Source organism: Mesorhizobium sp. C432A, from assembly GCF_030323145.1.
GTDB lineage: Bacteria > Pseudomonadota > Alphaproteobacteria > Rhizobiales > Rhizobiaceae > Mesorhizobium.
The window spans coordinates 1,194,560-1,251,400 of sequence record NZ_CP100470.1; the positions used below are offsets into that span (position 1 = coordinate 1,194,560).

The 56,841-nt window shown below is 62.9% G+C and carries 50 protein-coding genes and 2 pseudogenes (2 of these 52 only partly in view); 29 read left to right on the forward strand and 23 right to left on the reverse strand.

Translation table 11 applies throughout. The features are described from left to right. Both NLY33_RS05700 and NLY33_RS05705 read right to left on the reverse strand, forming a co-directional pair. Positions 1 to 180, reverse strand: partial view of a Maf-like protein gene (locus NLY33_RS05700; protein ID WP_023706939.1) — the start only. The gene continues 420 nt to the left of window position 1, outside the view; only the first 180 of its 600 coding nucleotides appear in the window; the start codon lies at positions 178 to 180; its stop codon lies off the left edge, out of view. Between the two features lie 58 nt (positions 181 to 238). Beyond that, entirely contained in the window at positions 239 to 1,177 is a 939-nt protein-coding gene (locus NLY33_RS05705; protein WP_460222828.1) for a pyruvate, water dikinase regulatory protein, read from the reverse strand. Positions 1,178 to 1,460: 283 nt separating this feature from the next. On the opposite strand from NLY33_RS05705, the gene hemE reads away from it, so the two are divergent. The 4 genes from hemE to yddG all read left to right on the forward strand — a co-directional run bounded on the left by hemE (position 1,461) and on the right by yddG (position 5,610). Then, positions 1,461 to 2,492, forward strand: a complete 1,032-nt coding sequence (hemE, locus tag NLY33_RS05710) for a uroporphyrinogen decarboxylase (RefSeq protein WP_023706938.1) — start codon at positions 1,461 to 1,463, stop codon at positions 2,490 to 2,492. Beyond that, entirely contained in the window at positions 2,492 to 3,034 is a 543-nt protein-coding gene (gene hemJ, locus NLY33_RS05715) for a protoporphyrinogen oxidase HemJ (protein ID WP_023706937.1), read from the forward strand. Before hemE ends, hemJ begins: the two co-directional genes overlap by 1 nt. Before the next feature lie 162 nt (positions 3,035 to 3,196). Further along, positions 3,197 to 4,462, forward strand: a complete 1,266-nt coding sequence (gene rho, locus NLY33_RS05720) for a transcription termination factor Rho (protein ID WP_023672113.1) — start codon at positions 3,197 to 3,199, stop codon at positions 4,460 to 4,462. 167 nt (positions 4,463 to 4,629) lie between these two features. After that, a complete protein-coding gene (yddG, locus tag NLY33_RS05725; RefSeq protein WP_023706936.1) occupies positions 4,630 to 5,610 on the forward strand; it encodes an aromatic amino acid exporter YddG in 981 nt (326 codons plus the stop codon). 200 nt (positions 5,611 to 5,810) lie between these two features. Here the strand turns inward: yddG and NLY33_RS29615 are convergent. Further along, a pseudogene (locus NLY33_RS29615) lies at positions 5,811 to 5,989 on the reverse strand (DUF255 domain-containing protein); the annotation flags it as partial. A 36-nt stretch (positions 5,990 to 6,025) separates the two neighbouring features. On the opposite strand from NLY33_RS29615, the gene mnmE reads away from it, so the two are divergent. The 5 genes from mnmE (at position 6,026) to NLY33_RS05755 (ending at position 12,091) form a co-directional block, all read left to right on the forward strand. After that, positions 6,026 to 7,348 (forward strand): tRNA uridine-5-carboxymethylaminomethyl(34) synthesis GTPase MnmE, encoded by a 1,323-nt coding sequence (gene mnmE / locus NLY33_RS05735; protein ID WP_023708806.1) that lies wholly within the window; start codon positions 6,026 to 6,028, stop codon positions 7,346 to 7,348. Positions 7,349 to 7,771: 423 nt separating this feature from the next. Continuing rightward, a complete protein-coding gene (mnmG, locus tag NLY33_RS05740; RefSeq protein WP_023706934.1) occupies positions 7,772 to 9,646 on the forward strand; it encodes a tRNA uridine-5-carboxymethylaminomethyl(34) synthesis enzyme MnmG in 1,875 nt (624 codons plus the stop codon). Then, entirely contained in the window at positions 9,643 to 10,275 is a 633-nt protein-coding gene (gene rsmG, locus NLY33_RS05745) for a 16S rRNA (guanine(527)-N(7))-methyltransferase RsmG (RefSeq protein ID WP_023708807.1), read from the forward strand. Before mnmG ends, rsmG begins: the two co-directional genes overlap by 4 nt. A 65-nt stretch (positions 10,276 to 10,340) precedes the next feature. Beyond that, positions 10,341 to 11,138, forward strand: coding sequence for a ParA family protein (locus NLY33_RS05750; RefSeq protein ID WP_023708808.1), 798 nt, complete (start codon positions 10,341 to 10,343; stop codon positions 11,136 to 11,138). Between the two features lie 62 nt (positions 11,139 to 11,200). After that, positions 11,201 to 12,091, forward strand: coding sequence for a ParB/RepB/Spo0J family partition protein (locus NLY33_RS05755; RefSeq protein WP_023706932.1), 891 nt, complete (start codon positions 11,201 to 11,203; stop codon positions 12,089 to 12,091). Between the two features lie 272 nt (positions 12,092 to 12,363). Here NLY33_RS05755 and NLY33_RS05760 read toward each other — a convergent pair whose 3' ends face one another. Then, entirely contained in the window at positions 12,364 to 13,560 is a 1,197-nt protein-coding gene (locus NLY33_RS05760) for an IS256 family transposase (protein WP_023700062.1), read from the reverse strand. A gap of 149 nt (positions 13,561 to 13,709) precedes the next feature. Further along, a complete protein-coding gene (holA, locus tag NLY33_RS05765) occupies positions 13,710 to 14,753 on the reverse strand; it encodes a DNA polymerase III subunit delta (protein WP_023706774.1) in 1,044 nt (347 codons plus the stop codon). 508 nt (positions 14,754 to 15,261) lie between these two features. Here holA and NLY33_RS05770 point away from each other — a divergent pair. From NLY33_RS05770 to NLY33_RS05790, 5 genes are all read left to right on the forward strand, one after another. Then, a complete protein-coding gene (locus tag NLY33_RS05770; protein WP_023706775.1) occupies positions 15,262 to 16,494 on the forward strand; it encodes a 3-methyl-2-oxobutanoate dehydrogenase (2-methylpropanoyl-transferring) subunit alpha in 1,233 nt (410 codons plus the stop codon). 2 nt (positions 16,495 to 16,496) lie between these two features. Further along, positions 16,497 to 17,510 (forward strand): alpha-ketoacid dehydrogenase subunit beta, encoded by a 1,014-nt coding sequence (locus tag NLY33_RS05775; protein WP_023672171.1) that lies wholly within the window; start codon positions 16,497 to 16,499, stop codon positions 17,508 to 17,510. Between the two features lie 2 nt (positions 17,511 to 17,512). Then, positions 17,513 to 18,913 carry a dihydrolipoamide acetyltransferase family protein gene (locus NLY33_RS05780; RefSeq protein ID WP_023706776.1) on the forward strand — a complete coding sequence of 467 codons (1,401 nt, stop codon included), beginning with the start codon at positions 17,513 to 17,515 and terminating at the stop codon, positions 18,911 to 18,913. 234 nt (positions 18,914 to 19,147) lie between these two features. After that, a complete protein-coding gene (lpdA, locus tag NLY33_RS05785; RefSeq protein WP_023708793.1) occupies positions 19,148 to 20,536 on the forward strand; it encodes a dihydrolipoyl dehydrogenase in 1,389 nt (462 codons plus the stop codon). Between the two features lie 206 nt (positions 20,537 to 20,742). Next, the gene (locus NLY33_RS05790) at positions 20,743 to 21,609 is read left to right on the forward strand and encodes a glycosyltransferase (protein WP_023707473.1); all 867 of its coding nucleotides are present in this window, start codon (positions 20,743 to 20,745) and stop codon (positions 21,607 to 21,609) included. Positions 21,610 to 21,769: 160 nt separating this feature from the next. Here NLY33_RS05790 and NLY33_RS05795 read toward each other — a convergent pair whose 3' ends face one another. Next, positions 21,770 to 22,873: a saccharopine dehydrogenase family protein gene (locus NLY33_RS05795; RefSeq protein WP_023706778.1), complete on the reverse strand. Its 1,104-nt coding sequence runs from the start codon at positions 22,871 to 22,873 to the stop codon at positions 21,770 to 21,772. 150 nt (positions 22,874 to 23,023) lie between these two features. On the opposite strand from NLY33_RS05795, the gene NLY33_RS05800 reads away from it, so the two are divergent. Beyond that, on the forward strand, positions 23,024 to 23,452 hold the full coding sequence (locus tag NLY33_RS05800; protein WP_023672167.1) for an Lrp/AsnC family transcriptional regulator: 429 nt from the start codon (positions 23,024 to 23,026) through the stop codon (positions 23,450 to 23,452). 178 nt (positions 23,453 to 23,630) lie between these two features. On the opposite strand, the gene NLY33_RS05805 is transcribed toward NLY33_RS05800, so the two are convergent. From NLY33_RS05805 to NLY33_RS05825, 5 genes are all read right to left on the reverse strand, one after another. Continuing rightward, entirely contained in the window at positions 23,631 to 25,664 is a 2,034-nt protein-coding gene (locus NLY33_RS05805) for an aldo/keto reductase (RefSeq protein ID WP_023706779.1), read from the reverse strand. 29 nt (positions 25,665 to 25,693) lie between these two features. Next, on the reverse strand, positions 25,694 to 26,773 hold the full coding sequence (locus NLY33_RS05810) for an ABC transporter ATP-binding protein (RefSeq protein ID WP_023706780.1): 1,080 nt from the start codon (positions 26,771 to 26,773) through the stop codon (positions 25,694 to 25,696). A 12-nt stretch (positions 26,774 to 26,785) separates the two neighbouring features. Further along, the gene (locus tag NLY33_RS05815; protein WP_023672164.1) at positions 26,786 to 27,622 is read right to left on the reverse strand and encodes a carbohydrate ABC transporter permease; all 837 of its coding nucleotides are present in this window, start codon (positions 27,620 to 27,622) and stop codon (positions 26,786 to 26,788) included. Positions 27,623 to 27,635: 13 nt separating this feature from the next. Beyond that, positions 27,636 to 28,496: a carbohydrate ABC transporter permease gene (locus tag NLY33_RS05820; RefSeq protein WP_023672163.1), complete on the reverse strand. Its 861-nt coding sequence runs from the start codon at positions 28,494 to 28,496 to the stop codon at positions 27,636 to 27,638. A gap of 183 nt (positions 28,497 to 28,679) precedes the next feature. After that, positions 28,680 to 29,948: an ABC transporter substrate-binding protein gene (locus tag NLY33_RS05825; protein ID WP_023706781.1), complete on the reverse strand. Its 1,269-nt coding sequence runs from the start codon at positions 29,946 to 29,948 to the stop codon at positions 28,680 to 28,682. Positions 29,949 to 30,054: 106 nt separating this feature from the next. On the opposite strand from NLY33_RS05825, the gene NLY33_RS05830 reads away from it, so the two are divergent. Then, complete coding sequence (locus tag NLY33_RS05830) at positions 30,055 to 30,924, forward strand: helix-turn-helix domain-containing protein (protein ID WP_023706782.1); 870 nt, start codon at positions 30,055 to 30,057, stop codon at positions 30,922 to 30,924. A 189-nt stretch (positions 30,925 to 31,113) separates the two neighbouring features. Here the strand turns inward: NLY33_RS05830 and NLY33_RS05835 are convergent, their stop codons facing one another. From NLY33_RS05835 to NLY33_RS05855, 5 genes are all read right to left on the reverse strand, one after another. Next, positions 31,114 to 32,502: a HAMP domain-containing sensor histidine kinase gene (locus tag NLY33_RS05835; protein ID WP_023708792.1), complete on the reverse strand. Its 1,389-nt coding sequence runs from the start codon at positions 32,500 to 32,502 to the stop codon at positions 31,114 to 31,116. A 56-nt stretch (positions 32,503 to 32,558) separates the two neighbouring features. Beyond that, entirely contained in the window at positions 32,559 to 33,230 is a 672-nt protein-coding gene (locus tag NLY33_RS05840) for a winged helix-turn-helix domain-containing protein (RefSeq protein WP_023672160.1), read from the reverse strand. A 119-nt stretch (positions 33,231 to 33,349) separates the two neighbouring features. Beyond that, positions 33,350 to 33,970 carry a cytochrome b gene (locus tag NLY33_RS05845; protein ID WP_245261217.1) on the reverse strand — a complete coding sequence of 207 codons (621 nt, stop codon included), beginning with the start codon at positions 33,968 to 33,970 and terminating at the stop codon, positions 33,350 to 33,352. Next, positions 33,971 to 34,771 carry a COG4705 family protein gene (locus NLY33_RS05850; protein ID WP_031196754.1) on the reverse strand — a complete coding sequence of 267 codons (801 nt, stop codon included), beginning with the start codon at positions 34,769 to 34,771 and terminating at the stop codon, positions 33,971 to 33,973. Positions 34,772 to 34,836: 65 nt separating this feature from the next. Further along, positions 34,837 to 35,094 carry a hypothetical protein gene (locus NLY33_RS05855; RefSeq protein WP_023706785.1) on the reverse strand — a complete coding sequence of 86 codons (258 nt, stop codon included), beginning with the start codon at positions 35,092 to 35,094 and terminating at the stop codon, positions 34,837 to 34,839. A 229-nt stretch (positions 35,095 to 35,323) separates the two neighbouring features. Between NLY33_RS05855 and NLY33_RS05860 the strand changes: the two genes are divergently transcribed. After that, complete coding sequence (locus NLY33_RS05860) at positions 35,324 to 35,956, forward strand: methyltransferase family protein (RefSeq protein ID WP_023685059.1); 633 nt, start codon at positions 35,324 to 35,326, stop codon at positions 35,954 to 35,956. On the opposite strand, the gene NLY33_RS05865 is transcribed toward NLY33_RS05860, so the two are convergent. Both NLY33_RS05865 and NLY33_RS05870 read right to left on the reverse strand, forming a co-directional pair. Continuing rightward, positions 35,950 to 36,165 carry a hypothetical protein gene (locus tag NLY33_RS05865; protein WP_023672157.1) on the reverse strand — a complete coding sequence of 72 codons (216 nt, stop codon included), beginning with the start codon at positions 36,163 to 36,165 and terminating at the stop codon, positions 35,950 to 35,952. The genes NLY33_RS05860 and NLY33_RS05865 overlap by 7 nt on opposite strands. Beyond that, positions 36,162 to 36,917, reverse strand: a complete 756-nt coding sequence (locus NLY33_RS05870) for a COG4280 domain-containing protein (protein ID WP_023706786.1) — start codon at positions 36,915 to 36,917, stop codon at positions 36,162 to 36,164. The genes NLY33_RS05865 and NLY33_RS05870 overlap by 4 nt, the downstream gene beginning before the upstream one ends. Positions 36,918 to 36,976: 59 nt before the next feature. Between NLY33_RS05870 and NLY33_RS05875 the strand changes: the two are divergent. Further along, positions 36,977 to 37,163, forward strand: a pseudogene (locus NLY33_RS05875) (ABC transporter permease); the annotation flags it as partial. Positions 37,164 to 37,253: 90 nt separating this feature from the next. Then, positions 37,254 to 38,255 carry a LacI family DNA-binding transcriptional regulator gene (locus NLY33_RS05880; protein WP_023706787.1) on the forward strand — a complete coding sequence of 334 codons (1,002 nt, stop codon included), beginning with the start codon at positions 37,254 to 37,256 and terminating at the stop codon, positions 38,253 to 38,255. A 6-nt stretch (positions 38,256 to 38,261) separates the two neighbouring features. Here the strand turns inward: NLY33_RS05880 and ocd are convergent, their stop codons facing one another. Further along, the gene (ocd, locus tag NLY33_RS05885) at positions 38,262 to 39,323 is read right to left on the reverse strand and encodes an ornithine cyclodeaminase (RefSeq protein ID WP_023706788.1); all 1,062 of its coding nucleotides are present in this window, start codon (positions 39,321 to 39,323) and stop codon (positions 38,262 to 38,264) included. Then, positions 39,320 to 40,255, reverse strand: a complete 936-nt coding sequence (gene rocF / locus NLY33_RS05890) for an arginase (RefSeq protein WP_023706789.1) — start codon at positions 40,253 to 40,255, stop codon at positions 39,320 to 39,322. Before rocF ends, ocd begins: the two co-directional genes overlap by 4 nt. Positions 40,256 to 40,401: 146 nt before the next feature. On the opposite strand from rocF, the gene NLY33_RS05895 reads away from it, so the two are divergent. The 4 genes from NLY33_RS05895 to NLY33_RS05910 all read left to right on the forward strand — a co-directional run bounded on the left by NLY33_RS05895 (position 40,402) and on the right by NLY33_RS05910 (position 45,038). Continuing rightward, positions 40,402 to 40,842 carry an Lrp/AsnC family transcriptional regulator gene (locus NLY33_RS05895; protein ID WP_023685065.1) on the forward strand — a complete coding sequence of 147 codons (441 nt, stop codon included), beginning with the start codon at positions 40,402 to 40,404 and terminating at the stop codon, positions 40,840 to 40,842. 590 nt (positions 40,843 to 41,432) lie between these two features. Next, on the forward strand, positions 41,433 to 42,647 hold the full coding sequence (locus tag NLY33_RS05900) for a glycosyltransferase family protein (protein ID WP_023672150.1): 1,215 nt from the start codon (positions 41,433 to 41,435) through the stop codon (positions 42,645 to 42,647). A 1-nt stretch (position 42,648) separates the two neighbouring features. Further along, a complete protein-coding gene (locus NLY33_RS05905; RefSeq protein WP_023706790.1) occupies positions 42,649 to 43,893 on the forward strand; it encodes a glycosyltransferase in 1,245 nt (414 codons plus the stop codon). Further along, positions 43,890 to 45,038 carry a glycosyltransferase family protein gene (locus NLY33_RS05910; protein ID WP_023706791.1) on the forward strand — a complete coding sequence of 383 codons (1,149 nt, stop codon included), beginning with the start codon at positions 43,890 to 43,892 and terminating at the stop codon, positions 45,036 to 45,038. The genes NLY33_RS05905 and NLY33_RS05910 overlap by 4 nt, the downstream gene beginning before the upstream one ends. Here the strand turns inward: NLY33_RS05910 and NLY33_RS05915 are convergent. Further along, complete coding sequence (locus tag NLY33_RS05915) at positions 45,016 to 45,687, reverse strand: class I SAM-dependent methyltransferase (protein ID WP_081727413.1); 672 nt, start codon at positions 45,685 to 45,687, stop codon at positions 45,016 to 45,018. The genes NLY33_RS05910 and NLY33_RS05915 overlap by 23 nt on opposite strands. A 266-nt stretch (positions 45,688 to 45,953) precedes the next feature. Here NLY33_RS05915 and NLY33_RS05920 point away from each other — a divergent pair, with 266 nt between their 5' ends. From NLY33_RS05920 to NLY33_RS05930, 3 genes are all read left to right on the forward strand, one after another. After that, the gene (locus NLY33_RS05920; RefSeq protein WP_023706793.1) at positions 45,954 to 48,668 is read left to right on the forward strand and encodes an ABC transporter transmembrane domain-containing protein; all 2,715 of its coding nucleotides are present in this window, start codon (positions 45,954 to 45,956) and stop codon (positions 48,666 to 48,668) included. A gap of 34 nt (positions 48,669 to 48,702) precedes the next feature. Further along, positions 48,703 to 49,170 (forward strand): cyclic nucleotide-binding domain-containing protein, encoded by a 468-nt coding sequence (locus NLY33_RS05925; RefSeq protein ID WP_023672144.1) that lies wholly within the window; start codon positions 48,703 to 48,705, stop codon positions 49,168 to 49,170. 111 nt (positions 49,171 to 49,281) lie between these two features. Beyond that, on the forward strand, positions 49,282 to 50,133 hold the full coding sequence (locus NLY33_RS05930; RefSeq protein WP_023706794.1) for an MBL fold metallo-hydrolase: 852 nt from the start codon (positions 49,282 to 49,284) through the stop codon (positions 50,131 to 50,133). Between the two features lies 1 nt (position 50,134). Here NLY33_RS05930 and NLY33_RS05935 read toward each other — a convergent pair whose 3' ends face one another. Both NLY33_RS05935 and NLY33_RS05940 read right to left on the reverse strand, forming a co-directional pair. Continuing rightward, positions 50,135 to 50,893, reverse strand: coding sequence for a polysaccharide deacetylase family protein (locus tag NLY33_RS05935; RefSeq protein ID WP_023706795.1), 759 nt, complete (start codon positions 50,891 to 50,893; stop codon positions 50,135 to 50,137). After that, a complete protein-coding gene (locus NLY33_RS05940) occupies positions 50,890 to 51,978 on the reverse strand; it encodes a glycosyltransferase family 4 protein (protein ID WP_023685074.1) in 1,089 nt (362 codons plus the stop codon). Before NLY33_RS05940 ends, NLY33_RS05935 begins: the two co-directional genes overlap by 4 nt. A 74-nt stretch (positions 51,979 to 52,052) precedes the next feature. Between NLY33_RS05940 and NLY33_RS05945 the strand changes: the two genes are divergently transcribed. The 3 genes from NLY33_RS05945 to NLY33_RS05955 all read left to right on the forward strand — a co-directional run. Beyond that, on the forward strand, positions 52,053 to 53,231 hold the full coding sequence (locus NLY33_RS05945) for a DUF3095 domain-containing protein (protein WP_031196755.1): 1,179 nt from the start codon (positions 52,053 to 52,055) through the stop codon (positions 53,229 to 53,231). A 303-nt stretch (positions 53,232 to 53,534) separates the two neighbouring features. Further along, positions 53,535 to 54,875, forward strand: a complete 1,341-nt coding sequence (locus NLY33_RS05950) for an adenylate/guanylate cyclase domain-containing protein (RefSeq protein ID WP_023672139.1) — start codon at positions 53,535 to 53,537, stop codon at positions 54,873 to 54,875. A 152-nt stretch (positions 54,876 to 55,027) separates the two neighbouring features. Beyond that, positions 55,028 to 56,841: the 5' portion of an ABC transporter ATP-binding protein gene (locus NLY33_RS05955; RefSeq protein WP_023706796.1), read on the forward strand. It continues 82 nt past the right edge of the window; 1,814 of the gene's 1,896 nt are visible here — the first part of the coding sequence; its start codon is at positions 55,028 to 55,030; the stop codon falls past the right edge of the window.

The window sequence follows — 56,841 nt, forward strand, 5'->3', positions numbered from 1 at the left end:
CGCCTTGGCTTCGGCGAGTATCAGGGCGACATCTTCCGGCGACACACCGCTGTCCTGCAACGGCGCCTCGAGCGCACGCTCGTCGACATCGGCAGGCACCGCTTCGATGCCGAGCCCGGCATTGATGAGCATTGCTTTGCGGAACGGGCTGCCGGAGGCAAGGATGATTTTTTCGGTCATGGGTTCTGGGCCTGGTCGATAGTGGTCGATTGGGGCAGGAGGTCGCGTTGCCATCCCATCATCTATTCTTCCCCCGCAGGGCAACAATGGCTGCCGCGGTCTCTTCGATCGAACGGCGGCTGACGTCTATCATCGGCCAATTGTGGCGGGTGCAGATCTGGCGGGCATAGGCGAGCTCTTCGGCGATCGAGGCACGGTCGACATAATCGGTCGCTTCGTAGGTGCTGCTGTTGCCGAGCACGCGGTTCTGCCGGACATGCGAGATGCGTTCGGCGGTGGCGATCAGCCCGACGATCAGCGGCTTGGTGGCAGCGACCAGGCTTTCGGGCACCGGCACGCCGAGCACGATCGGGATGTTGGCGGTCTTGATGCCGCGGTTGGCGAGATAGATGCTGGTCGGCGTCTTCGATGTCCTGGAAATGCCGATCAGCACCACATCCGCGTCGTCCATATTGAGCGGCAGCTGGCCGTCATCATGCTCCATGGTGAAATTGAGTGCGTCGATACGGTGGAAATAATCGGCGTCGAGCACATGCTGGGCGCCGACGCGGCGGCCGGCCGGCGTGCCGAGATAGGACTGGAAGACGGTGAGGACCGGCTCCAGCACCGAAACACAGGGTAGCCCCATGGTGGCGCAGCGCTCGTCAATGCCGCGCGCCAGCTTCTGGTCGACGACGGTGTAGAGGATGATGCCCGGTTCCTCCTCTATGTCCTCGAAGACTTTCGCCACCTGCTTTTCGGTGCGGATGAGCGGATAGATATGCTCGATGGCGCGCGCATCCTTGTATTGCGCCGAGGCGGCTCGGCCGGCCGCCAGCAGCGTCTCGCCGGTGGCGTCGGAAATCAGGTGCAGGTGAAAGAAGCTCTGGGGTTTGTTCACAGGGGGCGCCTCAGGCTGTGGGCTTGTGTGGATAAACCGGGGCCGCAAAGGCGACCGGCTGGAGGCGACTGTATCAGAAGGCCAGTTGTCCACAATTCGATGCGCTGTCAGCTTCACTGTGCGGTTGGGGACAAATCTGGGGACGGGCGTTTTTGCCAGCGCTTCATCCACAGAGGCGGTTTTTCAGCGGCTACGTCAAACCATTGACTCCAGTGATGGAATCCTGGTCATCCACACTCTTTGCCAATCCCGCGGAAGAAACACGCGACAAAATGCTGGCTGGCCTTTTCCAGGGCAAAGCGGGACAGGTGACAACCACCGATACCAACAGACTCTTAGAATCAGAAGATTCTAGAAATAGACTATTTAATTATAGAGAAGGCAGGGAAGAGAGCGCTCAATGCCCGAGAACCGCATCGTGCTGGACGTGCTGAGAGGCGAGGCAGTGTTTCCGCCGCCGCTCTGGATGATGCGCCAGGCCGGGCGCTATTTGCCGGAGTACCGCGAGACCAGAAAGCGCGCCGGGTCCTTTCTCGACCTTTGCTACAATCCTGATCTGGCCGTCGAAGTGACGCTGCAGCCGATCGAGCGCTTCGGCTTCGATGCCTCGATCCTGTTCTCGGACATTCTGGTCGTGCCGCATGCGCTGGGACGCGATGTCCGCTTCGAGGAGGGCCGCGGGCCGCTGCTGACGCCAATCACTGCAGCTGAGATTTCGGCTCTCAACAGTGAAACGTTTCACGTGAATCTCGAACCGGTCTACGAGACGGTTCGCCGGCTGCGGGCAAGATTGCCTGACGAGACCACGCTGATCGGCTTCTGCGGCGCGCCGTGGACGGTGGCGACCTACATGATAGCTGGCCACGGCACACCCGACCAAGCGCCGGCGCGGCTGTTTGCCTATCGCGAACCGACGGCCTTCAAGCATCTCCTGAAAGTGCTCGCCGATCACTCCGCGGCCTATTTGATCCGCCAGATCGAAGCCGGTGCCGACGTGGTGCAGATTTTCGATTCCTGGTCCGGCGTGCTTGATGATGCGTCTTTCGAGCAGTTCTGCGTGGAGCCGGTGGCGGAGATTGTCGGCCAGGTTCGTGCGGTTCATCCCGATGTACCGATCATCGGCTTTCCCAAGGGCGCCGGCGCCCGCTACGAGACCTATCGTGAGAAGACCGGTGTGACGGGGCTGGGGATCGACTGGACCGTGCCCCTGGCGGCTGCGAACGAACTGCAGCATTCAGGGGCGGTCCAGGGCAATCTCGATCCCTTGCGCCTGGTGGCCGGCGGCAAAGCCCTGTCGGACGGCGTCGATGCGATCCTCAAGGCGCTGGGAGACGGACCGCTGATCTTCAATCTCGGCCATGGCATCACGCCGGAGACGCCGGTGGCACATGTCGAGGCGATGGTGAAGCAGGTGCGGAGCGCGACACGCTGATGGCTCAATCGGATAATACGGGCGGCAACAGCACTCGTGGGGCGATGATGCGCATGACCATCGGCATCGGAGTGCTGGTTGTTCTCACCGCACTTTTGTTTTTCTTTGCGCCTGAGGGTTTCTATCCCTGGGCGAAGGCAATCCATCTCCTGGCCGTCATCTCCTGGATGGCCGGCATGCTCTATCTGCCGCGATTGCTGGTCTACCACGCCGACGCAGAGAAGGGGTCCGTCCAATCGGAGACCTTCAAGGTGATGGAGCGGCGTCTGCTGCGCGGCATCATCAATCCGGCGATGATCGTCACCTGGGTGTTCGGGCTTTGGCTCGCCTGGAAAGTGTTTGGCTTTCACGGCGGCTGGCTGCACGCCAAGATAGGCTTGGTGCTGTTGCTGTCGGGCGTGCATGGCTATCTGGCCGGTGCTGTCAGGAAATTCGCCGAGGACCGCAATGAAAAACCGGCGCGGCACTGGCGAATCGTCAACGAGATCCCCACATTGCTGATGATCGCCATCGTCATCCTGGTTGTCGTCAAGCCGTTCTAGGCCCATTTCGGTCGACAAAACGCAGCTTGCTCTTTCCCCCGACCGACGATAAAAGACGGGTCTTCCTTCCCGTCATGCGCCGCCCTTGATTGCTTTCGGCCGCGCCCGGCATTTATCGCATCCAGCCGATATATTTCCCCAAAGCAGATTCAGAGTCCGTCTATGCAAGAAATGAAACTCGCAGAGTTCAAGAACAAGAAGCCGCCAGAGCTGATCGCCTATGCCGAATCGCTCGAAGTGGAAAACGCCAGCGTCATGCGCAAGCAGGAACTGATGTTTGCCATCCTGAAGAAACTGGCCGCCCAGGACGTCGAGATCATCGGCGATGGTGTGGTCGAGTTGCTGCAGGACGGTTTCGGCTTCCTGCGCTCAGCCAACGCCAATTATCTGCCGGGTCCCGACGATATCTACATCTCGCCCTCGCAGATCCGCCGCTTCTCCTTGAAGACCGGCGATACCGTCGAAGGCCCGATCCGCAGCCCAAAAGAGGGCGAGCGCTATTTCGCCCTTCTCAAGGTCAACACGATCAATTTCGACGATCCCGAAAAGATCCGTCACAAAATCCATTTCGACAATCTGACGCCGCTCTATCCGACCAAGCGGCTGAAGATGGAGATCGACAATCCGACCGGCAAGGACATCTCGTCGCGGGTGATCGACCTGGTGGCGCCGATCGGTAAGGGACAGCGCGCGCTCATCAACGCGCAGCCGCGTACCGGTAAAACGGTGCTGATGCAGAATATCGCCCACTCGATCACGGCCAATCATCCGGAATGCTATCTGATCGTACTTCTGATCGACGAACGGCCAGAAGAAGTGACCGACATGCAGCGTTCGGTGAAGGGCGAGGTCGTGTCCTCGACCTTTGACGAACCGGCGGTGCGCCACGTCCAGGTCGCCGAAATGGTCATCGAAAAGGCCAAGCGCCTGGTCGAGCATGGCCGCGACGTCGTTATTCTGCTCGATTCGATCACCCGCCTCGGCCGTGCCTACAACACCGTCGTGCCGTCCTCCGGCAAGGTGCTGACCGGCGGTGTCGACGCCAACGCGCTGCAGCGGCCGAAGCGCTTCTTCGGCGCGGCCCGCAACATCGAGGAAGGCGGCTCGCTGACCATCATCGCCACCGCGCTGATCGACACCGGCAGCCGCATGGACGAAGTCATCTTCGAAGAGTTCAAGGGCACCGGCAACTGCGAAATCCAGCTCGACCGCAAGGTCGCCGACAAGCGCATCTACCCGGCCATGGACATTTTGAAGTCCGGCACCCGCAAGGAAGACCTGCTGGTCTCCAAGCAGGATCTGCAGAAGATCTTCGTCCTGCGCCGCATCCTGGCGCCGATGGGAACCACGGATGCGATCGAGTTCCTGATCGACAAGCTGAAGCAGACCAAGACCAACGCCGATTTCTTCGATTCGATGAACACGTAAGCTTCTCGTCGGCCATCGTTTCGTATTGAAGCCCCGTTCCGGGAACTGGGACGGGGTTTTTCATGGCGGGGGCAAACAGGTCGCATTTCCGACAGGGCGTGGCCTTGGGCGGCAATTTCCATAGCTGTCGTCATGCGAGTAATCGCGTCTCGAAGATCGGAAGCCGCATGGAGAAAACAATCCCGACCCTGATCGGCTTCTCGGCCATCCTGACATGGTCCTTCCTGGCGCTGCTTTCGACGGCGGCGGGACCGATTCCGCCCTTTCAGCTGGCGGCGATGACGTTTCTGCTTGGCGGGTTGGTCGGCGCGTCGAGCTGGCTTGTCCGTCCGGCGGCGATCAAGTCGCTGCGCCAGCCGTGGCAGGTCTGGGCGCTCGGCACAGCGGGGCTGTGCATCTACCACTGCGCCTATTTCTTCGCCATCCAGTCGGCGCCGCCGGTCGAGGTCAGCCTGATCGCCTATCTCTGGCCGTTGCTGATCGTCGTCTTTGCCGCCTTCCTGCCTGGAGAAAAGCTGAGGGCCCATCACATTGCCGGCGTCATGCTCGGCCTTGCCGGCGCCATTGTGGTGATCACCAAGGGCGGCACGATCGGACTGGCCAATGGTGTGATGAAGGGGCATGTCATCGCGCTGTTCTGCGCTTTCATCTGGGCCGGCTATTCGGTTTTATCGCGCCGCTTTGGCAAGGTGCCGACCGATGTGGTCGTCGGTTACTGCTTCATCACGGCTGCGGTCGCCTTGGTGCTGCACCTCACCCTTGAGACCACCGTCTGGCCACAGACGGCGACGGAGTGGAGCGCCATCTTCATCTTGGGCGTAATACCGCTAGGCGCCGGCTTTTACGCCTGGGACTATGGCTGCAAGCACGGGGACATCATGATCCTCGGCGCCCTCTCCTACGCGGCGCCCCTCTTCTCGGTCATCGTGCTTCTGCTGGCAGGCTTTGGTGTGTTTCACTGGTCGGTGGCTGTTGCTTGCATCCTGATCACGGTCGGAGCGGTGGTCGCGGCCAAGGATTTGCTGTTCGCGCCGCGGCCGCCATCCATTGATGTGACGCGGCTTCCTTCGGCCTTGGACGGAAACGCGGGTTGCCGGGGTCGTAACAGCGGCTCGGTTCCTACGGATCCGGCCCCACGGGCAGGATAGCCGGTACATAGCTCCGGTCTGCCGGTCTGCGGCCGGATGCCAGTGGCAATGTTAAGTCGATTCGCATCCGTTCCGATCGCGGAGACGACCGGCGTGACGCGGGTCGGGATTTCCGATTCGCAACCGGAACGAGGCTTGCCCCATGGGGAGATGGGCTCCAGCTTCACGGTTCCGGGCCAGGAACAGGCATTAACGATGCCGGCCTGCCGTAGGGCTTCCTGGCCCGCCCAGAACTGCTTGGCGTCGGGATTAGGACCCGCCTGCTCGCACATGGATGACAAGGCGGCTATACAGATTTGGTAATGTCCGGCCGCTCCTCGCGATCGACCTTGATATTGACGAACAGCCGGTTCATGACGGCCGCGACACTGTGGGATTGTCGACCGGACACCTAGGCGACCGGTGAGAAGGGCTAATGATTTCAGGCGATTCGATCCTTGCGCTTTCCAGCGGGCGCCTGCCCGCCGGCATCGCTGTCATCCGCATTTCCGGACCGAAGACTCGATTCGTCGTCGAAACGGTTGCCGGTGGTAAGGTCAAGGACCGGGTTGCAACCCTGCGCAAGCTCCGAACGGTGGACGGTTCGCTTATCGACAACGGCCTGGTGCTACTTTTTCCGGGGCCGAACAGTTTTACCGGCGAGGATGTCGCCGAGTTCCACGTCCATGGCGGCCGCGCCGTGGCCGGCAAGATGCTGGAGATCATTGCCGGCTTTGACGGCGTGCGTCATGCGGAACCTGGTGAATTTACGCGCCGGGCTCTTCTCAACGGCAAGCTGGATCTGGTCGAGACGGAGGCGTTGGCCGATCTGGTCAATGCCGAAACCGAAGCGCAGCGGCGCTTTGCCGTGCAGAATGCCGAAGGAGTGCAAAGCGAACTCTATCTTGGCTGGCGCCGTCGGCTGATCCATGCACGGGCGATGATCGAGGCGGAAATCGACTTCGCCGACGAAGACGACGTGCCCGGTTCGGTTTCGGACACGGTTTGGTCCGATGTGCGCGCAATGGTGGGCGAGATCGGCCGGCATGTCGATGGCTTCCATGCCGCCGAGATCATCCGTGACGGGTTTGAGGTTGTCATCCTCGGTGCACCGAACGCCGGAAAATCCAGCCTGTTCAACGCGCTGGCCAGGCGTGAGGCGGCGATTGTTACCGACGAGCCCGGCACGACGCGGGACTTGCTCGAAGTGGTGCTGGATCTCCACGGAGTGCGGGTCAGGGTAACCGACACCGCGGGCCTGCGCGAGGCGCCCGGCAAGATCGAAGCGATCGGTATCGAAAAGGCGCGGGCCAAGGCGCACACGGCTGACCTGGTGCTGTTGCTGGAAGATCTGGCGGACCCGAGTGCGATCGGCAACATGCCTGTCGAGGCCCCGGCTTTGAGAATCGGCACCAAGGTCGATCTCTTGAAAGGTTCGCCGCGATTGGAGGTGTATGATGCGTTGATCTCGACGGTGGACGGCACTGGGTTGGCTGAACTCCTGGCCGAGATCGGCAGGCGCGCCGCGGCTGCTATCGGCGATGCCGGTGACATCCTGCCGTCTCGGTTGCGGCATGTGGAGCTGCTCAATGAGACCAGGCGCTTTCTGATCTCGGCTTTGTCGGGGCAAGAGCGCGGCCAGGAGCTGCGGGCGGAGGAGCTGCGTCTTGCGGTGGACCGGCTCGGCCGGATTGTCGGCGCGGTGGATGTCGAGGACCTGCTGGACGTGATCTTTTCGCAGTTTTGCATTGGAAAGTGACTCACGTGAAACAGGGGCGCGCTGTGTGAGTGACTCACGTGAAACACAGGGGGCCGCCCAAGTGCGTGTTTCACGTGAAATGAGGAGTTTGGCAAAGACGCCAGGTGCCGAAGGCCAGCCCCGCCCCTCATTGTCCTCCCGGGCATTTCTCACCGAGAAAGATACTGTTATCCGGGATTTTGCCAACCACCGGAGCGCGCCAGCGCTTGAGCTCTACCCTTCTCCCCGTTCACCGGGAGAAGATGCCGGCAGGCAGATGAGGGGCAGCGCCAGCCGAGGTAATTGTCGCCACTTCCCTGACTCACGTGAAACACCTCTGCGGCCTTCAGCACTCCGTTCCCCGTGAACGAATCAACCTGCAATCCTTGACAGCGTCCTCTCGTGGGGACATGTGTCGGGAAATCTCTGAATCTGGAAGGGACAATGATCGATCACTATGATGTGGTTGTGGTGGGCGGCGGCCATGCCGGGTGCGAGGCTGCGAGCGCTGCCGCGCGCGCCGGTGCCATGACCGCGCTGATCACGCTGCGCTTCGACACGATCGGTGTCATGTCCTGCAATCCGGCGATCGGCGGCCTCGGGAAGGGCCATCTGGTGCGTGAGATCGACGCCATGGACGGGCTGATGGGCCGCATCGCCGATGCTGCCGGCATCCAATTCCGCCTGCTTAATCGCCGCAAAGGCCCTGCCGTGCGCGGGCCGCGCACGCAGGCCGACCGCAAGCTTTACCGGCTGGCCATGCAGGAAGCGATTCGGCAGCAGAACGGTCTCGACGTCGTCGAAGGCGAAGTCTTGGATTTCGAGATCGAAGAAGGACGGATCGCCGCTGTGCTCCTGGCCGACGGGCGCCGGTTGGCGTGCGGTGCAGTCGTCCTGACCACCGGCACTTTTCTTCGCGGCCTCATCCACATTGGCGACAGGAAGATTGTCGCCGGGCGGATGAACGAGCAGGCGAGCCTTGGCCTGTCGGCGACGATGAGCCGCGCCGGTTTCGCGCTTGGACGGCTGAAGACCGGCACGCCGCCGCGGCTCGATGGCCGCACCATCGACTGGCCGTCGCTGGAAAGCCAGGCGGCCGACGAACATCCAGTGCCGTTCTCGCTGCTCACCGACACAATCAAGAATCCGCAAATCCATTGCGGCATCACGCGTACGACACCGGCGACGCACGAGCTGATCCGCGCCAATCTCGGCCGTTCCGCCATGTATTCCGGCTCGATAGAGGGGGTCGGACCACGCTATTGCCCGTCGATCGAAGACAAGATCGTCAAGTTCGGCGATCGCGAAGGCCACCAGATTTTCCTCGAGCCGGAAGGGCTGGACGACGACACGGTCTACCCCAATGGCATTTCGACCTCCCTGCCCGAGGATGTGCAACTCGACATTCTCAAAACTATACCCGGGCTAGAGCGGGCGACCATGCTGCAGCCCGGCTACGCCATCGAATACGACCATGTCGATCCGCGCGAGTTGGAGCCGACGCTTGAGGCCAAACGTATTGCGGGGCTTTTCCTAGCCGGTCAGATCAACGGCACCACCGGTTATGAAGAAGCCGGCGCGCAAGGCCTGCTCGCCGGGCTCAACGCCGCGCGCAAGGCGGCGGCCGACGACCAAATCGTGCTCAGCCGCACCGAAGCCTATATCGGTGTGATGGTCGACGACCTCACCAGCCGCGGCATTGCCGAGCCCTACCGCATGTTCACTTCGCGGGCGGAGTTTCGCTTATCGCTGCGCGCCGACAATGCCGATGAAAGGCTTACGCCTCTGGCAAATCGGCTTGGTATCGTGTCGCCGGAGCGGACGCAGCGGTTCAATCAAGTCACACAGGATCTTGATAGGGCGCGCGAACTCGCAGTTGCGACGACGATGACGCCCAACGAAGCGGCGCGGCACGGGCTGGAGATCAACAGGGACGGCGTGCGCCGCTCCGCTTATGAATTGCTCGCTCATCCCGGCGTCGATATAGCCTGGCTGGCCCGTGTTGCGCCGGCCTTTGGCGCAATCGACGTCAAAACCGCTGAGCGGCTCGAAACGGAAGCGAAATATTCGGTTTACCTTGATCGCCAGCAGGCGGATGTCGGACAGATCCGCCGCGAGGAAAGCCGGTTGATCCCGCCGTCGGTGGATTTCGCCGATGTTCCCGGCCTGTCCAACGAGCTGAAGCAGAAGATGCTAACGCGTCAGCCGCGTTCGATCGCTGACGCGCAGCGTATGGAAGGCATGACGCCGGCGGCGCTGGCAATCATCGTCGCGCACGTCCGCAACGCTGAATCGGCCGCGCAAAGGGCCGTTGCGTGAGCGCTGCCTCATGGGCGAGCCTGCAAGAGGCCGCGGGACCGGTTTCACGTGAAACATTCGATCGGTTGGTGACGTTCGAACAGTTGTTCCTGAAATGGAACCGCAGCATCAATCTGGCCGCGCCGTCGACGCTGGACGATGTCTGGGGCCGCCATATTCTGGACAGCGCGCAGCTGGCCCGAATCGCCCCGCAGGCCAAACGCTGGGCCGATCTTGGTTCGGGCGGCGGTTTTCCGGGCCTGGTAATGGCCTTCTTGCTGGGCGAGCGCGACGGCGCGTCGATCGATCTGGTCGAGAGCAACCGCAAGAAAGCATCGTTTTTGCAGGCGGTCATTGGCCAGTTCGGTTTGCCGGCACGGGTCGTCGCCCGGCGCATCGACGACAGCTATGCGCTTGTTTCCGCACCGGAAATCATCACGGCGCGGGCGCTTGCCGCGCTGCCGGCGCTGCTCGATCTGTCGGCGCCGTGGCTGACCAAGGGATCGCGGGCGCTGTTCCACAAAGGCCGGGATTACCGCTCCGAGGTGGAAGAAAGCACTCACCGCTGGGCTTTCGATCTGGTAGAACATCCGAGCATGACCGACGCCCATGGCGTCATCCTCGAAGTGACCGATCTGCGGACGGCGTAAGCTCTCCTTCGCAACCTTGGCGACGCAATGAATACCTGGCCCACATGAATACCTGGCACAGACCCATGAAAACCGGACCTCGCATCATCACCGTCGCCAACCAGAAGGGCGGCGTCGGCAAGACCACGACCGCCATCAATCTGGCCACGGCGCTGGCCGCCATCGGCGAAAAGGTGCTGATCGTCGATCTCGATCCGCAAGGCAATGCCTCGACCGGTCTTGGCATCGACCGCAAGGACCGCACCGTCTCGTCCTACGATGTGCTGACCGGCGAACTGGGCCTGGCAGAGGCGGCCATTCCAACGGCGGTGCCCGGCCTGTCGATCGTGCCGTCGACGCTCGATCTGCTCGGCATCGAGATGGAAATCGCCTCGGCGCCGGATCGCGTGCTTAAGCTGCGCAACGCGCTGCGCGCCGCCACCGAGCGCGGTGCGCCGTTCGGCTATGTGCTGATCGACTGCCCGCCCTCGCTCAACCTTTTGACTTTGAATTCAATGGCGGCAGCCGATTCTGTTCTTGTGCCGCTGCAGTGCGAGTTCTTCGCGCTGGAAGGGCTAAGCCAACTCCTGGAAACGGTGGAGCAGGTGCGCCGTTCGATCAATCCGGACCTGATCATCCAGGGCATCGTGCTGACCATGTATGACGGCCGCAACAACCTCGCCAACCAGGTGATGCAGGACGTGCGGGCACATATGGGCGACAAGGTCTACGAGACCATCATTCCTAGGAATGTGCGAGTGTCCGAGGCGCCCTCCTATGGCAAGCCGGCGATCCTCTATGACCTGAAATGCTCCGGCAGCCAAGCCTATCTGCAATTGGCATCCGAAGTGATCCGCCGCGAGCGAAAATTGCGCGCTGCATGATTAGGCAGGGTCGATAAACAAAGCCGATCCGGCACCGAAACGATCAAGAATCTGGAATTGAGATGAGCGAAGACCTTTCGAGAAAGAGACTGGGGCGTGGACTTGCGGCGCTGATCGGGGAGATCGACCGCCCGGTGGCAACGGCCGAAAAGCCAGGCCTGAATGACGACGGCAAGGTGCCGATCGAGTTTCTGAGCCCGAACCCGAAAAACCCGCGCCGGCATTTCGGCGACGCCGATCTGACGGATCTCGCGCAATCGATCCGCGAACATGGCGTCGTGCAGCCGGTAGTGGCGCGGCCTTCGCCGACGCAGGCCGGGCGCTACGAGATCATCGCCGGCGAGCGCCGCTGGCGGGCGGCGCAGCGCGCCGGGCTGACCGAGATCCCGATCATCGTGCGCGACGTCAACGACCGCACAGCGCTGGAACTGGCGATCATAGAAAACGTCCAGCGCACCGATCTCAATCCGGTCGAGGAGGCGCTCGGCTACCAGCAGTTGATCGACGATCACGGCTACACCCAGGCCGATCTCGGCAATGTCATCGGCAAGAGCCGCAGCCACGTCGCCAACACGCTCAGGCTGTTGAAGCTGCCCGACGTGATCCGCGACATGCTGGTCGACGGCGTGCTGTCGGCCGGCCATGCCCGGACGCTGGTGACGGCGCAGGATCCCGCCGGGCTAGCCAAGCAGATCGTCGAAGAAGGGCTTTCGGTGCGCCAGGCTGAGGCGCTGGCGCAGATGCCGGCGGGCGGCACGCCGCCCAAGGCAAAACCAGCACACGGCGCATCGGGCAAGGATGCCGACACGCTGGCGCTGGAAAGGCTGATGACCAACACGATCGGCATGATCGTGACCATCGAGCACAAGGGCAAAGGCGGCGCGATCCGCGTGGACTACCGCAGTCTGGAGCAGCTCGACGAGCTATGCCGGCGGTTGAAGGATGAGCGGTAGAGGGTTGGGGTTGCGCCATATTTAGCCGGCGAATGAAGTTCTGGCTTAGGATGAAGAAAGGGCTTGGCGGTTGCCGGCCCTTCTTTTTATTGGCGATTGCCGAAGGGATCGAACTGCTGATCTCTCCCCTTGAGGGGGAGATGGCCGGCAGGCCAGAAGGGTCGTCTCCCATCAAGCGCCGACCTCGTTTGTCGTTGCGAAAGGCGCCAGCGCTCCACGCGCCGCGAGGTTGTGTGCGTCAAGTTCTGCAAAATGGGCGATCATGAAACTGGTCATGCGGCTTGGCGTAGAGCGAGCTTCTTGTGCTCGCGCAGATCATCCATGTTGATATAGCGGTTGGCCTCCATCCAGTTTTCGTTGGTTTCGACGGCCAGCGCCCTGACCAGGCGCAGGCAGCTTTCGGCGTTCGGGAAGATGCGCACGACATAGGTGCGCCGGCGGATTTCCTCGTTGAGCCGTTCAAGCATGTTGGTGGACTTGAGGTGCTTGTGATGCTGACGCGGCAGCCGGAAGAAAGTCAGCGTCTGTTCTATGGCTTCTTCCGCCCAGGTGGTCAGCCGCGGGTAGCGGGCGGACCATTTGGACAGCCACGCGGCGAGATCGGCCTTGGCCTCGGCGAGATCGCGCCGGTCGTAGAGCCAGCGCAGTTCCTGCAGACAATCGTCGCCGTGCTTCCTGGGCAGGTGATCGAGCGCGTTCCTGAGGAAGTGGACGTAGCAGCGCTGCCATGCTGCTTCCGGGATCACCTCGCCGATCGCCGCGACCAGGCCGGCATGGTCGTCGGACACGGCCAGTTCGACGCCCTTGAGACCGCGTCGTTTCAAGCCGACGAGGAAGTCCTTCCAGGCCGAGCGGCTCTCGCGATTGGCCATCTCCACGGCCAGGATCTGCCGGCGCCCGTCCCAGTCGATGCCGACCGCGATCAGCACCGCCTGGCTCATCACGATGCCGGCTTCGCGCACTTTCTCGTAGCGGGCATCGAGAATGAGGTAGGGGAATGGCTCCTGAAGCGGTCGTTCGGCAAACGCCTTCAGGCTCTCGTCCAAGCGCTTGTTGATGGCCGAGATCGACGAAGCCGAGAACGCATGACCGCACAGCTCTTCCGTGATCGCCTTGACCTTGCGGGTCGACACGCCCTGGACATACATCTCGGCCAGCGTCGCCACCAAGGCCCGCTCGGAACGCTGGTAGCGCTCGAACAGCTCGGTGGAGAAGTGACCCGCCCGGTCCTGTGGAACCCGCAGCTCAAGCTTGCCCACCCGGGTGACCAGGGTGCGGCCGTAGTAACCCGAGCGATACCCAAGGCGCTCAGGCGTGCGTTCGCCCTTCGAAGCACCCAGCGCCTCCTCCATCTCGGCCTCGAGAACCTCCTGCATTACCGCACGGATCACTTCGTGCAGCCCCTCCGGGTTCGAAAGCAGAATGTCTTTGACGGCAGCGCTGGTCGATTTACCTTCTGTCTTGGTCATGGTGGCGTTCCTTCCAGGAATCGGTGACGTTGAACATCACCAGCCTGCCATGACCGCCCTCTCTCAGCGAATTTGCAGAACTCTCAGCACACTACCCGCCGCGACCCCCCTCTGTCGCCTTTGGCGACATCTCCCCCTCAAGGGGGAGATCACCGCTGCGCCAGCCTCGCGCTCTCCACCGCAATGCCGAGCAGCGCCTGCCGCGCCAGCGCTTCCGACAAATCCGGCCTGCGCCTGGTCTGCAGCACGGCCGATTGCAGCCGGTTCAGCGCGCGGCTGAGCGCCTCGACGTTCCAGCGCTCCAGCGCCTTCTCCACCAGCTTGCGCCGCGAGAAAAACACCGGCGGACGGGCGCCGGCCACTGCCGAGGCGGCGTTGCGGCCGGCGGTGTCCATCTGGCCGCGCATGACCTGAAGCTGCTGCAGCTGCCGCATCGCCGAGGACAGTACCAGGAAAGGATGGCCGCCGGACAGGCAGTGGCGGGTGAAGGCGGTGTCGAAGTCACCGATCCTGCCCTCCAGCACAGCATCGACCGCGTCGTCGAAGGAGGCGCCGGAGACGTCGCCGGACATCGCCCTTACGTCGTCGAGGCTGATGTCCTTCTGGCCGTGGGCATAAAGCACCAGTTTTTCGATCTCACCGCGTGAGGCCAACCGGTCGCCGCCGAGATTGCGGCGCAGCGCCTGGCGTGCGTCGAGCGCCATCGACATGCCGGCCTTGCGCAACTCGTCGTCGATGACGCTGTCGATGTCGCGGGCTTCATCGGCGTAGCAAGGCAGCGCCATGGCGGTGTCGGCGGCCTCGACGATCGCGCGCAGTCCGACGCCCTTTTTCAGGTCGCCGGCCTCGATGAGAATGATGGCGTCGCGCGCGGGCTCCGCGGTCAGCGCCTTGACGTCGTCGGCCAGGGCCTTCTGGCCGCTGGCATTTCGCACCCACAGAAGCCGCCGGTCGGAGAACATCGGCACGGTGCGGGCTTCGTCGAGCAGCCGGCCCTGGTCGCGATCGACCTCCGCGCCATCGAGCCGGACGACTGAGAACGGATCGTCGAGCGACAGGCCGGTTTTCGCGGCAAAGGCTTTGGCCCGCTCGGCGACCAAGCCGCGGTCGGGACCGTAAAGCAGGACGATCGATATGCGCGCGTCAGGCTTCGCCAGCCACGAATCGACCTCGTATCCTTTTTTCTGCGCCATGGAGGGTGGTTAGCATGATGCGGTCGCTGAGTGAACGTTCTCCAAAGCGTTCGAGACCTTGGCGCCCTTCCTCTCCCTCCGGAGGGGGGAGAGGTGGCTCGGCGAAGCCGAGACGGAGTGGGGGAGCCACGTGGCAATCGCCGCGAACGGACAAAGGAAGGGCACTATTTCAAGCATTGCCTAGCGCCCAAGGGTCGACCCCCACTCCGTCGAGCTTCGCTCGACACCTCTCCCCCGATCACGGGGAGAGGAAAGCGCGAGTTCGCCGACCTTGGTGCTTTATCTCTCCCGGATGCCGTGAAGTGACTATCTACCGGAAATCCTGCAAAACTTTGCGCCTAATTGCGCGCTGCTCCCCAACATCGACAAGAAATTTCGCAGACATATCTGCATCTTGGGGTCGCCTGCCGGCCGTGACGCCGGATGGGTTGCGGCGCCCCATGAATTGGCGCTGTGCCGGGCGCGCGGATGTGCAAATATCGACGCAGCAAATGGGAGGACCATGGTCATGACCGATGCTGGGATGTTGCGGTTTCATGTGCCGGAGCCGGAAGTGCGGCCGGGCGGAACGCCCGACTTCTCCAACGTGCCGATCCCCAAGGCCGGCTCGGTGCCGCGACCGGACATCGATGTCGATCCGCGCACCATCCGCGACATGGCGTTTTCGATCATCCGCGTGCTCAACCGCACCGGTGAGGCGGTCGGGCCGTGGGCCGGGCTGCTCACCGACGAGGAGCTGCTCGAGGGGTTGCGCCACATGATGACGCTGCGCAGCTTCGATGCGCGCATGCAGATGGCGCAGCGCCAGGGCAAGACTTCGTTCTACATGCAGCATCTGGGCGAAGAGGCGGTGAGCTGCGCTTTCCGCAAGGCGCTGATGCCGGGCGACATGAATTTCCCGACCTATCGGCAAGCCGGCCTGCTCATAGCCGACGGCTATCCGATGGTCACGATGATGAACCAGATCTATTCCAACGAGGCCGATCCGCTCAAAGGGCGGCAGCTGCCGATCATGTATTCGTCGAAGGAGCACGGCTTCTTCTCGATCTCCGGCAATCTGGCGACGCAATACATCCAGGCGGTCGGCTGGGCGATGGCTTCCGCTATCAGCAACGATTCGAAAATCGCGGCGGCGTGGATCGGCGACGGCTCGACGGCCGAATCCGATTTCCATTCCGCACTGGTGTTCGCCTCAACCTACAAGGCGCCGGTCATCCTCAACGTCGTCAACAACCAGTGGGCGATCTCGACGTTTCAAGGCATTGCGCGTGGCGGCTCCGGCACCTTTGCCGCGCGCGGCCTCGGCTTCGGCATTCCGGCGCTGCGCGTCGACGGCAATGATTATCTCGCCGTGCATGCCGTGGCCAAATGGGCGGCGGAGCGGGCGCGGCAGAATCTCGGGCCGACGCTGATCGAATATGTCACCTACCGTGCCGGCGCGCATTCGAGCTCGGACGATCCGTCGGCCTATCGGCCGAAGACGGAATCCGACGCCTGGCCGCTCGGCGATCCGGTGATGCGGCTGAAGAACCATCTGATCCAACGCGGCGTCTGGTCGGACGAGCGTCACGCCCAGGCCGAAGCGGAAATCCTCGAGACGGTGATCGCGGCGCAGAAGGAAGCTGAAGGCCACGGCACGCTGCATGCCGGCGGCAAGCCGTCGACGCGCGAGATGTTCGAGGGCGTGTTTGCCGAGATGCCGCCGCATCTCAGGCGCCAGCGCCAGCAGGCGGGAGTCTGACCATGCCGAGACGGACCATGATCGAGGCGATCCGCGACGCCATGGACGTGTCGATGGCGCGCGACGAACGCGTCATCGTCTATGGCGAGGATGTCGGCTTCTTCGGGGGTGTCTTCCGCTGCACGGCAGGCCTGCAAGCGAAGTACGGCAAGACCCGCTGCTTCGATGCGCCGATCAACGAATCCGGCATTGTCGGCTCCGCCATCGGCATGGCCGCCTATGGGCTGAAGCCATGCGTGGAAATTCAGTTTGCCGACTACATGTACCCGGCTTACGACCAGCTGACGCAGGAAGCAGCACGCCTGCGCTACCGCTCGAACGGCGATTTCACCTGTCCGATCGTGGTCCGCATGCCGACCGGCGGCGGCATTTTTGGCGGCCAGACGCACAGCCAGAGCCCGGAAGCGCTGTTCACCCATGTGTCGGGGCTGAAGACGGTGGTGCCGTCCAATCCTCATGATGCCAAGGGGCTGCTGATCGCGGCGATCGAGGATCCCGATCCGGTGATTTTTCTGGAGCCGAAGCGGCTCTATAACGGACCGTTCGATGGCCATCACGACCGACCGGTGACGCCATGGTCGAAGCATGAACTGGGCGAGGTCGCCGACGGCCATTACACGGTGCCGCTCGGCAAGGCGGCGATCCGCCGGGCGGGCTCGGCCGTCACCGTGCTCGCCTACGGCACCATGGTCTATGTCGCGCAGGCGGCGGTGGAAGAAACCGGCATCGATGCCGAGATCATCGATTTGCGGACCCTGCTGCCGCTCGATCTCGACGCGATAGTCGCTTCGGTGAAGAAGACCGGACGCTGCGTCGTCGTGCACGAGGCGACACTGACCTCCGGCTTCGGCGCCGAGCTGTCGGCGCTGGTGCAGGAAAATTGTTTCTACCATCTGGAAGCGCCGGTGGCGCGCGTCACCGGTTGGGACACGCCCTACCCGCATGCGCAGGAATGGGATTATTTCCCGGGGCCGGCCCGTGTCGGCCGCGCGCTTCTCGAAACCATGGGAGCCTAGGGATGGGCGAACACATCATCAAGCTGCCGGATGTCGGTGAAGGCGTCGCCGAGGCCGAACTTGTGGAGTGGCACGTCAAGGTCGGCGACCTCGTGCGCGAGGACTCGGTGCTTGCCGCCGTGATGACCGACAAGGCGACGGTGGAAATACCTTCGCCGGTCGATGGCGAGATTCTGTGGCTGGGCGCCGAGATCGGCGACACGGTGGCGATCGGCTCGCCGATCGTGCGGCTGAAGGTGGCGGGTGAAGGCAATGTGAAGGATGCGCTGCCGGGCGAGGCCAGCGCCAAGAGCACCCCCACCCCTGCCGGGGCGAGCCACGGGTCTCGCCAGTCCTCCGGACCCCCACAAGAGGGAGGCGTTTCGGCCACGAAATCCGACGCCAAGTCGCCACCACCTGCACCAGCAGCCAAAAGCGCACGGGCAGCTGAGACTGAATCCCCCACCCCCTTGTGGGGAGGGGCTAAGGGTGGGGGTGCTGCGCCGACATCTAAAGGTGCGGCACCCTCCGGCGCGCCGCGCCCGGAGGGTGAAAAGCCCCTGGCGTCGCCCGCCATCCGGCTCAGGGCGAAGGAGGCGGGGATCGATCTGCGCCAGGTGTCGGGTACCGGCCCTGCCGGCCGCATCAGCCACGAAGATATCGAGGCATTCCTGGCACGCGGACCGCAGGTAGCGAAGGCGTCGGGTCTGGCGCGCAATGACAGCGTCGAGGATATCAAGGTCATCGGACTGCGGCGCAAGATCGCCGAAAAAATGTCGCTGGCGAAGTCACGCATCCCGCACATCACCTATGTCGAGGAGATCGACGTCACAGCACTTGAGGAGTTGCGCGCGGCGCTCAACAAGGAAAAGCGCAAGGGTGTGGAGAGGCCGAAGCTGACGCTGCTGCCGTTCCTGATGCGGGCGATGGTCAAGGCGATTGCCGACCAGCCCAACATCAACGCGCTGTTCGACGACGAGGCCGGCATCATCCATCAGCATGGCGGCGTCCATATCGGCATTGCCGCGCAGACGCCGTCGGGCCTGGTGGTGCCGGTGGTCAAGCACGCCGAGGCGCGCGACCTCTGGGATTGCGCGGCCGAGCTCAACCGCCTGGCCGAAGCGGCGAAGTCCGGCACGGCCAGCCGCGACGAGCTGTCGGGATCGACCATCACCATCACCTCGCTCGGCGCCATGGGCGGCGTGGCGACGACGCCAGTCATCAATCATCCTGAGGTGGCGATCGTCGGCGTCAACAAGATGATGGTGCGGCCGGTCTGGGACGGCACCCAGTTCATCCCGCGCAAGATGATGAACCTGTCGTCGAGCTTCGACCACCGGGTGGTCGACGGCTGGGACGCGGCGGTGTTTGTGCAGCGCATCAAGGCGCTGATTGAGACGCCGGCGCTGATATTTGTGGATTGAGGGGCGGAACAAGCGAGATGACGGCGGGACAGCGCGCCCCTCTGCCTTACCCGGCATCTCCCCCACAAGGGGGGAGATGGGACGTCACGCAGGGTTTCGCCAATCTCCATCGTTGCAGGAATGAGCGAAGCGAAGAAGCTGCTGATCTCCCCCTCGTGGGGGAGATGTCCGGCAGGACAGAGGGGGGCGCGAAGGATCGCGACGGAACATTCCCTCGCATCAAAGGGTCACGCCATGAAAGAAATCTCCTGCAAGCTGCTGGTCATCGGCGCCGGGCCCGGCGGCTACGTCTGCGCTATCCGTGCCGGCCAGCTCGGCATCGATACGGTGATCGTCGAAGCTGGCAGGCCGGGCGGCACCTGTCTCAATGTCGGCTGCATCCCGTCCAAGGCGATGATCCATGCGGCGGAAGAGTTCGAGAAGGTCGCGCATATGGCCGGCGGCAGCAGTCCGCTCGGCATCTCGGTAGCAGCGCCCGTGCTCGATCTCGGCAAGACGGTTGCGTGGAAGGACGGCATTGTTAGCCGGCTGACCGGGGGCGTTGCCGGGCTACTGAAGAAGGCCAAGGTCAAGACCGTCTATGGCTGGGCGACGTTCCGCGACGGCAAGACCGTCGCGGTCGAGACCGAGACCGGCACCCAGATCATCCGCGCCGAAACGGTTGTGATCGCCACCGGCTCGGCGACGGTGGAACTGCCGTTCCTGCCGTTCGGCGGCCCGGTGATTTCATCCACAGAAGCGCTGGCTCTCGGCGAGGTGCCGAAAAAGCTCGCCGTGGTCGGCGGCGGCTATATCGGGCTGGAACTAGGCATGGCGTTCGCCAAAATGGGCGCCGCGGTGACCGTGGTCGAGGCCTTGCCGCGCGTGCTGGCCCAGTATGATGCGGAACTGACCCGGCCGGTGGTGAAACGGCTCACCCAGCTCGGCATCGAGGTCATGCTCGGTGCGAACGCCAAGGGGGTCAAGGGCGGCGCGCTGCTGGTCGAGACCGCGGACGGCAAGAGCGCCAGAATTGCCGCCGACAAGATCCTGGTCACGGCCGGCCGCAAGCCGGTGACGGAGGGCTGGGGCCTCGATCAGATCGATCTCGACATGGCCGGCAAGTTCATCAAGATCGACGACCAGTGCCGCACCTCGATGCGCGGCATCTATGCCATTGGCGACGTCACCGGCGAGCCGATGCTGGCGCACCGGGCGATGGCGCAAGGCGAAATGGTGGCCGAGATCGTCGCCGGCCACAAGCGCAGCTGGGACAAGCGCTCGATCCCGGCCGTCTGCTTCACCGATCCGGAGCTGGTGACGGCAGGGCTAACGCCGGAGGAGGCGAAGGCTTCAGGCGAAATCAAGATCGGCCAGTATCCGTTTGCCGCCAACGGTCGCGCGATGACCAAGCTCGGCGAGGACGGGTTCGTCCGGGTGGTCGCCCGCGCGGACAACCATCTGGTGCTGGGCATCCAGGCGGTCGGGCAAGGCGTGTCGGAGCTGGCGGCGGCATTCGGCCTGGCGCTGGAAATGGGCGCGCGGCTGGAGGATATCGCCGGCACCATCCATGCGCATCCGACGCAAGGCGAAGGCTTCCAGGAAGCGGCGCTGAAGGCGCTGGGCCACGCGCTGCATATTTGAAGTGCGCTTACCCTCCCCTTGTGGGGAAGGGTCGATCCGCGTAGCGGAGCGGGGTGGGGGTCCTCGCCGACCGTCAGCGCTCACCCCCACCCCGTCTCGCCATCTCCGCTTCGCTCCGACCGCGAGCCGACCCTCCCCACAAGGGGGAGGGTGGCCGCTCAGCCGTTGGTTGTCGCAGATCAGCGGAATGTACTAAGTGTCGGTCCATGGACACCGGCCTGAAGAAATACATCGCCATACGCTACAACATCGCCGCTGGCTTCAAGCCAAGCCAGTGGGACGGAAAGGGCCGCGCCAATCTCGACCCGGTCTGGCTGGTCGAGCGCCTGGCGTTGTTCGACACCTATTGCGCGTCGTCGCTCGAAGGCCAGTCGCTGAAGGATTTTACCGTCCTTCTGGCGTTCGATGCCGATACGCACGAGAACTATATTCGCACCGTGTGCAGCTGCGTGGCCGGTGTCGACGTCAGGCCGATCCTTGTCGAGGCGGGCGAGGATTACAATGATCGCTTCAATGCCTTCGTCCAGGCCGATACCGATGCCGACTATGTTTCGCTCACGCGGCTCGACAGCGACGACGCGCTGGCGCCGACCTTCATGGAGCGCGTCGAGCACTACGCGCGCCGGGAGATCGAAAAGCGTGTGGTGGACCTGCAGCCGCTCTACATTGCCTTTCCGGACGGCCAGAATTTCGACACGGCAAGCGGACGCTACACGCACCACGACTATGTCACGTCGGCGTTCGGCACGCTGGTCGAAAGGAGATCGCCGGCGATGAGCGGCGTCTACAGCGAGCACCACGCAAAAATGGCGACGCGCTTCAACACCGTCGTGGCGGCATCGAAGGGCGCGCAATGGTGCATCGTCATCCATGACAACAACGCCGCCAACGTGTTGAGGGGGAAGCCGGTCTCGGGGCCCTCCTTCACGGTGGGCCGACCGGGTGTCGAACCCAAGGTGCCAGCGCGAAGGCAAAGCGCGCCACGACAGGCGACGCAGCCCCGCATGGCGCCGCGGACCGCAGGCAACTTCATCCGGTTTCTGCTCGGACGACCGATGGCTCTGCGGAAGTAGCGGGCGCTTCACCCTCCCCCTTGTGGGGAGGGTCGATCGCGGAGCGGAGCGGGGTGGGGGTCCTCGCCAACCGTCGGCGCTCACCCCCACCCCGTCTCGCCATCTCCGCTTCGCTCCGATTGCGCGCCGACCCTCCCCACAAGGGGGAGGGTGAAGTAGCTCAGCTTGCCAGCCGGCTTACCATCTCGTGCTGCGCATAAGCGCGCCCAAAACGATTGGCGAGAAACGCATCCAGCGCGATGTTTTCCTGCTTGACGAAGCCGGTCGCCGGCAAGGTGCCGTCGGCCAGCATGTCGAGCACGGCGCAGATGCCGGAGGCGGTGGTGATCTGGATTGCGCTGCGCACCTGGTTGCCGATGCGCTGCGAATAGATCTTGTTGGCGTAGGTTTCCTGCAGCAGGCGGCCATTGCGGCGGCCCGAGACGGTGACGAAGACGATGACCACATCCTGCAGCGTTGCCGGCAGGGCGCTCTCGAAGATATCCTTCAGCACGTCGCGGCGGTGGCGCAGGCCGAGATCGTTGAGCAGCGCCTTCATGATCGCCGCGTGGCCGGGATAGCGGATGGTGCGGTAGTTCAGCGTGCGCACCTTGCCCTTCAGCGTCTCGGCCAGCGTGCCGAGACCGCCGGAGGTGTTGAAGGCCTCATAGGTGACGCCGTCGAGCGAGAACTCTTCGCGCTCCTCCAGCGGCGGCACCTCGATCAGCTCGCCCTCGACGATCGCCTCGCAGGGTTCGCAATATTCGTTGATGACGCCGTCGGTGCTCCAGGTCAGATTGTAGTTCAGCGCATTGGACGGGTATTGCGGCAGCGCGCCGACGCGCATGCGAACGCTTTCCAGCGTGTCGAAGCGGCTGGCGAGATCATTGGCGACAATCGAGATGAAGCCCGGCGCCAGGCCGCATTGCGGAATGAAGGCGCTGTTGCCCGACTTGGCCAGCTCCTTGACGCGGCGGGTCGAGACGACATCCTCGGTCAAATCGAGATAGTGCACGCCGGTTGCGGCGGCCGCTTCGGCGATGCGCGTGGTCAAATGGAAGGGGGCGGCGCTCAGCACGGCGAAGGCGCCGGCAAGGGCGGCCTCGAGTGCGCCCGGCGCCGCGATATCGAGCTCCAGCCCCTCGACGCCGGCGGGAAGTTCGGCCGCGGCAAGCTGCACCGCCGCGCGGTCGATAACGGTGACGTGGTAGTCGCCGCTGTCGGCGAGCATGCCTGCAATGGTGGAGCCGATCTTGCCGGCGCCGACGACGATGATTTTCTTCATGACCTTGCCCCTCGTGAAAACTCTTTGGCCCAGACCGCCGCGCGGTGGACGCGATGCCTTCAAGAATCGCAGCTTGCCTGTCGAAAGGAAGCGTGGGATCGTTCGAAATGAACCCTGCAATTGAACGATACGCCGACGAGGTTCGTCGAAATGCTCAGTGACGCCGAACAAAAACTGCTTTCCCTGCTGCGCGCCAATGCCCGCGCGTCGACCACTGAGCTGGCGCGCCAGCTCGGCGTTTCGCGCACGACAGTGCAGAGCCGGATCGAGCGGCTGGAACAGCGCGGCATCATCACCGGCTATGGCGTGCGGATGGCGCCGGACTACGAGCAGGGGCTGGTGCGGGCGCATGTGCTGCTCACCGTCACGCCCAAGCTCGCCGACAAGGTGGTGCGGGCGCTGCAGGCGCTGCCGCCGGTGAGGACGCTGCATTCGGTGAGCGGCAATTTCGACATGATCGTCATCGTCGACGCGCCGTCGATCAGGGATCTGGATGCGTTGCTGGACGAGATCGGGGCGATGGACGGGGTCGAGCGGACGTCGTCGTCGATTATTTTGTCGACACGGATCGATCGGTAGGTGGAACGCATGAGCCGCTAATCTCCCCCGTGCGGGGGAGATTAGCGGCAGGCCAGAGGGGGTCGGTTCGACTGGGCTCGGCCTACCTGCCGCTGCAGAAGGAGGTTAGCGCTCCACGCGAGGCGACCCCCTCTGTCGCCTTCGGCGACATCTCCCCCTCAAGGGGGGAGATTAGCTGCTAAGCCCGCCGCCTTTCCGGCCCGCTATCCAGCCACGCCACATCCTCCGCCGACAGCTTGATATCCAGCGCCTTCAAACTGTCCTCCAACTCGTCCAGCGTGCGCGGGCCGATCAACGGCACCGACGGAAAAGGCTGCGCCAGCACATAGGCGAGCGCGATGTGGATCGGACTTTTGCCCAGGCGCTGCGCCAGCTCGATGGCACGGTCGCGGCGGCCGAAATTTTTCTCGGAATACCAGACCCGCACCAGCTCCTCATTGTCCTGCTTGTCGCGGCCGGCGCGGTCGGTGAAGAAGCCGCGGCCCTGGCTCGACCAGGCGAAGTTGGGCATCTGCCTTTTCGTCAGCCAGGATTTCCAGTCGTCGGTGGACGAGGTGATGCAGCCGGCCCAGATCGGTTCCAGCATCTCGGCCAGCGAGAAATTGTTGGAGAGCACGCCGGGCTTCTGCTTGCCGGTGCGCTCGGCATAGGCAATCGCCTCGTCCATGCGCGCCATCGTCCAGTTCGAGCCGCCGAACGGGCCACGGATGCGGCCGGCCTTGACCTCGGCGTCCATCGCATCGACGAATTCGCCGACCGGCACATCCGGGTTGTCGCGGTGCATGAAATAGAGGTCGACATGGTCGGTCTGCAGCCGGTCCAACGACTGGGCGAGCTGCTTGCCGATGACATCGGGATAGCAGAGCGGCGAGTGGGCGCCCTTGGCGATGATCACCGACTGCTCGCGCACGCCGCGATTCCTGAGCCATTGGCCAAGCAGCGTTTCGGTGTAGCCGGCGCCGTAGACATAGCCGGTATCGAACAGATTGCCGCCGGTCTCGAAGAAGGCGTCGAGCAGGATTGCGCCCGACGAGAAGGTGCGGAAATCCTCAAAGCCGAGCGCCACCACGGAGGCCGGCTTCGACAGGCCCGGAATCTTGCGCTTGCCGATGGCCGTGCCGCCGGTGCGCAGCGGCCGGCCCGAAATGGTGTTGGTTCGCTTAGCCGGCTTTTCGATCTCATATTCGAGCCCGACGGCGGCGCGCCATCTGTCGAGGACGCGCAGCGTGCCGAGGCTGTCGGCCCAGCTCATGCCCGGCCAGGCGAACTCCTGTTTGCCGGCCAGGATCGCCTCGCCGGCGGCGTCGACCTCGAAGGAATAGAGATGGCGGGTTTCGTTGACGCTGATGGTATCGCGCGTGTCGTCGGCGAGGATTACATCGATCCGGCCAGGGCCGCCATCGCGGTTGCCGCCGCCGGCGAACCAGAAATCCGGCACTTCGATGCGGCCCTTGGTGCCGAGGATGCGCAGCACATTGTCCTGTTTGAGCGAGATGCTGCAGGATACCTCGGCGACGATGCCACCGGGAAAATGCAGCAGCGCCGAGGCCCATTCGTCGACGCCGGACTTGCCGAGATGGGCGGTGCCGACAACCTTGTCCGGCTCGGCGAAGGGTTTTCCAGTCGCAGCCCCGGCAATCAGCCGCACCATCGAGACGGGATAGCCGCCGACATCGAGGATGCCGCCGCCGGCGAGATCGTTGGCGTAGAGCCGGTGCTCGGGCATGAAGCCCGGCATGGCGAAGCCGAAGCTCGACTTCATCAGCCTGACATCGCCGATGACGCCCGACTTGATGAGTTCCACCAGCTTCGCCGTCTGCGGGTGCAGCCGGTACATGAACGCTTCGCCGAGGAAGGTGCCGGCCTTGCGCGCAGCATGGATCATGGCGTCGGCCTCGAAGGCGGTCAGCGCCAGCGGCTTTTCGCACAGCACATGCTTGCCGGCTTCCGCCGCCTTGATTGCCCATTCGGCATGGCCGGGATGCGGGATGGCGATATAGACGGCGTCGACCTCGGGGTCAGCGAGCAGCGCGTCGTAACCGTCGAGGATGCGGGCGCCGGGAAACGTCTCGGCCAGGCCTGCCTTGCCGGGATTGCGGGCGCCGAGCGCCACGATCGTGCCGGTGCGCGAGCCTGCCACGCCGCGGGCGAACGCTTTGGCGATGTCGCCGGGCCCGAGTATCCCCCAGCGGATGGGCGCGGTTGCAGTCATGGTCATTCTCCTTGCAAGGCTGGAAGCGCTCAGCGCAGCCGCTGGCCGTTTTCGTCGAACAGATAGGATTTGCGGATGGACACGGTGATCTCCTGGGTGTCGGGGACCTTTGCCGCGTCGCGCTGGATCACCAGGTCTTCGCCATGGGCGGTCCTGGCATAGATGAAGCTGGTGCCGCCGAGATGCTCGACCACGTCGATGCCGACGGTGAGGTCGGCGTCGCCTTCGCCGCCATTGCCGAAATGTTCGGGCCGCACGCCGACAATGACCTTGGCTCCTGTTTGCGGCACGGCGCCGGTCAACGGTTGCATAATGCGGGTCATTTCCTCGCCCACCAGCTCGACGGTGACGCTGCTCATGTTGCGCCCGACGACGCGGCCCTTGATGAAATTCATCTTCGGCGAGCCGACAAAGCCGGCGACGAACTGGTTGTCGGGATTGTCGTAGAGATCGAGCGGCCTGCCGATCTGCTCGACATGGCCACCGCGCAGCACGACGATCCGGTCGGCCAGCGTCATCGCCTCGGTCTGGTCGTGGGTGACATAGATCATCGTTGTGCCGAGTTCCTTGTGCAGGCGCGAGATCTCGACCCGCATCTGGACGCGCAGCTCGGCGTCGAGATTGCTCAACGGCTCGTCGAACAGGAAGACTTGCGGCTCGCGCACGATGGCGCGGCCAATGGCGACGCGCTGGCGCTGGCCGCCGGACAATTGCCTGGGCCGCCGCGCCATCAACTCTGTGATGCGCAGGATTTCGGAGGCCCGCTTCACCCGCCGCTCGGTGTCCTCCTTGGGGTTGCCGGTCATCCTGAGGCCAAAGCTCAGATTCTGCTCCACGCTCATGTGCGGGTAGAGCGCGTAGGACTGGAACACCATGGCGATGCCGCGCTCGGCCGGCTCGACATCATTCATCACCTTGCCGCCAATGGCGATCTCGCCGCCGCTGATATCCTCCAGCCCGGCGATCATCCTGAGCAGCGTCGATTTTCCACAACCCGACGGGCCGACAAAGACGACGAACTCGCCATCGGCGATATCGATGTTGGCGCCATGGATGATCTCATAGACGCCGAAGCGTTTTACGACATTGGTGAGGGTGACTGCCGCCATATCGCTCTAGTCCTACTTGACGGCGCCGGCGGCGATGCCGGCGATGAAATGGCGCTGCAGCAGCACGAAGACGACCAGCATCGGTACGGTCAGCATGACGGCGCCGGCCATGATGCCGCCCCATGAGACCTTGGTCAGGCCGATCAGCGTGCCGAGCGCCACAGGGGCCGTCATCGCGCCGGGCTGGCTGTTGATCAAAAGCGGCCAGAGATAATTGTTCCACGAGGCGAGGAACAGGATGATGGCGAGTGCGGCCAGCATCGGCCGCGCCAGCGGCAAAGCGACGAACAGGAAGATACGCCATTCCTTGACGCCCTCGACACGTGCCGCGTCGAAAAGGTCGGCCGGCATCATCGAGAAAGCCTGGCGCATGAACAGCACGCCCAGCGAATTGAACAAGGGTGGCACGATCAGCGCAATCCAGGTGTTGGCGAGCTGGAAGTCGCGCGCCACCATGATGAATTGCGGGATCAGCACCACCGCATAGGGCAGCGTGATGGTGCCGAGGATGATCGCCACCACCGCGCCCTTGCCGAAGAACTGATAGCGGGCGAGCGCCCAGCCGGCCATCGAGGTCAGCAGCACCGAGAAGAAGGTGTAGGTCACCGCCACCGCCACCGAAATGCCGATAGCGCCGACGAAATTGGTGTCACGCTGCAGATTGTTGAAATTGTCGACGAAATTGCCGTGCGGCAGAAGCTCGATGCCGGGGCTGAAAATGCCGTTGTCGGGCATGGTCGAAAACACCACCATCATCCACAGCGGAAACAGCCAGATCACCGCCAGCGGCGTCAGGACCAGATGTAGCAGGACGCTGCGGCCGAGCCGGCGTTGCGAGAGCGAACTCATTTCGGCGCCCCTCTCATTTCGGCTCTCTTGTCAGCCACAGCTGCACCAGCGTGATGGCGATGGCCAGCCCCGCCATGGTGTAGGCGACGGCCGAGGCATAGCCGAAATTGAGCGAACGAAAACCCTGGCGGTAGAGCAGCAGGCCAAGCGTCTCGGTGCCGCCGCCGGGACCGCCGCGCTCCGTGATCAGGAACGGTTCGGTGAAAAGCTGCATGGTGCCGATGATCGACAGCACGGCGCAAAACACGATGACCGGCTTGAGCAGCGGCAGCGTTATGTAGAAGAACTGCTTGAGCTTGCTGACGCGGTCGAGCGTCGCTGCTTCATAGACGTCCTCGGGGATCGACTGCAGGCCGGCGAGCAGGATGATGGCGTTGTAGCCGGCCCAGCGCCAGGTTACCGCGATCATGATCAGCGCCATGGCCGGTGTGACGTTGGAGAACCAGTCGATCTTGGCCAGGCCGACGCCGGCCAGGAGCTTGTTGATGATGCCGAAATCCAGGTTGAACATCAGCCGGAACACGGCGGAATAGGCGACCTCGCCGACCACCACCGGAGCGAAGAAGGCAAAGCGGTAGAGGCCACGTGCTTTCAGCAGCGGCGAGTTCAGCAGTACCGCCATGATGATCGCCAGCGAGATCATCACCGGCACCTGGATCACGAGGATGAGCAGCGTGTTCTTCAGCGCGTTGAAGAAAGCGGGGTCGCCGATCAGGCGGCCCCAGTTGAACGTCGGCGCAAAGCGCCAGGGCACCGTGCGCGTCGCCTGGAAGGAAATCATGAACGAGGAGATGATCGGCCACACCCAGAAGATGGCGAAGATCAGGAGGTAGGGCGTGAGGAAGCGATAGGCCGTGGCGTTCTGGTAGCGCATGGTTCCTCCTCCTTCCTTTTGTTTCTTCCTTCTCCACTTGTGGGAGAAGGTGTCGCCGAAGGCGACGGATGAGGGGTGTTCCAGGAAACGCCAACGTTTCACTCCGCTGGAACACCCCTCATCCGTCTCGGCGCTAACGCGCCGATCCACCTTCTCCCACAAGGGGAGAAGGGGAAGTGGCGCCTACTTGACCGGCAGTCCAGTCGCCGAAGCGATCTGGCTGGCGGCGTCGTCGAGGGCGGCCTTGGCATCGGGATAGCCGCCGCCGAGATATTTGGTCTGCACGGCGCGCATGATGATTTCGGCGTCGCTCTGGAACGGCGTGCCGCGGCTCGGCACCACCTTGGGCAGCGTGGCGAGAATGTCCTTCCACACTGCCTGGCCGCCCCAATAGGGCAGGCCCTGCGAGACGTAGGGGTCGTCGAGGGCCGAGATCAGTGACGGCACCAGGCCGAAATCCCTGAGCATGGTAATCTGGCCTTCATTGGTCTCGAGCGTGTATTTCAGATAGGCGTAGGCGGCCTCCTTGTTCTTCGAGGATGAGGTGATGGCGAGCGACGAGCCGCCGAGATTGGCCGCGCGGGGGCCGTCGGCGGTCAGGCTCGGCATTAGGTAGACACCCCATTTGCCGTTTTCGCCGGCGGATTCGGTGCGGATGGTGCCCTCATACCAGCCGCCATAGACCTGGGTGGCGACGGTGCCGGCGGTGTTGTTGGTGATCTTGGTGCCCCAGTCGGCCGACGAGATGATGCCGGCGTCCTTCATGTCCTTGATCTTGGCCAGCGTGTCGACGCATTTCGGCTGGTTGACGGTGATCGACTGCCCATCGGCGGCGAAATAGCCGCAGCCCTGTTCGTTGGAAATCATGCGGAAGAATTCGGTGTCGCCGTTGAAATCGGCATTGGTCATGGTGACGCCGGGATTGGCGGCCTGGACCTTCTTGCCGGCGGCGATGAAATCGTCCCAGGTCTTGATCGAGGCCGGATCGACGCCGGCCTTCTCGTAGAAGTCGCGGCGGTAGAAGGCGGCTACCGGGCCGGAATCCCACGGCATGGCATAGGCCTTGTCGCCGACCTCCAGTTCGGTGCGCTTGAAGTCCGGGAATTTCTTCTGGTCGTCGGCGGTGTAGCCCAGCGTGTGCAAATCGACGAAGCAATCGGGGAACTGGCTCCAGTAATTCTCGGCCTCGCCGTTTTCGATCGAGACGATATCGGGCAGGCCGACGCCGCCGGCCGCACAGCCGGCGATCGACTTGTCATAGGTCGGCTGGTTGCCGAGATCCTGAACGGTGACCTTGACGTCGGGATACTGTTTGTTGAAGCCGGCCACCGTAGCCTTCAGCGACGAAGCGGCGATATTCCAGCTCCAGATCGTAATTTCGCCGGACTGCGCCAAAGCCGGGGCTGAGCCCAGGCCAAGCGCCAGCGCGGCACAGATCAGTGTCGTGCGCATTGAAATCCTCCCATTTCATTTGCTCTCTCTTCGCGAGCATGGCTAGACTAGGCGGCGCGGAAGGCTTGTCCCTGACAACGGGAATAAAAGATGGGCGGAAAGTAAGATGCCGGAACGGCCGTTTTACCAGCCTGGCGCCAGCAGCGTCGAAGGCCTGCCGATGGCTTTGCAGATGTTTCACAACCATCCGCTGGTGATGCTGAAGCCGCATTGGCATGCCCAGGTCGAGGTCAATTTCATCGTCCGCGGCAGCGTGCACTACCGCATGAACGAGCACGAGATCGCGCTCACGGCGGGCGACATGTGCCTGTTCTGGGGCGGGCTGCCGCACCAGATGGACGATCTCTCCGACGACGCCATCTATGCCGGCGCGCATCTGCCGCTGGTGCATTTCTTCCGCCTGCACCTGCCGACGGATGTCCGCCACCGGCTGATGACGGGCGCCACGCTGGTGACATCGGCGACCGACCAGGCCGATCATCACAATTTCGAACGCTGGAACCGCTATTTCCGCTCGGGCGATCCGGCGATAACCGAGCACGCCGTGAACGAGCTGCTGCTGCGGTTGGAGCGGGTGCGCTTCGAGCCCTACCGGCTGGTGCCGGAAACCGCCATCGGCCAGGAACCCGGCGGCCCGTTCGACCAGCAATCGCTGCGCAATGTCGGTCGCATGTGCGACTTCATCGCCGAGAATTTCCTCTACGACATAGACTGCGTCGACATCGCGGCGGCGGCCGACATCCATCCCAAATACGCCATGAGCATTTTCAAGAAGTCGACCGGCATGACGCTCAACGAATATATGAACCTGCTGCGGCTGAGCTATGCGCAGGCGCTTTTGATGCATGAAGACGCCAATGTGCTGCGCGTCGCCATGGATTCAGGCTTCGGCTCGCTCAGCGCCTTCAACAAATCCTTCCGCAAGCTGGCGGGGATGTCGCCCTCGGATTTTCGCCGGGGTGCGGTGGGCCGGTAGGTTCAACGGTCGTCTTGATCAACCCGCAGCCGTTCGGGTGGAAACATGTGCAAGGCTAATCGCGACCACCTTTGTCGACTGCGATCATCAACTTGGAGAATTGTCAGCGACTTCGCGTTTCATGAGCGCCTTCCCCCACTCCGTCGCTGCTTCGCTCGACGGAGTGGGGTCGACCTGGCTCTGGCGTTGTCATTTCAAGCCGGGACCGGTGCCCTCCGCCCGAGGAAACCCGACAATTACCGCCAGCCCAGGCCGGCGATCCTCCAGCGCAATCGTTGCACCATGCAGGTCAGCGATTGCCCGCACCAGGCTGAGGCCCAGGCCGCTGCCGGGCGTGGTGCGGCTGGAGTCGAGCCGGTAGAGCCGCTGGAACACTTTTTCGCGCTCCTGCGCCGGGATGCCGGGGCCATTGTCGGCGACCTCAGCCAGAATGCGGTCGCCTTGCCGCCGCACCGATAGAAGGATTGCCGTGCCATCGGGGCAATGCCGCAGCGCGTTCTCAACCAGATTGGCAAACAATTGCGTCAGCAGGTCGCGGTCGCCGTGGACCAGGCATGGCGTGCCGTGGACGATCGTGGCCGACAGCGACTTGCCGTCATCCTCGGCGACACCGGCGTAGATTTCGGCAATGGCATCGATGACGCCGGTGAGGTCGAGATCGACAAAGCGCGCCTTGCGGGCGCCGGCCTCGATCTGGGCAATACGCAACAGCGCATCGAAAGTATCGTTGATCTGCAGGCTTTCCCCACGTGCCTCCGCCAGCTCATCGGCAACGGCCTCACCCCGCGCGGTCCTGTCGGCCGCAGCTTCCAAAATCATCTGCAGCCGGTTGAGCGGCGTCTTCAGATCATGCGCGATGTCGGCGCTGACCTGGCGCATGCCGTCCACCAGCGCCGCCAGCCGCTCCAGCGCGGCGTTGACCTGGCGCGAGACGCCGTCAATGTCGTCGCCATTGCCGAGCAGTGGAATGCGGGCGTCGAGCCGGCCGTTGGAGACATCGTCCATGGTGGTGGCAATGCCGTCGAGGCGACGCTGCACACGCGACGCCAGCAAGGCGCCGCCAGCCACCGCCAGCCCTGAAATGATCAGGGTGGCCCAGCCGAAGTTCATCAAAACGATGCGTTCCAGCTCCTCGGTTTCGGAAAGCGAAAAGGCAATTGTCAGGCTGTTGGGCCCGACCGAACCGGTCCAGGCGCGGTACATAGTGTCCGGCGCAACGCCTGGCAGGGAAGCGGCAAAATCGGAAAAGCCATCCGGAAGGTCGGCGGCGGTGAAATTCCCGGCCAGATGATTGCCGGCGGGATCGGTGAGCGAGAACAGCTGTTCCTTGCTCGGGCTGAGCGCGGCGTGGCTGTCGACTGCCGAAACCAGATCCTCCCGGTCGTTTCCGGCATAGGTCACCGCCACGACCGAATAGGTCTCCTTGACCGACTGGTCGAGCTGCTCGGCAAGATCCGCGCTCATCAGCTGGTAGACGATGGCGCCTGACAGGATGAAGGCGAGCACGAACAGCAAGGCGAAGGTCAGGGCCAGCCGAAACGGCGTGCTGCGCAGCAGGCGAGAGCCTGTCTCAGTCATAGTGCGTTTCAGTCATGGCAAGCTTCAGTCATGGCAAGTTTCTGTCATGCCGCGCCTCAGTCGTGAACACTGTAGCCAGTGTTGCGCACGGTGTGGATCAACGCGGTTTCGAACGGCCTGTCGATCTTGGCGCGCAGCCGGCTGATATGGGTTTCGACGACGCTGGTCTTGGGGTCGAAGTGAAAATCCCAGACCCGTTCCAGAAGCATGGTGCGGGTGATGACGCGGCCCTCGCCGCGCATCAGCACTTCGAGCAGGCTGAATTCGCGCGGCTGCAGATCGATCGCCTGGCCCTGCCTGGTGACGCGGCGCTGGATCAGGTCCATTTCGAGGTCTGCGATGCGCAGCGTCGTCTTCAGCTCCTGCACCGCAGGGCGACGGCCGAGCGCGTTGATGCGGGCGAGCAGTTCGGAAAAGGCGAATGGCTTGACGAGATAGTCGTCGCCGCCGGCCTCGAGCCCTTCAACCCTGTCGTCGACGCCGCCGACCGAGGTCAGAAAGATCGCCGGCGTGCGCACGCCGGCCGCCCGCACCGCCTTGATCATCGACAGGCCGTCGAGGCCGGGCAGCATGCGGTCGACGACGATCACGTCATAGGCGTCGCGTGTCGCGGCAAACAGCGCGTCATGCCCGTCGCGCAGCAGATCGCAGACATGCCCGGCTTCGCTCAGGCCCTTGACGACATAGTCTGCGGTCCTGGGGTCATCCTCAACAAGGAGAAGTCGCATCTCTGTTCCGGTCTGTTGCCGAGGCTTTGCCAGAGCGGCATGCTAGCACCGGCGGCGGTCCGTTCCTAGAATATCCGCCGCGCCTGGTCGCTCGTGGTCGTTGCACATGTCCATAAGTGTCATCCGACCGGATCGCGCGCAGGGACAAGCATCCTGCGCAGCACGGCGTCTTTCAGAATAAAATGATGGAAGAGTGCCGCACCGGCATGAATGCAGATCAGAACGATGAATACCGGCTTTGCCCAAGTATGGACATCGCCCATCCAGCTCCAAACATAAAAGGCCAGAAGCCCGGAAACAGGAGCGGCAACGAGAAGGCCATAGAACAGCGCATGCGTTGTGCGTGAGGCGAAAGCCATCCATTTCGGCATTGTGGATTGCGGCTTGGGCGCACCGATGAAGAGGCGGACGGCCAGTCGCACGAACACCAGCAACAGGATCGCCAGGCCTACCCAGTAATGGGCGGACCCCATGGTCTGCCCGTAGGACGACAGTTGGCGTCTGTCCGCTGCCGCATCGACATAGATTGTCATGTTTTCGCCGAACAGGAGCTGGAACAGGACAAGCGCCGCTATCATCCAATGCAGGCTAATTTGGAGGCCGCTATAACCGGATTTCCTGGAGTTCATTCTTCCGTCCATGAGGTGAGCGCGATAGCTGCCCAGGGCGACCCACGGCAGGGATCCATTGACGTTTTGGCGCGTTCTCGTCGCGTCAAGCGGGCGTGCAGGTGCTTGCATCTACTCCGATTCAAGCAGGATTTTGTCGGCCTCGCCGGTGCCCTTCTTCAGACTCATATAGAGAACGAGGGCGACGATGCAGCCCAGGAAGATCATGCTGGTGAAGGTGGTGCCGAAGCCGAGGCCGCCATATTCGACCGGCTGCGACAGCAGGTCGCCGAACGAGGCGCCAAGCGGCCGCGTCAGGATGTAGGCCAGCCAGAAGGCGAGGATGGCGTCGAGGCCGAAGGCGAAATAGCCGAGGGCGATGAAGACGATGACCGCGCCGAACAAGAAGCCAGTCGTGAGATAGCCAATGTCGAACGTCTCGGCGACAAGGTCGCCGGCCGCGGTGCCGAGCGAAAAGGTGAACAGGATCGCCAGCCAGTAGAAGATCTCGCGCCTGGTGGTGACGATCGTATGGATGGAGAGCGTTCTTTCGCTGGCGTACCAGACCGCGAATGTCGCGGCGAGCAAGACCGTGAAGGCAATCGTGGTGGTTTGCAGACGGACGCCGAAATTGTCGACCAGATTGTCGGTAATCAAGGTGCCGACGACGCTGATCAGCACCACCGCCAGCCAATAGGCCCATGGCACATAACGCTTCTGCGCGAATTGCAGCGCCAGCGCGACGACAAGGATGCCGGTCATGATCAGCGAGGTGACGGTCAGTCCGAAGCCAAGATTGACGGCCAGATAGTCGGCCGCCGTCTCGCCCATGGTGACCGCCAAAAGCTTGATCAGCCAGAATTCGACGGTGACATCAGGGACCCTGTTGGGTGATGCCAGTGCGGCGGGTGCAGTGCTTGCAGACAAGAGCATGATGGGATCCTTGTCGTTTCGGCGGGGACGGGCCTATTCCCCGGTACGTGCGGCGAGGCTTGGTCTTACTTCCCCATGATCTTCATGGCCTGAGCGAAGAAGTCGTCGGCGCGCTTGTCGTCGTCGGCATTGCAGCGCTCGACGCCTTTGGCCTCGAGATCGGATACTTTTGTCTTGTCCGCGGCGCTCAGCGCCGCCAAGGCTTCCGCCGCGCGCAGGTCCTTCAGAGCGTCTTCGCAAGGCGTCGCAGCGGAAGCGGCTGAAAAGACCGGGTTGGCGATGGCAATGGCGCAGAGCAAGAAAGCGAGGGTTAGCTTTTTCATGCTGGTGTTCCTGTCTTGCGCCGATATCCAGGCGGTGTTGAAACGATGTCCGGCAGGTCGGCCGGCATAAGGACTATGGGCAGGCGACCTCGCCGCAATCTGTCCGCCCGCTTACAAATTCGTAAGAATGGCTGAAATTCCTGCCGGTTGCCTCGCCATCGCCGCACGGAAGCGCTAGTGGGTGGCGAGACACCGGCGCTATGAGCCCTGCCGGAGAGCAGGAACTATGATGAGCTACGCTCCCCCCAAGCCGGCAGCGAAGGCGTTCGACCAGCACAAGCGCCTGCTCGTCATACAAGTGGCGGCAGCCCTCGCCGTCATGCTGTTGCTGTTCACCAAGCCCTTTCTCGTCGAAGGCTCGGACGGGCACGAATACATTGAGGCGCTGGGCATCGGCTTCGTGCTGGTCTGCTTCCTTGGCCGTCTGTGGAGCATTCTCTATGTCGGCGGCAGGAAGAACGACGAGCTGGTCACCATCGGCCCGTTCTCGATGAGCCGGAACCCGCTCTACTTCTTTTCCACGGTCGGCGCGGCGGGCGTCGGGTTGATGTACGGCTCGGTGCTGGTGGCGGCGGCGCTGGCTCTGGTGAGCTACCTGGTGTTCCGGGTGACGGCGCGCAAGGAAGCCGAGTTCCTGTTTGGAAAGTTCGGCCCCGCCTACAGCGTCTATGCCGAACGCACGCCGCCTTTCTGGCCGAACCCGCTGCTGTTTCACGATCAAGCCGAACGCCGGTTCTCGACAAAGGCGTTGCGGCGGACATTCACGGACGGGCTCTATTTCCTGGCGCTGTTCCCGGCCATCGAGACGATTGAGCAGTTGCGGATCAGCGGCATGCTGCCGGTGTTTTTCACCCTCTACTGACCGGAGCGCCGTGCCGCGCGGCGCACGCTGTAGAGCAGGATGACGAGGCAGCCGGGCAGAAGCAGGACGCCGCCGGCAAGCGGCGGCAACGCCAGCAGCTTCACTGCCGCGGCAATCGCCACGATCAACAGCAGCGCCAACGTCGCAAGGCTGCCGTCGTCGATGAACATGCCGACGAGCTCCTTTAGAATGAGGCGGACGACGTTCATCGAGCAACTCCTTGTGCAGCCTTGGGGTAGCTGGCGCGCAACCAGCGCACCATGGCGAAGCACGCGACGGCGATGATTGCGAAGATGGCCAGCAGCGCCAGATCGGCGCCCGGCCAGTCGGTGCCCAGGCCTTCGCCGGTCCAGAAAATGCCGAAGCTTGTCAACATCAGGCCGACGGCGAATTTGAGCGCGTTTTCCGGCACCCGCGTCAGCGGCCTGTGCACCGCAAGGCCGATGATCGTTACCAGGATGAAGGCCGCCAACGCGCCAAGGCTGGCATAGAAGGTCTGTGCATGCGCGGCGCCGACGGCAATGACGATGAACACCACCTCGACACCTTCGAGCAGCACCGCCTTGAAGGCCGCGAGCCCGGCCAGATAATCGGCGCGGCGGTCATTGGCCTGCTGCTGCAAAGCGGCGGTTTCCTTTGAAAAGGCGGCGTCCTCGTCATGCAGGGCGATGACGCCGACACTGCGCAAAATGGCCTTTCTCAACCAGCGCATGCCAAACAGGACCAGGAGCACGCCGACGACGAACTGCAGCACCGCAATGGGAATCAGCGCCAGCAGCGGTCCGAAGGCCAGCACCAGAGCCGCCAGCACCGCCAGCGCCAGCGCCGCGCCTGTCAGCGCTGGCCGCCAGCTGCGGGTGACGCCGACCGCCAGCACGATGGTGAAGGCCTCGACCACTTCGACGAAGGAGGCAAGGAACGAGGCGGTCACGGTGGAAAGTATGGGCGTCAGGCCGTTCATGAAGGTTTCCTGTCTGCGGGAATCACTAGCCTGAGAAGGATACAGCGCTCCGGCGGAAGGGAGAACGCGCCGGCATCGTCGCCATGGTCTATCTGTTGCGTCAACATCGGTGGCCCGGTCGCCGGCGTTCGCTACGAGCTGCTCGGCGTCGGCGACAATTTCAAGCCGATCGTGCTAGGCCTTGTCATTGTGCTCGCCGTCATTCTGGATGCCTATCGGGAAAAGCTGTTGAGGGTGATCCGATAAAGCGCGTCGCGCTTTTTGGTTTTTGTTTTATGGATGTCATTTTCCCAGATCCGCCGGACACTCCGGGCGACATGCACTAGGGGACAAGAAATGACGACGATTGCCGATGTCGCGCGCCATGCCGGAGTGTCGGTCGCAACCGTCTCGCATGTGATGAACCGCACGCGCCATGTCGAGCCTGAGACGGCCGAGCGCGTGCATTCGGCCATCGCCGCCTTGCGCTACAGCCCGAACACGCTGGCGCGCAGCCTGAGGCGCGGCGAGACCAAGACCATCGGCCTGCTGCTGCCGGACAATTCCAACCCGTTCTTCGCCGGCGTGGCGCGCCAGATCGAGGATGCCGGCTTCCTTGCCGGCTATACTGTGATCCTGTGCAACTCCGACGGCAGCGCCGAGAAGGAGGAGCGCTACCTCCAGGTGCTGATGGCCAAGCAGATCGACGGGCTGATCTTCGCCGGCTCGTCGGATCATGCGCGGGTGTTCTCCAGCCTTCTGCCCGGCGTGCCGGCGGTGCTGATCGACCGCGAGATCCATTCGGTCAATGTCGATTCCGTGCTGGTCGATCACGATCATGGCGGCTATCTAGCCGGCCGCTATCTGGCCGGGCTCGGCCACGAGAAGATCGGCGTCATCGGCGGCCCGCGCGATTCCAGCTCCAGCCCCGCCCGCCTGCGCGGCTTCGCCAGGGCGCTGCAGGAAGCCGGCCTCGACCTGCCGCCGGCCTCGGTGGTGGATTCCGACTATCACTTTGCCGGCGGCCGCACAGCGATGGAGCGGCTGATGGCGCAGGCGCCGGGGATCACGGCGCTGTTTGCCTGCAACGATCTGATGGCCATGGGCGCGCTGACAGTGCTGCGCGGGCGCGGATTGCGGGTCCCAGGCGACATGTCGATGATCGGCTTCGACGACATACCCTATGCCGTCACCACCTGGCCGCCACTGACGACGATCGCACAGCCGGTCGAGAAGATCGGCACGCGGGCGGTGAGCCTGCTGATCGAGCGAGTTGCCGAGCCGGCGGCGCATTCGCGCCGCGAAGTGCTCACGCCGGTGCTCGTCGAACGGGAGAGCTGCGCGCCGTTGAGCGGCTGAAGTCCCTCAGGCGGCGGCCGGCTGCAGCGCTGCCCTGAGCAGCATGCCGAAGAGGTCGCGCGGCTCGTCGGGATCGGCGAGCAGGTCGAGCTCCTCGTAGAGGCCGGTGGCCTGAAGCTGGTCTCTGACATAGCGCAGCGCGGAAAAATCCTCGGTGGCGAAGCCGACGGAATCGAACAAGGTGATCTGTTCCGCCGTCTTGCGGCCTTCCGCCTTGCCGGTCATCACCTGCCACAACTCGGTCACCGGATGGTCGGCGTGGAGCTGCTGGATTTCGCCCTCGATGCGCGTCTGCGGCGAGAACTCGACGAAGATGTCGGAGCGCAAAAGGATGTCGCGGTGCAGTTCCGTCTTGCCGGGGCAGTCGCCGCCGACCGCGTTGATGTGCACGCCGGAACCGACCATGTTGTCGGTCAGAATGGTGGCGGACAGCTTGTCGGCGGTCACCGTGGTGATGATGTCGACGCCTTCCACAGCATCCTGGCCGGTCGCGCAGATGGTGATGTCAAAGCCTTTGCCGGCGAGGTTGCGGGCGCATTTCTCCGAAGCCGAGCGGTCGATGTCGTAGAGCCGCAGCCGGTCGATGCCGAGCAGCGCTTTGAAGGCGACAGCCTGGAATTCGGACTGGGCGCCATTGCCGATGATGGCCATCGAGCGCGCGCCTTTCGGCGCCAGATATTTGGCCGCGACAGCGGAGGTCGCCGCGGTGCGCAGCGCCGTCAGGATCGTCATTTCGGTGAGCAGCATCGGATAGCCGGAGCCGACATCGGCGAGCACGCCGAAGGCGGTGACGGTCTGGCGCCCCTCGCGCATGTTCTTGGGATGGCCGTTGACATATTTGAAGCCGTATAGCCGGCCGTCGCTGGTCGGCATCAGTTCGATGACGCCGTCATGGCTGTGCGAGGCGATGCGCGGCGTCTTGTCGAACAGCTCCCAGCGGCGAAAATCCTCCTCGATATAGGCGGCGAGTTCGGTGAGGAACCGCTCGACGCCGATGGTCAGCACCAGCTTCATCATGCGGTCGACGCTGACGAAGGGGACGATGGCAAGGCGGGAAGGCTGGGTCATGCAATGCTTCCGGAATGGCTGCGGGTCGGGCGGTCCATGATGCGGCGGCCCATCAGGCTGGCGGCGAGGTCGACCATCAGCGTGGCGGTGCGGCCGCGCTCGTCGAGGAACGGGTTGAGCTCGACCAGATCGAGGCTGGAGACCAGGCCGCTGTCGGACAGCATCTCCATCACCAGATGCGCCTCGCGGAAGGTGGCGCCGCCGGGCACGGTGGTGCCGACGGCCGGCGCGATGGAGGGGTCGAGGAAGTCGACGTCGAGGCTGACATGCAGCAGGCCGTTTTCCTTTTCGACGATGGCCAGGAAGGCGCGCAGCAAAGGTGCAACGCCGTGCTCGTCAATGGTGCGCATGTCGTGCACGGTAACCCCCGCTTCGCTCAGCGCCCGGCGCTCCGCCGGATCGACGCTGCGCAGGCCCATGACGCAGATGTGGGCAGGGTCGACGGCGACAGGCAGGTCCGGGAAATAACCGTTGAAGCCCGGCCGGCCGCTGGCATAGGCGAGCGGCACGCCGTGCAGATTGCCGCTGACGGTGGTATCGAGCGTGTGGAAATCGGGATGTGCGTCGAGCCACAGCACGAAGAGCGGCCGGCCGCGTTCGGCGGCGCGGCGGGCTATGCCCGACACCGTGCCGGCCGATATCGCGTGGTCGCCGCCAAGGAAGATCGGCATGGCGTCTCGCGAAGCCGCATAGGCGGTCTCGGCAATTGCCGCCGTCCAGGCGGAAATCTCCGGCAGGGCCTTCAGCGCGAGATTGCCGTGGACGATTGCGCGCACGGCGGCCGGTTGCACCGCGCCCCAGTCCTCGACCTCGTGGCCGAGTTCCGACAGCACCGAGGCAAGCCCGGCCGTGCGCAGCGCGCTCGGCCCCATCTCGCATCCCATCCTGCCGGCGCCGTCCTGCACCGGCGCGCCAACGATCCTGCAGCGCATGGTTCTTGTTGTCCTTGTAAATTGATTGGGCGGTTGATGCGTGGAATGAACCATCCCGGCCCGGCAGAATGAACAGGCGAAATTGGCATTTCGAGAAGAATGATTTATCAATCCGATAAGTCAGCTTGGTCAAAGTGGATAGAATCATGGACTTGCTCGACGAAAGGCTGGTCACGCTGCTCAGGCATGATGCCCGGCGCAGCATCTCCGATCTCGCGGTCGATCTCGGGGTGTCGCGCGCCACGGTCAGGGCGCGCATGGAGCGGCTGGAAAAAACGGGCGAGATCATCGGCTACACGGTGGTGCTGCGCGCCGACGCGGTCGACCAGCGGATACGCGGCGTGATGATGATCGAGATCGAGGGCCATGCCGCCGACCGCGTGGTCCGGGCGCTCGGCGGCCTCGCCGAGGTTTCGACCATTCACACCACCAATGGCCGCTGGGACCTGGTGGTCGAACTCGGAACGGCGTCGCTCACCGATTTCGACGCGGTGCTTAGGCGGATACGGCTCATCCCGGGGATAACCGGCAGCGAGACAAGTCTGCTGCTGGCAACGCCGAGGACGACAAGGGCAAGGTTGGCGTAGCCGTCCTTCCGGCCGGCGTGTTCACGCAAAGCTTTGTGACGGATCTGGCGAATGGGTCGCCTGGCTGACGAATCTCATTGGGGCCGCAGCTATCCTCCACATGACGGAGGAAGCCGGCATGACGCGAGATTGCACCAGCTTCAACGGTGCAAGGACCGGACGCTTGCCACAGGCCAAGGCTGATGGCAGGATAAAAGGCCGCAACGTGCGGCCTCTGGCGGCCGTTGTGTTTCGATGGATTATGAAGCATTTTCCCAAGGTGCGGGTTCTCCTCACAATGTGCGGCAGCCTCGTTTCGCCTTGGTCGCCCTTGATTTTTCGCAATGTGCGCTTTGCCTGCCTCAGGCCGCAGGGCATTTAATTCCACGGGGTCAAGCCTCATGACAGAGATTTGTGCTCGGGCCGTCTATCGTCGGCGAAGACAAGGCATGGCGCCACAATCAGCGCCCCTGGCATTCGTGACCTGGTGAAGAATGCCGTTGCGTACCTCTCGCCCCCATGTTTCAAAACAGGTCGATAGACCCGCGAGAATGGTTTCGAAGCCTGCGGGGTTGCCCACGGTCCGGCGAGAATTCTAAAAGACGTTCACAATGACACAGCACGCAAAAGACGCACGAATTCTCATGTACAGCCACGACACGTTCGGGCTCGGCCATTTGCAGCGTTGCCGAACGATCGCGCATTCGCTGGTCGGGGATTTCCGCGGACTTCAGGTGCTAATCATTTCGGGCGCCACCATCGCCGGCGCCTTCGACTACCGCGCCCGCGTCGACTTCGTGAAGATCCCCAGCGTCATCAAGCTGCGAAACGGCGAATACACCTCGCTGGAAAAGGACATCGATCTGCACGAGACGCTAAGGATGCGGCAGTCGATTATCCGCCACACGGCCGAGAGCTTCCGGCCGGATATCTTCATCGTCGACAAGGAACCGCTGGGGCTGCGCGGAGAGATTGAGGATACGCTGTCCTACCTCAAGACGCGGGGCACCACGCTCGTGCTTGGCCTGCGCGAGGTGATGGACGCGCCGCATTTGCTCGAAGCGGAGTGGGCACGCAGGGATGTGATGCGCAAGATCGGCCTGTTCTACGACAAGGTCTGGGTCTATGGCCCGCCGGATTTCTACGATCCGCTGACCGGCCTGGAGGTGCCGCCGGCGGTCAGGGCAAAGATGAAGTTCGTCGGTTTCCTGCAACGGAGCCTGCAGCAGAACCAGTTGCCCGGCCACCGGCCCGAGGGCGACTATATCCTGGTTACCACCGGTGGCGGCGGTGACGGCGCCGACCTGATCCACAACGTCATCGAGGCCTATCAGCAGGATCCGCGATTGCAGCACCGGGCGCTGATCGTGCTTGGGCCCTACATGCCGGCGCGCAAGCGCAACAAGCTGGTCCGGAAGGGGGCCAAGATCCCCTATGTCAAGATCATCGAATTCGACAACCGGATGGAAGAGCTGATTGCCGGCGCCAAGGCGGTGGTGGCGATGGGCGGTTACAACACCTATTGCGAGATACTGTCTTTCGACAAGCCGGCGCTGATCGTGCCGCGCGTCACGCCGCGCGAGGAACAGCTGATCCGGGCACGGCGCGCAGCCGAACTCGGCCTCATCGAGATGCTTTTGCCTGAGGAAGCCGAGGATGCCCAGCGGTTTGCCGATGCGCTGCAGGTTTTGCCGGGCCGGCCCCGCCCATCGCAGAGCAATGCGCATCTGACGCTGGAAGGGCTGCCTCATATTTCCGAAATCGTCGCGGAACTGCTCGACCGGCGGGCCGGCCATCACCTTTCGGTCATTGAAGGCATGAACTGAGTTGCAACACCGCAAGATCGTCGTGGTTCTGAAGGGCTACCCGCGGCTGTCGGAAACCTTCATCGCGCAGGAGCTGCTCGGTCTGGAGCGTGCGGGGTTGGACCTGATACTTTTCGCGCTCAGGCGGCCGACCGACGCAAAACGTCATCCCGTGCATGACGAGATCAAGGCCCCCGTCCATTATCTGCCGGAATATCTGCACAGAGAGCCGCTGCGCGTGGTTCGATCGCTGTTTGCCTGTCTGCCGCGGCCTGGCTTCTGGCGCGCGCTCAAATCGCTCGCTGCCGATATCCGCCGCGACTTTACGCGCAATCGCGCGCGCCGCTTCGGGCAAGCGCTGGTGCTGGCGGCCGAATGGCCGCAAGATGCCGGATGGCTGCATGCCCATTTCGCGCACACGCCGGCATCGGTGACGCGCTATGCCAGCCAGCTTCGTGGCTTGCCCTGGAGCTGCTCAGCCCATGCCAAGGACATCTGGACGTCGGCGGACTGGGATCTGGCCGGCAAGCTTTCCTCGGCGCGCTGGACGGTCACGTGCACGAAAACCGGCTTCGACCATCTGAAAAAACTCGCCAACGGCAGTTCGTCCGTGCATCTGAGCTATCATGGGCTCGACCTTGACCGCTTCGGCAGTTTCGGCGAGGCGCGAAAACAGCGTGACGGCTCGGCGCCGGCCGAACCGGTCATGATCTTGAGTGTCGGACGCGCCGTTGAAAAGAAAGGCTATGATACGTTGCTGGAGGCTCTTGCCCTCTTGCCTGGCGATCTGGCGTGGTGTTTCGAGCATATCGGTGGCGGCGAGGAACTGAACCGGCTGAAGGCGCTGGCGCAAAGGCTCGGGCTGGAGGGGCGCGTCTCCTGGAAAGGCGCGCTGGCGCAGGAGGAGGTGCTTGAGCACTACCGCAGCGCCGACATCTTCGCTTTGGCCTGCAGGATCACCGCGGACGGCGACCGGGACGGCCTGCCGAATGTTCTGGTGGAGGCGGCCAGCCAGCGGCTTGCCTGCGTGTCGACCGATATTTCCGGCGTGCCGGAGCTTTTATCGTCGGATGAAACCGGGCTGCTGATTCCCTCGGAAAACCCGACTGCCCTGGCACAGGCGCTGGAGCGCCTGATCCGCGATCCCGTCCTGCGCGCCCGCCTCGGCGACGCCGCGGAGCGGCGCGTGCGAAGCAATTTCGACCATGTGGCAGGCATTGGACAGCTCAAGGAACTGTTCGAGCGGGAGTGGCGGGCCGCCGAATGAAGCGGCTGCGCGCTTTCTTCTATGTTCAGCACCTGCTCGGCATCGGCCATCTCGCGCGCGCCAGCCGCATTGCGGCGGCTCTGGTCGATGACGGGTTCGACGTCACCGTCGTGACCGGCGGAGCGCCGATCGCGGGATTTCCGGGATCGGGTGTAAAATCCGTGACCCTGCCGCCTGTCACCTCCGGTGACGAAGGATTTTCCGGACTTGTCGACCTGCAGGGCAAAGCCATCGACGATGATTTCAAGAGGCGGCGCTCAGAGATGCTGCTGCAGGCTTTCCGGGATTACAGGCCCGACATCGTCATTATCGAGGCGTTTCCCTTTGGACGCCGGCAGATGCGTTTCGAACTCTTGCCACTGATCGAGGCCATCGAAGCGACATCGCCCAGACCGCTGCTGGCGGCGTCCGTCCGCGACATCCTTCAGGAGCGCGTGAAGCCGAGCCGAAACGAAGAAACGGTCGATCTCGTCAACAGGCATTTCGATCTTGTCATGGTCCATGGCGATCCGGCTTTCGCAACCATCGACAAGACATTTCCGCTGGCTGGGGCGATCAGGGCCGAGGTCGCCTACACCGGGCTCGTTGCTGCGCCGCCGGCGCAAGCGGCCTCAGAGCGCTTCGACGTTCTGGTGTCGGTTGGCGGCGGGGCGGCCGGAAAGAGCCTTGTCAGATCCACCGTCGCGGCGGCGCGAAATGCCGACAACGCCTGGACATGGTGTTTGATCACCGGCCCAAACCTGCCGAAGGACGAGTTTGACGCGATTTCACGCGATGCCTCCCCACGCCTGTCCATCTTCCGGTTCCGCGAGGATTTCGCCAGCCTGCTGACCGGCGCCCGCCTGTCGGTCTCGCAGGCGGGTTACAACACGGTCTGCGATGTCATGCGCGCGGGGTGTCGCTCGCTGCTCGTTCCATTTGCAGCCGGCGGGGAAACCGAGCAGACGCGTCGCGCTCTGATGCTCGAAGAGCTCGGTCTTGCAACGGTGCTGACGGAACAGGACCTGACGCCTGAAGGTCTGGCGCATGCGATCGAGCAGGCGCTTGCGGGACCGCCGCCAGCCTCGCATCGTCTCGATCTGGAAGGGGCGCGGCGCTCGGCGCAAATCCTGCGCGAGCGCTTCAAACAGTTCCAATCAGCATGAAGCGTGTATAATTTTTTGTCGGCAATTCGCCGGAGAACCTGATCTGCCGCAGCGCCGCCATTGCTTCGAAGGCTGCAAGTGACGCCACGCAGTTGATGTGCGTCGGCTCGCTGAAATAGTCGTTCGACTGCAGCAGCACGTTCGTACCCCGCGGAAGCAGGGCAAGCCAGGCGCTGAGATCGGCTATGTGTTCGCAGCTCGTATTGACCACCAGGTCGGGTCGGCCGGCGCCATAGTCGAGTGCGTACATATCTGCCGTCAGCGCTTGAAACCGCTCGCCGGCTTGCCGGTTGAGTGTCCGGGCGACCGCGCCGACTTCGGGATCGATGTCGATGCTGTCGATCGCCCCGATGTCGAAGCGGGCGTCATTGAAAAGCATCGCCGGCAATACGCCGTACCATCCACCCAGAACCCATATGCGCTCGAACCGGCCGCCGCAGCTTTCGAACAGCCTGTCGAGCGCCCACATCTTGCAGGCGACCTGCTTGTGGTTGAAGGCATTGGCGATATCGGCCTGCGGATGCTTGGCGATGACGCGCGCCAGCCCGGCCACGAGAGGGTGGTCGACATAGGCGGCAATTCCCCGCGTGAGGTCCAGGGCTTGCTCATGCCCACCCATGCCGGCATTGCGTGGTTGCGTGACATCCATCATATTCGTCTTCTATGTTGGGATTTCGGGCGACACAACGCAATCTTGCCTCTTGCAAGCCTGTTCGACTTGCGGACGCGACTGTGCCGCAACCCGTTTCGCCATTGACCGGAGGAGGCCGATTGCATTTGTCCGGACCATCGGCGCCCATCCGCCTGGCGCGCAGCTGCCGCTTTGAGCTCGTCGTTGGCGGCGAAGACATGGCCGATACACCATTTGCCAGCAGGTGCCTTTACATTCCGCATCCTTCAAACTGACAATCGCATATGGAAACCAGCCTAGCCCGCTATATCTGGACGCACACCAGGAAGCAGCAGCTCTGGATATTGATGATCGTCGTGCTTTCGATGGTCCCGTATTTCATGTCGTTCGACCTGCCGAAGCTGATCGTCAACGGCCCGATCCAGGGCAAGGGGTTCGAGCAACCGGGCGCGACCCTGCCATTCATGCGGTTGCACTATAACCTGCCGTTCATCGGCGAGGTCCAGTTCTTCTCCGGTTTTCAACTGGACCGCACCTCGACCCTGCTTGCGCTCAGCCTTGTGTTCCTCTTGCTGGTCGTCATCAACGGCTTGTTCAAGCTCTACATCAACACTTACAAGGGCCGGCTCGGCGAACGCATGCTGCGGCGTATTCGTTTCGATCTGGTCGATCGTGTGCTGCGGTTTCCGCCGGTTTACTTCAAGCGGGTGAAATCCGCCGAAGTGGCGACCATGGTGAAGGACGAGGTGGAGCCGCTGGGCGGCTTCATTGGCGATGCCTTCCTGCAGCCGGTGCTGCTCGGCGGCCAGGCGCTGACGGCCATGCTGTTCATCATGGTCCAGAACGTCTGGCTCGGAATGATAGCGGTCGTGATCGTGGCGATCCAGATCGTGCTTATCCCGCGAATGCGGCGGCGGCTGCTCGTGCTCGGGCGCCAGCGGCAGTTGACGGCGCGCGCGCTTTCAGGCCGGGTTGGCGAAATCGTCGACGGCATCGGCGCGGTTCACGTCCACGATACGTCGAACTACGAGCGCGCCGACATAGCAGCCCGGCTCGGGCTCATCTTCAAAATCCGCTTCGATCTTTACCAATGGAAATTCATGGTAAAGTTCCTCAACAATTTTCTCGCGCAGCTCACGCCCTTTCTGTTTTACATGATCGGTGGCTATCTGGTCATCCAGGGGAGGTTGGATGTCGGCCAGCTCGTGGCCGTGATCGGCGCTTACAAGGACTTGCCCGGACCGATGAAGGAACTGATCGACTGGGATCAGGACCGGCAGGATGTCCAGGTCAAATATCAGCAGGTCGTCGAACAGTTCACCGTCGAGAATATCATCGCGCCGGAAATCGGAGCACTGACGGTCGACGATCCCGATCCGATGACCAAGCCGCTGTCGGCGGTCAGCCTGTCGATAGCAGACGATGGCGGCGCAATGCTCCTCAATCGCATCTCGCTCGAGGTCAAGCCGGGTGAGACGGTGGCTCTGGTCAGCACCGCAACAGGGGGAGCGGAGGCGCTTGCGGAAGCCTTTGCGCGGCTGACCTGGCCGGACAGCGGAAGGATCGTTTCGGGCTCCGATGACTTGCTTGATCTCCCCGAAGCCGTGACCGGCCGGCGCATGTCCTACGCTTCGTCGGATGTTTTCCTGTTCCAGGCAAGCCTGCGCGACAATTTGCTCTACGGTTTGAAGCATGCGCCGCTGACATCGGTGACATATGACGGCGCAGCGGCGGACCAGCACCGTTGGAATATCGACGAGGCGCGCCGGTCGGGCAATCCGGATCTCGATATCCGCAGCGACTGGATCAACTATGCCTCCGCCGGCGCCACCGGCCCGCACGACCTCTTCGAAGCCGTGCGCCGGGTGCTCGACGCGGTTCTTCTGTCGCGCGACATTCTGGATCTTGGCTTGCGCTCTTCGGCCGACCTCAAGCGCCACACGAAGCTTGCCGAGCGGATCGTCGAATTGCGTGCGGCGCTGCGAACCCGGTTGGAGGAAGAAGGCCTGAGCGCGCTGGTGGTTCCTTTTGAACCGGGCGCCTACAACAAGGAAGCGACGATCGGCCAGAACCTGCTCTTCGGCGCCGCGGCCGGCCCCGAACTGGCTCACAAGGCACTGGCGTCCAATCCCTATTTTGCTTCCGTGCTGAAGCAAGCCGGCCTCGACCGCACGCTCTACGAAATGGGCATGGAGATCGCCGAACAGGCGATCGAGCTGTTTGCCGACCTGCCGCCCGAACACCAGTTCTTCCAGCAGCTCGCCTTCATGAGCGCCGAGGAGATACCCGCCTACGAAACCTTGCTGCAACGGCTCAAGAATCGCCCCTACGATGCGGTTTCGGAGAACGACCGCGCCATGATGGTCACCTTAAGCTTTGCCTATATCGAGCCCCGGCATCGCTTCGGCCTGTTGACCGACGAGCTGATGAGCAAGATCATCGCTGCACGCAACCAGTTCTATGAAAACCTGCCGGCCGAGCTGGAGAAAGCTGTCGAACGGTTTGATCCTGCCAAATACATCGCCGCGGCCACCGTCATGGACAACGTCCTGTTCGGGCGTGTCGGCAACAACCATCCCGACGCGCCGGACCGTATTCGCTCCATCGTCTATGATATTCTTGACGAACTGGGACTTTATGCCGAGCTTCTGGATGTCGGCCTGGACTTCAACGTCGGCGCCGCCGGCAGGCGGCTGACCGGCGGACAGCGACAGAAGCTCGATGTTGCCCGCGCCTTGCTCAAGCGTCCCGATTTCCTCATTCTCAATCGGCCGCTGTCGGCGCTCGACCAGCGCGTGCAGGACAAAGTGTTGCGGAATGTGCTCGACGAAGCCAGACGCGACGGCCATTCGCCGGCAATTGTGTGGGTGGTGACGAATCCGGCAATGGCGGCGATGTTCGATCGGGTTGTGGTCTTTGACTCAGGCCAATTGGTGGAAGACGGAACACACGAGACACTCTTGGCGGGAAACGGTATCTTCAAGGAACTTGTGTCATAGTCTGGCAAACGCGAATTCAGGAAGGTTTGCGACAATGCTGCTCAAGGATGAAGTTGGAATGCTGCAACGCGTTCCCTTGTTCTCTGGCATCGAGCCGACAAAGCTCAAGCTGCTCGCGTTCACGTCCGATCGCGTGAACTACAGTGCCGGCCAGATTCTTTTCCGGCAGGGCGACGAGGCAGACGCCGCCTATGTCATCCTTTCGGGCAGCGCGGATATTCTGGTCGATTCCGACAATGGGCCGATCAAAGTTGCCGAATTGCTGCCAAATTCGATCGTTGGCGAGATTGCCATATTGTGCAACAGCTCCCGTACTGCCACCGTCAAAGCGGCAAGTGAGCTGGAGGCCTTGAGAATCCGCAAGGACCATTTCCTGAGGCTTATGAAGGAGTTTCCCGAAATGACCATCGAGATATTGCGGGTTCTTGCCGATAGGCTAAGCAGTACGACCGCGGACCTGATCGACGCACGAACGGCCGAGAGCGATTCACAGTTGCACTGAAGCGGCGAGCCGCTCTGTTTCTTTGTTTTGATGCAGTTTCCGGAACCGTGTCACACCTTTCCTGGAACGACTCTGGCAGCAGTTGGTTGGCTACGATGGGCGAAAGGGTGCATGGACGACGATTTCTTCCTTGTCAGGTTTTGGGGCGTGCGCGGCAGCATTGCGGTGTCGGGGCCAGAATTTGCTCGCTATGGCGGCAACACGATCTGCATCGAGATGCAATGCGGCAAGCATACGCTTCTGTTCGACGCGGGCTCCGGCTTGCGGCCTGCCGGCAGGACGCTTCGGGCGGCGGGCGTCACCGATTTCGACCTGTTTTTCACCCATTGCCATTACGATCACATCATCGGGCTGCCGGCTTTCAAGCCTATTTATGAACGAGGCATCAAAGTTACGCTTTGGTCCGGGCATCTGGCTGGACGCATGACGACGCGGCAGATGGTCGATGAATTCATTCGGCCGCCATGGTTTCCGGTGACACTCGGTGTCTGCAAGGCGAGCCTCGACTGCCGCGATTTCGCATCCGGAGACCTGCTTCGGCCACGCGAAGGAGTTGTTGTACGAACCGGTAGTCTTACCCATCCGGGCGGCTGCATCGGCTACCGGGTCGAATGGGGGGGCCGCGTCGTGGCGGTCATCACAGACACCGAGCACGAGCCGGGCAAACTCGATCCGGCGGTGCTCGGTCTGATCGAGAATGCCGACCTCGTCATTTACGATTGCACCTACACCGAGGAGGAAATGGAGCGCTACCGCGGCAACGGGCACTCGACATGGCAACAGGGCGTCAAGCTCTGCGAGGCGGCCGGCGCGCGCGGGCTTGCGCTGTTTCACCACGATCCGGCACGCACAGACGATGAGCTGGACGAGATGGAGAAACTGGCCAAGGACAGATTTGCCGGCGCTTTTGCGGCGCGGGATGGCCAGACGCTCACATTTCCAGTCTTGCACAAAAAGCGCTGAGCTATTTTCCGGCGCTGCGTTCTGTCAGTGTGCTGATCGGAAGCCATGCGCAGGCTTCTGCCCGCGCGGTGATCGTGAACAGCCGTTCGAGGAAAAGCCAGGCCGATTCATCATGGACGAGATGGTGGGTGAGCAGGCCGACCGGTTCGCCGCCGTCGAATGCACGCTGCAATTGCGCGACGATGGCCTGAACCAACAGACCATGATCGCGGCAGCCGCGCGTGCCATGCCAATCCATGATGTCGACATTGCTGTTGATGACCGCCAAGGAAGCCGGCCTTGGCGGCCCGAACACCGACAATGCCGCAAATCCTATCGATCCGAGGTCGGGTACCAGGCCGGCGTCGATCCGGTTCCAGGGCGGCACCAGCATCGGAACCGCACGTGCGCCGTGCAGGCCGGTTACACGCGACAGCCCGCCGGCCAGCTCATCCAGCACCACCTCGCGTGGCCGATGCGCGCCGAGCTCCTGCTTTTTTTGACCCTCGGGCGCATGATTTCGGTGCGCCCAGCCATGAATGGCGACCGTGGCATGCGGCGCGGCGTCAAGCCGGACGACAAGCTTCCCGTCGGTCTGGGCCGGAATGACGGCCAGAGTGACCGGAACCGCGAAGTCACCGGTGAGGTCGAGCAACCGATCGAGCGCCGGCGTCGGATCCACGGCGTCGTCGTCGCGCAGCCAGAACTCTGCCTTGCGGCCCCACCGTTGCCGATGCGCCAGCTCGTCCACCAGAGGCTGCCAAATCGGGTCGGACGTCATGACAACGGGATCATCTTGAGAAGTTCCGCCAGACGGGCCTTTGCAGCACCGAGAGAGCGTTCTTCGAGAACGAAACGTCTGGCCTCTGCAGCCATGATGGTTCTTTCGTCATTATTGGCCAGAAGCCTTGCGATGGCCGAAGCGAACGCCCCCACATCGCCCGGCGGGGTGAGAAACCCGGTCTGGCCATGCCGCACGACCTCCGGCACGCCGGCAATGTCCTGAGCCACCACCGGAAGGCCGGCGGCCTGTGCTTCAAGATAGGCAATGCCATAGGCCTCGCCGTAACCCGGCCAGACGTAGATTCCCCCGCGATAAAGGACATCCGGCACGGCGGCAGGCTCGATGGCGCCAAGCCATTCGATACGGTCGGCGGGCAAGCCGGCGAATTGCGCCTTTACCTCGTCACGGGCAGGTCCGTCCCCGACGACCGATAGCGTCCAGGGGAGATGGCCGATCAACCCGAGCGCCTGCGCCAGCATGCGATAGCTCAAGACCTTGTCGCCCGGGCGCATCATGGCGACGGTCACGAGGCGCGTCGGATAATCCAGTACCGGCATTTCGTGGAATGCCGATGTGTCGATGAAGGGTGAAAGCATACCGAGAGCGGCGTGGGGGACAGCATCCGCCAGCCCCTGGCGATCCCTTTGCGTGAAGCAGATGTTCAGCGCCGCCTGTTCGATGGCTCGCGCGACCAATGCTTGGCTATCGGCCCACGAACCGGCGTTGCGCCGTTCGGAATAGGAGGCTTCGGCCGTCACATAGGGGACGGCAAAGGCCAACGCCAGCTCGGGCCCGATCAGGTCGGGCGCCTTGTAGTAGGGATGATAGGAGAACCAGAGATCGGGCTTGCCGTCACGGTCCCAAAGCCTTGTCAGTCGCGCGGCTTCGTCCCGGGCCTCGATCATGAGCGCATCGAAACTTTTCGGTTCCGGCTGGCGTAGATAGAAGCGCAACTCCGATGCCAGTTCGACGCTATGCCCGCCATGCTGCAGCGCCTGGACCAGCATCCGTGCCATCTGGCGGTCGCCGGAGACAACGGGATGATTGGGCGACTTCAGCGGGGCGTAGAAGGCAATTCGCATCGCGCGATCCTATCATCGCAAAGCCTGCCCAAGTCAATTTCGAGGCATGATCGACTTCACCTTCAAGCGCTGGAATGTGCTATCTGATGCTTATGGAAACAGCTGTCGCGTCCGACCCGTTCGTCGCTTCTTTGCCGGTCTTCGCAAAGTTCGAAAGCGTTGCCGATATCGACAACTATCGGCCTCTCCCCGATGGCTGGGCGCTGGCCACCGCCGACATCGTCGGCTCGACCAAGGCGATCGAAGCCGGGCGCTACAAAACCGTCAATATGGCCGGCGCCAGCGTCATTTCGGCGCTGCTCAATGCACTGGGCCGGCAAGATCTTCCCTTCGTCTTCGGCGGCGACGGCGCGCTCGTGGCGTTTCCCGGCTCGGCGCTGGAGATCGCCCGTAACGCGCTGGCTTCTGTCCAGAGATGGGTGGCGGACGAACTGGACCTGACCTTGCGTGCCGCAATCGTGCCGATAAAGGACATAAGAGCGCAAGGCCTCGACGTTCGCGTGGCGAGGTTCCAGGCCTCCGAAGCAGCCTTCTATGCCATGTTCGCCGGCGGCGGCGGCAGTTGGGCGGAAGCCGAAATGAAAGCCGGGCGCTACCGCGTCGACCCCGCCCCGGCCGGCGCGCGGCCGGATCTGACCGGCCTCTCCTGCCGCTGGAACCCGATCGAAGCCCGGCATGGCGAAATTGTCTCGATCATAGCCGTGCCCGGGGCATCGCGCGACTTGCGTGGTTTCCAGTTTCTGGCTTCCGACATCATCGCCCTTGCCGGCAGGCAGGAGCGCGATGGCCACCCGGTGCCGGTGGACGGTCCGGCCTATAGTCTCTTGCCCGCCGGTCTCGATGTCGAGGCACGGGCCACGGCGCCGCCGGGGCGGCGGTGGCTGGCCAAGCTGTGGGTGATCTTCCTGATGACGCTTACGGCCGTCACCGACAAATTGGGCTGGACGATCGGCGGTTTCGACCCGAAGGTCTACAAGCGCGAGGTGGCCAGCAATTCGGATTTCCGCAAGTTCGACGACGGCTTGAAGATGACCATCGACGTCGACGCGGATGTGTTGCAGCGGATCGAGAACCGGCTGAAACAAGCGGAAGAGGCCGGCATCTGCAACTATGGCCTGCACCGCCAGAAGTCGGCCTTGATGACATGCCTCGTCATCTCGCCGCTGCAGCGCGATCATGTTCACTTCATCGATGGCGCCGCCGGCGGCTATGCAATGGCTGCCGCAAGCCTGAAGGCGAAGGCGCCGGTCTGATGACGGCTTGGGGAATCGATTTTCCGCAATGCGCCGCGGCCATGGTTCTTGGGACCCGGCGAGCCCGACGGTGCCTGAGCCGACCAATTATTTGCGCGATGTCAGGATCGGGATTGCACTTCGCCGGCAGCCTCGCCACATAGTGTTGCAGGTGATTTGTGCGGTCGACGTCTGCTTGCTTCCTGCAAGGACAGTCATTCGGGATATTCTTCGCCGGCTTCTGCCCCCGAAGCCGGCTTCATTGACTTCGAGAATTTTGCGGATCAAAGGAGATGGCTCGTCTTCGACGGGTTTCGAGATAGCATGAGCACAGCGCAAGCAGAAATTTCCAACATTCTCATGGATAAGGTTGCCGATTGGCTGACCCAATCGGCGCTGGCGGGCGACGACCTGGAAACATTGGTCAAGGGTTTTTGTGAACGGCTGGCTGCTGCCGGCCTGCCGCTGAAGCGGGTGCATTTGAGCTTTTCGATGTTGCATCCGCTTTATGACGCGCTCGGTTTCACCTGGATTCGCGGCCAAGGCCTGGAAGTGGAAGGCTTCCGGAGTGAGAACGGCGTCCATTCCGACAGATTCCTAACCAGCCCATACTACCATCTGCTCAGCAACAAGCTCGACCATCTGCGGCGCCGGCTCGACCCGTCGGTGCGGTCGGAGTTTCCTGTTTTCGATGAGCTCAGGCTTATGGGCGTCACCGATTACATGGCTTTCGTCCATCCCTTCAATGGCGATACAAGTCAGGGCATGTTGGGGTCCTGGTCCACCGACAGTGCTTCAGGCTTCAGCGACAGCATGATTTCGGCGCTGCTGCGGATCCAGAACCATCTCGCCATAGCAAGCAAGATGGCGGTGCTCACCAAGCTCGCCGACAACATGATGACCACGTATCTCGGAGGTGACGCCGGCAGGCGCGTGCTGGACGGCCAGATCAAGCGCGGCGAGGGCGACACAATCCGGGCCGCGCTGGTGATGGGCGATATGCGCGGGTCGACAAGGCTCGCCGAAACCTCCGGCCGCGAAGTCTATATCGATACGCTGAACCAGTTTTTCGATGCCATCGCAGCACCATTCAATCGCAAAGGCGGGCAGATCATGAGTTTCCTGGGGGATGGATTCATTGCCGTCTACCCCTGCGAAAGGCACCGCGCGCAGTCAGAGATCGCCTGCCAGGCTGCTCTTGCGGCTGCGCACAAGGCCAGCATGCGCATGATGGAGCTCAATCTGCGCAGAAAAGAGCAAGGACTGGGCGACATAAAATTTGGTATCGGCCTGCATGTCGGCAATGTGATGTTCGGCAATGTCGGGCTTACTGACCGACTCACATTCTCGGTCTTCGGCTCGGCTGTAAACGAGGTCCAGCGTCTCCAGACCCTGACCAAGAAATATCCGCACAGCGTTCTCGCCAGCAAGGACTTCGCCGGCTATTGCGGGGCCAACAGTTGGCTGACGCTCGGCGAGGAGGAACTGGCGGGCAGCAAGCAGAAGCTGACGGTGCTTTCACCCGATCTGTCGGGTGCTCTCGCACTCGATGAAGACGCTGCGCTGCAGCCGTTTCACGATCGGATATCGGACGCCGAGCAGGTCATGCTGCTTCATCGCGATGCCGCGCGGCTGTCGGCGGGCGACCGGAGGAAGCTCCAGTAGTCACCACCATCCGATCTGGACGCCCTGGTATGCTGTCCGGCCGCCGGTCGCCGGGGAATTCGTTTCGAATCCAAGTTGCTCTGCGCTGACAATGCGCTAGTCTTGCTTTTTTGGGGCCGGTCGGGAGGCGCCAGATTGGGGCTGGTGTGGGAATGGATGCAGGCGTTGATCTGCTGCGGATCGAGGATGTTGGCATCTCTTTTGCCATTGTCGGGGGACCGTTGCATGCCGTCAGGCGGGCAAATCTTCGCGTCCTGCCCGGCAAGGTCACCGCACTTGTCGGTGAGTCCGGTTCCGGAAAATCGGTTCTCAGCCAGGCCGTGATGGGCATCTTGCCGAACACGGCCCATGTTCGCGGCCGTATCCTGTTTTCCGATCCCAAAAAGCCCGGCACGACGCAGGATATCCTGCAGATGCCGCGAGACGGACCCGAAATCCGGGCGTTGAGAGGCAGCCGCATCGGCAAGATCTTTCAGGAGCCGATGACATCGCTGTCGCCGCTGCACACGATCGGCAACCAGGTCAGCGAATCCCTGCAGATTCATACGTGCATGGATCGGACGGAGCGCAAGGCACGGACCGAGGAAATGCTCGGGCTCGTCGGGTTTCCCAATCCCAAGCGCGCCTACGACATGTATCCGTTCGAACTTTCGGGAGGATTGCGGCAACGCGCCATGATCGCCATGGCGCTTATCTGCCGGCCCGCTCTGTTGATCGCCGATGAGCCGACGACGGCGTTGGACGTCACCATCCAGGCGCAAATCCTGCAATTGCTTCGTGGGCTCCAGACCAAGCTCAACATGGCAATGCTGCTGATCACGCACGACCTCGGCGTGGTCGCCAATGTCGCCGACGAGGTGGTCGTCATGTACCATGGCGAGATCATGGAAGCGGGCCCTGTGGAGGCAATATTCCGCCGGCCAGGCCACCCTTACCTGAAGGGCCTGATGGCAGCCGTTCCGCATTTCGACCTGAAGCCTGGCGAAAGACTGAAGGCGCTCCGCGAGGTGCCGGTGAATGTCGGGACCCTGCTGGGCAAGCAGACGGCGCCGGAAGCGAAAGGGCCGGACGACATTCTGCTGTCGGTCAGGGATCTGAAAAAGGTCTACACCATCCGCAACTCCGGATGGTTCAGCGGGAGCCATCAGACCTCTGTTCGCGCCGTGGACGGCGTCAGCTTCGACATCAGGCGAGGTGAGTGCCTGGGCCTGGTTGGCGAAAGCGGTTGCGGCAAAACCACCGTCAGCAAGATCCTGATGCGGGCCGTCACCCCTACCGGTGGCTCCGTGATCTTCAACGGCCGCGACGGACCGATCGACGTCCTGGAAGCCGAGGGAGACGCCCTGCGCTTGCTGCGCGCGAAACTCCAGATGGTCTTCCAGGATCCGGTTTCGTCACTTTCGCCACGCATGACAGTGGAAAACATCTTGAGCGAGCCGCTGGAAATCCATCAACGTGGCAATGCTGCGTCCCGGCTAGCCACGGTCAAGAGCCTGATGCAGGCAATCGGGCTCGATCCGCGCTTCATCCAGCGCTATCCCCACAGCTTCTCCGGCGGGCAGCGTCAGCGTATCGGCATCGCGCGCGCGTTGGCGCTGGGGCCTGAACTGCTGATCTGCGACGAGCCGGTTTCGGCGCTCGATGTCTCCGTGCAGGCGCAGATCCTGAACCTTCTGAAGGACCTGCAGAAGGAACTGGGCCTGACCTACCTGTTCATATCCCACAATCTGGCGGTGGTGGACTACATGGCGGACCGCATCGCGGTGATGTGCGGCGGGCGTATCGTCGAGCTTGCACCGCGCGAAATTCTGCTCAGGAAACCGATCCACCCCTACACGCGCTCGCTGCTCGCCGCAGTCCCCTTCCCCGATCTCGACCGGCCGATGGATTTCAAGACGCTGAAGCTCGGCGGCGCTTCCGACACCAGCGCATGGGGCCCGCAATTCCGCGACGAGGGCGAAGAGGA

Coding starts and splice junctions, on each gene's coding strand:
- hemE (WP_023706938.1), top strand. CDS start 1,461: ATGCCCGAGAACCGCATCGTGCTGGACGTGCTGAGAGGCGAGGCAGTG.
- hemJ (WP_023706937.1), top strand. CDS start 2,492: ATGGCTCAATCGGATAATACGGGCGGCAACAGCACTCGTGGGGCGATG.
- rho (WP_023672113.1), top strand. CDS start 3,197: ATGCAAGAAATGAAACTCGCAGAGTTCAAGAACAAGAAGCCGCCAGAG.
- yddG (WP_023706936.1), top strand. CDS start 4,630: ATGGAGAAAACAATCCCGACCCTGATCGGCTTCTCGGCCATCCTGACA.
- mnmE (WP_023708806.1), top strand. CDS start 6,026: ATGATTTCAGGCGATTCGATCCTTGCGCTTTCCAGCGGGCGCCTGCCC.
- mnmG (WP_023706934.1), top strand. CDS start 7,772: ATGATCGATCACTATGATGTGGTTGTGGTGGGCGGCGGCCATGCCGGG.
- NLY33_RS05750 (WP_023708808.1), top strand. CDS start 10,341: ATGAAAACCGGACCTCGCATCATCACCGTCGCCAACCAGAAGGGCGGC.
- NLY33_RS05755 (WP_023706932.1), top strand. CDS start 11,201: ATGAGCGAAGACCTTTCGAGAAAGAGACTGGGGCGTGGACTTGCGGCG.
- NLY33_RS05760 (WP_023700062.1), bottom strand. CDS start 13,560: ATGACCAAGACAGAAGGTAAATCGACCAGCGCTGCCGTCAAAGACATT.
- holA (WP_023706774.1), bottom strand. CDS start 14,753: ATGGCGCAGAAAAAAGGATACGAGGTCGATTCGTGGCTGGCGAAGCCT.
- NLY33_RS05770 (WP_023706775.1), top strand. CDS start 15,262: ATGACCGATGCTGGGATGTTGCGGTTTCATGTGCCGGAGCCGGAAGTG.
- NLY33_RS05775 (WP_023672171.1), top strand. CDS start 16,497: ATGCCGAGACGGACCATGATCGAGGCGATCCGCGACGCCATGGACGTG.
- NLY33_RS05780 (WP_023706776.1), top strand. CDS start 17,513: ATGGGCGAACACATCATCAAGCTGCCGGATGTCGGTGAAGGCGTCGCC.
- lpdA (WP_023708793.1), top strand. CDS start 19,148: ATGAAAGAAATCTCCTGCAAGCTGCTGGTCATCGGCGCCGGGCCCGGC.
- NLY33_RS05790 (WP_023707473.1), top strand. CDS start 20,743: ATGGACACCGGCCTGAAGAAATACATCGCCATACGCTACAACATCGCC.
- NLY33_RS05795 (WP_023706778.1), bottom strand. CDS start 22,873: ATGAAGAAAATCATCGTCGTCGGCGCCGGCAAGATCGGCTCCACCATT.
- NLY33_RS05800 (WP_023672167.1), top strand. CDS start 23,024: ATGCTCAGTGACGCCGAACAAAAACTGCTTTCCCTGCTGCGCGCCAAT.
- NLY33_RS05805 (WP_023706779.1), bottom strand. CDS start 25,664: ATGACTGCAACCGCGCCCATCCGCTGGGGGATACTCGGGCCCGGCGAC.
- NLY33_RS05810 (WP_023706780.1), bottom strand. CDS start 26,773: ATGGCGGCAGTCACCCTCACCAATGTCGTAAAACGCTTCGGCGTCTAT.
- NLY33_RS05815 (WP_023672164.1), bottom strand. CDS start 27,622: ATGAGTTCGCTCTCGCAACGCCGGCTCGGCCGCAGCGTCCTGCTACAT.
- NLY33_RS05820 (WP_023672163.1), bottom strand. CDS start 28,496: ATGCGCTACCAGAACGCCACGGCCTATCGCTTCCTCACGCCCTACCTC.
- NLY33_RS05825 (WP_023706781.1), bottom strand. CDS start 29,948: ATGCGCACGACACTGATCTGTGCCGCGCTGGCGCTTGGCCTGGGCTCA.
- NLY33_RS05830 (WP_023706782.1), top strand. CDS start 30,055: ATGCCGGAACGGCCGTTTTACCAGCCTGGCGCCAGCAGCGTCGAAGGC.
- NLY33_RS05835 (WP_023708792.1), bottom strand. CDS start 32,502: ATGACTGAGACAGGCTCTCGCCTGCTGCGCAGCACGCCGTTTCGGCTG.
- NLY33_RS05840 (WP_023672160.1), bottom strand. CDS start 33,230: ATGCGACTTCTCCTTGTTGAGGATGACCCCAGGACCGCAGACTATGTC.
- NLY33_RS05845 (WP_245261217.1), bottom strand. CDS start 33,970: ATGCAAGCACCTGCACGCCCGCTTGACGCGACGAGAACGCGCCAAAAC.
- NLY33_RS05850 (WP_031196754.1), bottom strand. CDS start 34,771: ATGCTCTTGTCTGCAAGCACTGCACCCGCCGCACTGGCATCACCCAAC.
- NLY33_RS05855 (WP_023706785.1), bottom strand. CDS start 35,094: ATGAAAAAGCTAACCCTCGCTTTCTTGCTCTGCGCCATTGCCATCGCC.
- NLY33_RS05860 (WP_023685059.1), top strand. CDS start 35,324: ATGAGCTACGCTCCCCCCAAGCCGGCAGCGAAGGCGTTCGACCAGCAC.
- NLY33_RS05865 (WP_023672157.1), bottom strand. CDS start 36,165: ATGAACGTCGTCCGCCTCATTCTAAAGGAGCTCGTCGGCATGTTCATC.
- NLY33_RS05870 (WP_023706786.1), bottom strand. CDS start 36,917: ATGAACGGCCTGACGCCCATACTTTCCACCGTGACCGCCTCGTTCCTT.
- NLY33_RS05880 (WP_023706787.1), top strand. CDS start 37,254: ATGACGACGATTGCCGATGTCGCGCGCCATGCCGGAGTGTCGGTCGCA.
- ocd (WP_023706788.1), bottom strand. CDS start 39,323: ATGACCCAGCCTTCCCGCCTTGCCATCGTCCCCTTCGTCAGCGTCGAC.
- rocF (WP_023706789.1), bottom strand. CDS start 40,255: ATGCGCTGCAGGATCGTTGGCGCGCCGGTGCAGGACGGCGCCGGCAGG.
- NLY33_RS05895 (WP_023685065.1), top strand. CDS start 40,402: ATGGACTTGCTCGACGAAAGGCTGGTCACGCTGCTCAGGCATGATGCC.
- NLY33_RS05900 (WP_023672150.1), top strand. CDS start 41,433: ATGACACAGCACGCAAAAGACGCACGAATTCTCATGTACAGCCACGAC.
- NLY33_RS05910 (WP_023706791.1), top strand. CDS start 43,890: ATGAAGCGGCTGCGCGCTTTCTTCTATGTTCAGCACCTGCTCGGCATC.
- NLY33_RS05915 (WP_081727413.1), bottom strand. CDS start 45,687: ATGGATGTCACGCAACCACGCAATGCCGGCATGGGTGGGCATGAGCAA.
- NLY33_RS05920 (WP_023706793.1), top strand. CDS start 45,954: ATGGAAACCAGCCTAGCCCGCTATATCTGGACGCACACCAGGAAGCAG.
- NLY33_RS05925 (WP_023672144.1), top strand. CDS start 48,703: ATGCTGCTCAAGGATGAAGTTGGAATGCTGCAACGCGTTCCCTTGTTC.
- NLY33_RS05930 (WP_023706794.1), top strand. CDS start 49,282: ATGGACGACGATTTCTTCCTTGTCAGGTTTTGGGGCGTGCGCGGCAGC.
- NLY33_RS05935 (WP_023706795.1), bottom strand. CDS start 50,893: ATGACGTCCGACCCGATTTGGCAGCCTCTGGTGGACGAGCTGGCGCAT.
- NLY33_RS05940 (WP_023685074.1), bottom strand. CDS start 51,978: ATGCGAATTGCCTTCTACGCCCCGCTGAAGTCGCCCAATCATCCCGTT.
- NLY33_RS05945 (WP_031196755.1), top strand. CDS start 52,053: ATGTGCTATCTGATGCTTATGGAAACAGCTGTCGCGTCCGACCCGTTC.
- NLY33_RS05950 (WP_023672139.1), top strand. CDS start 53,535: ATGAGCACAGCGCAAGCAGAAATTTCCAACATTCTCATGGATAAGGTT.